Annotated in this window: 50 protein-coding genes (2 of these 50 cut by a window edge); 32 read left to right on the top strand and 18 right to left on the bottom strand. The window is 62.2% G+C overall.

Going from position 1 to position 57,671, the window contains the following annotated elements; genetic code table 11:
• On the top strand, nt 1-26 hold the final stretch of the coding sequence (locus ACODTO_RS13020) for an anaerobic ribonucleoside-triphosphate reductase activating protein (protein ID WP_489106552.1). Its footprint begins 670 nt before the window's first position; the window shows 26 of its 696 coding nt (coding positions 671-696); the start codon falls outside the window, past its left edge; its stop codon occupies nt 24-26.
• 110 nt (nt 27-136) lie between these two features.
• Entirely contained in the window at nt 137-1,756 is a 1,620-nt protein-coding gene (locus ACODTO_RS13015; RefSeq protein ID WP_489106551.1) for a methyl-accepting chemotaxis protein, read from the top strand.
• Nucleotides 1,757-1,893: 137 nt separating this feature from the next.
• On the opposite strand, the gene ACODTO_RS13010 is transcribed toward ACODTO_RS13015, so the two are convergent.
• Genes ACODTO_RS13010 through ACODTO_RS12995 form a run of 4 tightly spaced genes read right to left on the bottom strand, consistent with a single transcriptional unit; the run spans nt 1,894 to nt 5,012 of the window.
• The gene (locus ACODTO_RS13010; RefSeq protein ID WP_489106550.1) at nt 1,894-3,255 is read right to left on the bottom strand and encodes a 4Fe-4S binding protein; all 1,362 of its coding nucleotides are present in this window, start codon (nt 3,253-3,255) and stop codon (nt 1,894-1,896) included.
• Complete coding sequence (locus ACODTO_RS13005) at nt 3,243-4,097, bottom strand: FTR1 family iron permease (RefSeq protein WP_489106549.1); 855 nt, start codon at nt 4,095-4,097, stop codon at nt 3,243-3,245. Before ACODTO_RS13005 ends, ACODTO_RS13010 begins: the two co-directional genes overlap by 13 nt.
• Before the next feature lie 22 nt (nt 4,098-4,119).
• On the bottom strand, nt 4,120-4,479 hold the full coding sequence (locus ACODTO_RS13000) for a cupredoxin domain-containing protein (RefSeq protein ID WP_489106548.1): 360 nt from the start codon (nt 4,477-4,479) through the stop codon (nt 4,120-4,122).
• 2 nt (nt 4,480-4,481) lie between these two features.
• Nucleotides 4,482-5,012 (bottom strand): iron transporter, encoded by a 531-nt coding sequence (locus tag ACODTO_RS12995; protein ID WP_489106547.1) that lies wholly within the window; start codon nt 5,010-5,012, stop codon nt 4,482-4,484.
• A gap of 188 nt (nt 5,013-5,200) precedes the next feature.
• Between ACODTO_RS12995 and ACODTO_RS12990 the strand changes: the two genes are divergently transcribed.
• The gene (locus ACODTO_RS12990; protein ID WP_139643464.1) at nt 5,201-5,413 is read left to right on the top strand and encodes a DUF3079 domain-containing protein; all 213 of its coding nucleotides are present in this window, start codon (nt 5,201-5,203) and stop codon (nt 5,411-5,413) included.
• Between the two features lie 170 nt (nt 5,414-5,583).
• Here the strand turns inward: ACODTO_RS12990 and ACODTO_RS12985 are convergent, their stop codons facing one another.
• From ACODTO_RS12985 to ACODTO_RS12975, 3 genes are all read right to left on the bottom strand, one after another.
• Nucleotides 5,584-7,323 (bottom strand): dipeptidase, encoded by a 1,740-nt coding sequence (locus ACODTO_RS12985; protein ID WP_489106546.1) that lies wholly within the window; start codon nt 7,321-7,323, stop codon nt 5,584-5,586.
• A gap of 409 nt (nt 7,324-7,732) precedes the next feature.
• On the bottom strand, nt 7,733-9,733 hold the full coding sequence (locus ACODTO_RS12980; RefSeq protein WP_139643458.1) for a peptidase U32 family protein: 2,001 nt from the start codon (nt 9,731-9,733) through the stop codon (nt 7,733-7,735).
• Nucleotides 9,734-9,852: 119 nt separating this feature from the next.
• The gene (locus tag ACODTO_RS12975) at nt 9,853-11,421 is read right to left on the bottom strand and encodes a sensor domain-containing diguanylate cyclase (protein ID WP_489106545.1); all 1,569 of its coding nucleotides are present in this window, start codon (nt 11,419-11,421) and stop codon (nt 9,853-9,855) included.
• Nucleotides 11,422-11,538: 117 nt separating this feature from the next.
• Between ACODTO_RS12975 and ACODTO_RS12970 the strand changes: the two genes are divergently transcribed.
• Both ACODTO_RS12970 and ACODTO_RS12965 read left to right on the top strand, forming a co-directional pair.
• On the top strand, nt 11,539-11,997 hold the full coding sequence (locus ACODTO_RS12970) for a metallophosphoesterase family protein (protein ID WP_464709093.1): 459 nt from the start codon (nt 11,539-11,541) through the stop codon (nt 11,995-11,997).
• Nucleotides 11,998-12,136: 139 nt separating this feature from the next.
• Nucleotides 12,137-13,084: a hypothetical protein gene (locus ACODTO_RS12965; protein WP_139643449.1), complete on the top strand. Its 948-nt coding sequence runs from the start codon at nt 12,137-12,139 to the stop codon at nt 13,082-13,084.
• Between the two features lie 218 nt (nt 13,085-13,302).
• Here ACODTO_RS12965 and ACODTO_RS12960 read toward each other — a convergent pair whose 3' ends face one another.
• From ACODTO_RS12960 to ACODTO_RS12950, 3 genes are all read right to left on the bottom strand, one after another.
• Nucleotides 13,303-14,505 (bottom strand): NAD(P)/FAD-dependent oxidoreductase, encoded by a 1,203-nt coding sequence (locus ACODTO_RS12960; protein ID WP_175386210.1) that lies wholly within the window; start codon nt 14,503-14,505, stop codon nt 13,303-13,305.
• A 521-nt stretch (nt 14,506-15,026) separates the two neighbouring features.
• Nucleotides 15,027-15,404, bottom strand: a complete 378-nt coding sequence (locus tag ACODTO_RS12955; protein WP_139643444.1) for a response regulator transcription factor — start codon at nt 15,402-15,404, stop codon at nt 15,027-15,029.
• A gap of 100 nt (nt 15,405-15,504) precedes the next feature.
• Nucleotides 15,505-16,155 (bottom strand): response regulator transcription factor, encoded by a 651-nt coding sequence (locus tag ACODTO_RS12950; protein ID WP_175363918.1) that lies wholly within the window; start codon nt 16,153-16,155, stop codon nt 15,505-15,507.
• Between the two features lie 361 nt (nt 16,156-16,516).
• On the opposite strand from ACODTO_RS12950, the gene ACODTO_RS12945 reads away from it, so the two are divergent.
• Nucleotides 16,517-17,455 (top strand): LysR family transcriptional regulator, encoded by a 939-nt coding sequence (locus tag ACODTO_RS12945; RefSeq protein WP_489106544.1) that lies wholly within the window; start codon nt 16,517-16,519, stop codon nt 17,453-17,455.
• Nucleotides 17,456-17,467: 12 nt separating this feature from the next.
• On the opposite strand, the gene ACODTO_RS12940 is transcribed toward ACODTO_RS12945, so the two are convergent.
• On the bottom strand, nt 17,468-18,373 hold the full coding sequence (locus ACODTO_RS12940) for a hypothetical protein (RefSeq protein ID WP_041024100.1): 906 nt from the start codon (nt 18,371-18,373) through the stop codon (nt 17,468-17,470).
• A gap of 47 nt (nt 18,374-18,420) precedes the next feature.
• Complete coding sequence (locus ACODTO_RS12935) at nt 18,421-19,428, bottom strand: GlxA family transcriptional regulator (protein ID WP_489106557.1); 1,008 nt, start codon at nt 19,426-19,428, stop codon at nt 18,421-18,423.
• A gap of 180 nt (nt 19,429-19,608) precedes the next feature.
• Here ACODTO_RS12935 and ACODTO_RS12930 point away from each other — a divergent pair, with 180 nt between their 5' ends.
• The 19 genes from ACODTO_RS12930 to ACODTO_RS12840 all read left to right on the top strand — a co-directional run bounded on the left by ACODTO_RS12930 (nt 19,609) and on the right by ACODTO_RS12840 (nt 41,912).
• The gene (locus ACODTO_RS12930; RefSeq protein WP_489106543.1) at nt 19,609-20,565 is read left to right on the top strand and encodes a helix-turn-helix domain-containing protein; all 957 of its coding nucleotides are present in this window, start codon (nt 19,609-19,611) and stop codon (nt 20,563-20,565) included.
• A gap of 71 nt (nt 20,566-20,636) precedes the next feature.
• Entirely contained in the window at nt 20,637-21,569 is a 933-nt protein-coding gene (locus tag ACODTO_RS12925; RefSeq protein ID WP_139643433.1) for a SphA family protein, read from the top strand.
• 11 nt (nt 21,570-21,580) lie between these two features.
• Nucleotides 21,581-22,855 (top strand): MFS transporter, encoded by a 1,275-nt coding sequence (locus ACODTO_RS12920; RefSeq protein ID WP_489106542.1) that lies wholly within the window; start codon nt 21,581-21,583, stop codon nt 22,853-22,855.
• Nucleotides 22,856-22,867: 12 nt separating this feature from the next.
• A complete protein-coding gene (locus ACODTO_RS12915) occupies nt 22,868-24,322 on the top strand; it encodes an amidase (protein WP_489106541.1) in 1,455 nt (484 codons plus the stop codon).
• A 249-nt stretch (nt 24,323-24,571) separates the two neighbouring features.
• A complete protein-coding gene (locus ACODTO_RS12910) occupies nt 24,572-26,272 on the top strand; it encodes an AMP-binding protein (RefSeq protein WP_489106540.1) in 1,701 nt (566 codons plus the stop codon).
• A 43-nt stretch (nt 26,273-26,315) separates the two neighbouring features.
• The gene (locus ACODTO_RS12905; RefSeq protein WP_139643421.1) at nt 26,316-26,582 is read left to right on the top strand and encodes an acyl carrier protein; all 267 of its coding nucleotides are present in this window, start codon (nt 26,316-26,318) and stop codon (nt 26,580-26,582) included.
• Between the two features lie 12 nt (nt 26,583-26,594).
• Nucleotides 26,595-27,617: a hypothetical protein gene (locus tag ACODTO_RS12900; protein ID WP_175363569.1), complete on the top strand. Its 1,023-nt coding sequence runs from the start codon at nt 26,595-26,597 to the stop codon at nt 27,615-27,617.
• Nucleotides 27,614-28,642 carry a fatty acid desaturase family protein gene (locus ACODTO_RS12895; protein WP_175363570.1) on the top strand — a complete coding sequence of 343 codons (1,029 nt, stop codon included), beginning with the start codon at nt 27,614-27,616 and terminating at the stop codon, nt 28,640-28,642. Before ACODTO_RS12900 ends, ACODTO_RS12895 begins: the two co-directional genes overlap by 4 nt.
• On the top strand, nt 28,639-31,251 hold the full coding sequence (locus ACODTO_RS12890) for an aminotransferase class III-fold pyridoxal phosphate-dependent enzyme (protein WP_217510168.1): 2,613 nt from the start codon (nt 28,639-28,641) through the stop codon (nt 31,249-31,251). Before ACODTO_RS12895 ends, ACODTO_RS12890 begins: the two co-directional genes overlap by 4 nt.
• Nucleotides 31,252-31,265: 14 nt before the next feature.
• A complete protein-coding gene (locus tag ACODTO_RS12885; RefSeq protein ID WP_175363571.1) occupies nt 31,266-31,718 on the top strand; it encodes an SRPBCC family protein in 453 nt (150 codons plus the stop codon).
• Nucleotides 31,715-32,845, top strand: coding sequence for a hypothetical protein (locus ACODTO_RS12880; protein WP_139643410.1), 1,131 nt, complete (start codon nt 31,715-31,717; stop codon nt 32,843-32,845). The genes ACODTO_RS12885 and ACODTO_RS12880 overlap by 4 nt, the downstream gene beginning before the upstream one ends.
• An 18-nt stretch (nt 32,846-32,863) precedes the next feature.
• Entirely contained in the window at nt 32,864-33,550 is a 687-nt protein-coding gene (locus tag ACODTO_RS12875) for an ABC transporter ATP-binding protein (protein ID WP_464709079.1), read from the top strand.
• Nucleotides 33,547-35,907, top strand: coding sequence for an ABC transporter permease (locus tag ACODTO_RS12870; protein ID WP_175363573.1), 2,361 nt, complete (start codon nt 33,547-33,549; stop codon nt 35,905-35,907). Before ACODTO_RS12875 ends, ACODTO_RS12870 begins: the two co-directional genes overlap by 4 nt.
• The gene (locus ACODTO_RS12865; protein WP_489106539.1) at nt 35,904-36,683 is read left to right on the top strand and encodes an outer membrane lipoprotein-sorting protein; all 780 of its coding nucleotides are present in this window, start codon (nt 35,904-35,906) and stop codon (nt 36,681-36,683) included. The genes ACODTO_RS12870 and ACODTO_RS12865 overlap by 4 nt, the downstream gene beginning before the upstream one ends.
• A gap of 16 nt (nt 36,684-36,699) precedes the next feature.
• A complete protein-coding gene (locus ACODTO_RS12860) occupies nt 36,700-36,957 on the top strand; it encodes an acyl carrier protein (protein WP_055134400.1) in 258 nt (85 codons plus the stop codon).
• A complete protein-coding gene (locus tag ACODTO_RS12855) occupies nt 36,954-38,171 on the top strand; it encodes a beta-ketoacyl-[acyl-carrier-protein] synthase family protein (RefSeq protein WP_139643398.1) in 1,218 nt (405 codons plus the stop codon). Before ACODTO_RS12860 ends, ACODTO_RS12855 begins: the two co-directional genes overlap by 4 nt.
• Entirely contained in the window at nt 38,168-39,154 is a 987-nt protein-coding gene (locus tag ACODTO_RS12850; RefSeq protein WP_489106538.1) for an SDR family NAD(P)-dependent oxidoreductase, read from the top strand. The genes ACODTO_RS12855 and ACODTO_RS12850 overlap by 4 nt, the downstream gene beginning before the upstream one ends.
• Nucleotides 39,151-40,680: an acyl-CoA dehydrogenase family protein gene (locus ACODTO_RS12845; protein ID WP_489106537.1), complete on the top strand. Its 1,530-nt coding sequence runs from the start codon at nt 39,151-39,153 to the stop codon at nt 40,678-40,680. The genes ACODTO_RS12850 and ACODTO_RS12845 overlap by 4 nt, the downstream gene beginning before the upstream one ends.
• The gene (locus ACODTO_RS12840; RefSeq protein ID WP_489106536.1) at nt 40,677-41,912 is read left to right on the top strand and encodes a hypothetical protein; all 1,236 of its coding nucleotides are present in this window, start codon (nt 40,677-40,679) and stop codon (nt 41,910-41,912) included. The genes ACODTO_RS12845 and ACODTO_RS12840 overlap by 4 nt, the downstream gene beginning before the upstream one ends.
• A 39-nt stretch (nt 41,913-41,951) precedes the next feature.
• On the opposite strand, the gene ACODTO_RS12835 is transcribed toward ACODTO_RS12840, so the two are convergent.
• On the bottom strand, nt 41,952-43,466 hold the full coding sequence (locus ACODTO_RS12835) for an FAD-dependent oxidoreductase (RefSeq protein WP_489106535.1): 1,515 nt from the start codon (nt 43,464-43,466) through the stop codon (nt 41,952-41,954).
• A 44-nt stretch (nt 43,467-43,510) separates the two neighbouring features.
• On the opposite strand from ACODTO_RS12835, the gene ACODTO_RS12830 reads away from it, so the two are divergent.
• On the top strand, nt 43,511-43,999 hold the full coding sequence (locus ACODTO_RS12830; protein WP_489106534.1) for a MarR family winged helix-turn-helix transcriptional regulator: 489 nt from the start codon (nt 43,511-43,513) through the stop codon (nt 43,997-43,999).
• Nucleotides 44,000-44,006: 7 nt separating this feature from the next.
• Here ACODTO_RS12830 and ACODTO_RS12825 read toward each other — a convergent pair whose 3' ends face one another.
• A complete protein-coding gene (locus tag ACODTO_RS12825) occupies nt 44,007-44,618 on the bottom strand; it encodes a TetR/AcrR family transcriptional regulator (protein ID WP_489106533.1) in 612 nt (203 codons plus the stop codon).
• 110 nt (nt 44,619-44,728) lie between these two features.
• Between ACODTO_RS12825 and ACODTO_RS12820 the strand changes: the two genes are divergently transcribed.
• The 3 genes from ACODTO_RS12820 to ACODTO_RS12810 all read left to right on the top strand — a co-directional run bounded on the left by ACODTO_RS12820 (nt 44,729) and on the right by ACODTO_RS12810 (nt 48,440).
• A complete protein-coding gene (locus ACODTO_RS12820) occupies nt 44,729-45,736 on the top strand; it encodes an NAD(P)-dependent oxidoreductase (RefSeq protein ID WP_489106532.1) in 1,008 nt (335 codons plus the stop codon).
• Between the two features lie 299 nt (nt 45,737-46,035).
• Nucleotides 46,036-47,121, top strand: a complete 1,086-nt coding sequence (locus ACODTO_RS12815) for an alpha/beta hydrolase family protein (protein ID WP_489106531.1) — start codon at nt 46,036-46,038, stop codon at nt 47,119-47,121.
• A 272-nt stretch (nt 47,122-47,393) separates the two neighbouring features.
• Nucleotides 47,394-48,440 (top strand): class I SAM-dependent methyltransferase, encoded by a 1,047-nt coding sequence (locus ACODTO_RS12810; RefSeq protein WP_139643381.1) that lies wholly within the window; start codon nt 47,394-47,396, stop codon nt 48,438-48,440.
• 140 nt (nt 48,441-48,580) lie between these two features.
• Here the strand turns inward: ACODTO_RS12810 and ACODTO_RS12805 are convergent, their stop codons facing one another.
• From ACODTO_RS12805 to ACODTO_RS12790, 4 genes are all read right to left on the bottom strand, one after another.
• Nucleotides 48,581-51,154, bottom strand: coding sequence for a bifunctional diguanylate cyclase/phosphodiesterase (locus ACODTO_RS12805; protein WP_489106530.1), 2,574 nt, complete (start codon nt 51,152-51,154; stop codon nt 48,581-48,583).
• Nucleotides 51,155-51,298: 144 nt separating this feature from the next.
• Nucleotides 51,299-53,098: a thiamine pyrophosphate-requiring protein gene (locus tag ACODTO_RS12800; protein ID WP_489106529.1), complete on the bottom strand. Its 1,800-nt coding sequence runs from the start codon at nt 53,096-53,098 to the stop codon at nt 51,299-51,301.
• Nucleotides 53,099-53,466: 368 nt separating this feature from the next.
• A complete protein-coding gene (locus ACODTO_RS12795; RefSeq protein ID WP_464709065.1) occupies nt 53,467-54,789 on the bottom strand; it encodes an ATP-binding protein in 1,323 nt (440 codons plus the stop codon).
• Nucleotides 54,786-55,526 (bottom strand): response regulator, encoded by a 741-nt coding sequence (locus ACODTO_RS12790; protein ID WP_139643369.1) that lies wholly within the window; start codon nt 55,524-55,526, stop codon nt 54,786-54,788. Before ACODTO_RS12790 ends, ACODTO_RS12795 begins: the two co-directional genes overlap by 4 nt.
• Before the next feature lie 232 nt (nt 55,527-55,758).
• Between ACODTO_RS12790 and ACODTO_RS12785 the strand changes: the two genes are divergently transcribed.
• From ACODTO_RS12785 to ACODTO_RS12775, 3 genes are all read left to right on the top strand, one after another.
• Complete coding sequence (locus ACODTO_RS12785) at nt 55,759-56,022, top strand: DUF2790 domain-containing protein (protein WP_139643366.1); 264 nt, start codon at nt 55,759-55,761, stop codon at nt 56,020-56,022.
• 96 nt (nt 56,023-56,118) lie between these two features.
• Nucleotides 56,119-57,330, top strand: a complete 1,212-nt coding sequence (locus ACODTO_RS12780) for a cytochrome c biogenesis protein DipZ (RefSeq protein ID WP_489106528.1) — start codon at nt 56,119-56,121, stop codon at nt 57,328-57,330.
• 103 nt (nt 57,331-57,433) lie between these two features.
• Nucleotides 57,434-57,671: the 5' portion of a hypothetical protein gene (locus ACODTO_RS12775; protein ID WP_373682438.1), read on the top strand. 95 nt of this gene lie beyond the right edge of the window; 238 of the gene's 333 nt are visible here — the first part of the coding sequence; the start codon lies at nt 57,434-57,436; its stop codon lies beyond the right edge, outside the window.

Genomic DNA, 57,671 nt, shown 5'->3' with positions numbered 1-57,671 from the left:
TTCCCTCGTTCGTGTTGCGCAGCTAAGCCTGCGCCGGGACGAACGACACCGCGGCTCGGAATGACCCGCTCACTTTTTTCCAAGGTTTTCAAATGCGCTGCCGGACCGGCAGGTAGTTGAACAGGGAGCATTTGATATGACCAGACTCACCACCGCCCAACGTATCGTGATCGGCTTTGCCATCGCACCACTGGCCTTGATCGCCCTGGCGTTGTACGCCTTGCACGATCTGGCTGTGCTGCGCGACCAGGCCGAGCAGATCGTCTGGCAGGATTGGCCGAAGATCGACCCGATCATGGTGATCGCCACGGGCGTGCGCGATAACGCCAGGAACACCCGGGACTTGCTGATCGACAAGAACAATACCCAGGTGCAGCAATCCATCGATGCCACGCGGCAACGCATCACCCAGGCTTTCGCGACGCTGGAGCCGTTGTTGTTTCAGCCCGAAGGCAAGGCGGCTTTTGCCGAACTGAAGAAACGTCGAGAGGCTTATGTGGCCGCATTCGTCCAGGTACAGGCGCTGATCCGCCAGGGCGCGATGGATGACGCGATGACGCAACTCAGGCAAGGGGTGATCCCGGCGGAGCTTGAGGTGTACAAAAGCCTGGAAGGGCTGATGGCGATGCAAGGCACGTTGTTCGCCGAACGCGAGCGCCTGGCCCAGGCGCGCTACAGCGATGCGCGGCGCAACATGCTGATGTTGGTCCTGGCCTGCCTGGCCGTGGTGAGTACCGTGGCGATACTGGTGACCCGCAGCGTGACCCGTCCGTTGGGCGGCGAGCCCGATGATGCCGCGCGGGTGCTGAGCCACATCGCCCAGGGCGACCTGACGATCCGCGTGCCGGTAGGCGTCGGCGCCAATGACAGTGTAATGAGCAACATGCACGACATGCAGCAGAACCTCAACACCATGGTCAGGCACATTGCGGCCTCGGTGGATCGGGTGGCCAGTTCATCCGAAGAGCTGAGTGCGGTGAGCAGCCAGACCAACAGCACGTTGCAGTTGCAAGGCATGGAAATCGAGCAGGCTGCGGCGGCGGTGAACCAAATGACGGCGGCGGTGGACGAGGTGGCGCGCAACGCCGTGAGCACCAGCGAAGCCTCGCGAGTCTCGGAGCAGACCGCCCAGCGTGGCCGTGAGCAGGTTCAGCAGACGGTCGCTTCCATCTCGGCGCTGGCGGACGGCGTGACGGACACGTCGGCGCGCATCCAGCAGTTGGCGGGACGGGTCGAGGACATCAGCTCGGTACTGGATGTGATCCGTGGCATCGCCGAGCAGACCAACCTGTTGGCCCTGAACGCCGCCATCGAAGCCGCCCGGGCCGGCGATGCCGGGCGTGGCTTCGCGGTGGTGGCTGACGAAGTCCGCGCGTTGGCCCATCGCACCCAGGATTCGACCCGGGAAATCGAGGACATGATCGGCAACATCCGCCAGGACAGTGGGCATGCCGTGACGGCCATGCAAAGCAGCAGCGAGCGGGTACAGGACACCTTGCAAGTCGCCCAGCGTTCCGGCGACGCCCTGGATGAAATCGCCCGCTCGATTTCGCAGATCAACGAGCGCAACCTGATGATCGCCAGCGCCACGGAACAACAGGCCCTGGTGGCCCGGGAGGTGGACCGCAACCTGGTGGGCATTCGCAACCTGTCGGAACAGGTGCTGCTGGGGGCAAGGCACACCGATACGGCCGGCCAGGACCTGGCACAGATGGCCGGCTCGCTGCATGAGACGGTGGCGCGGTTCAAGGTGTAGCCGAGTCGGGGTGAAAGGTATGTGGGAGCGAGCCTGCTCGCGATAGCGGTGGGTCAGTCCAGGAAGATGTTGGATGTGCCGGCGTCATCGCGAGCAGGCTCGCTCCCACGGGTTTGGCTATACACAGTCTTGCGGGATCACCACCCCCAGAACTGCAACCACCACCCATACCCCACCAAACCGCAGGCCGATGCCAGGCATGCCATGGCGGGCAATCGTCGAACCGGGGGCATCTGTTCCAAGCGTTTCCAACCCAGCCACAGACTCCAGGCCATCGCCGCCAGCAACAGCGCGGCACGGGCTGGCTGCACCCATTCGAGCAACAACCCTTCATAGCGCAACAGCTTCACCGTGGTGGCTGACAAGCCGAGAAACAGCCCTGCACCACCAAGAGGCGTCAAGGTGATGGCCAAGGGCCAATACTGTGCAGCATCCCCCGATATTTTCGCCGCCAGGCGTATCAGCAACGTCAACGAACCACCCTGCAACAAGGCACTCATGCCCAGGTAGGCAAGGATGCACAACCCATCGAGCCAACTGAAACTGTCATTGAGCTGCGGATAGTGCGTCAGCAGCCACCACGGCGCGTTGTCCTGAAGGGGCCAGAGCAGATCGTGGGTGATCAGCCATTGGGCCAGGTTCTGCTTCAAGGCGATGAACCACGGGCTGACGGTCCACTGGAAAGCGCCCATGGCCAGGCCAATGACGCCGAACAACAGCAAGCGCACGTCCCACGGCGAGACGCTACTCGGTGTCGAGTGAAGGATTTCCTGGTTGCTGGAACGGGCGATCAGGCGCACGGCATCGCGCTGGCCGCTGCAACGACCGCAGGCGTGGCAGTCGGCGGCGCCTTGCATGCGACGAATGTCCAGCAAGGGCGCGCAGTTGGGCGGTGGCCGACGGGGCGCCGGGTTTTCCAGCCAGCGTTGTTCGTCCACCTGAAAATGCACTGGCGCCAAACGGGCGAGCAGGGCGAAGACGCCGCTGACCGGGCACAGGTAGCGGCACCACACCCGTTTGCCCCGGGCGAACAGCAGACCGACGATCACCGCCGCGACGGTCGAACCGCCAAGGATCAACAACGCAGCCTGGGCATAGTCATAGACGCTGATGAGTTGGCCATAGATCGTGGTCAGGCAGAACGCCAGGGTCGGCCAGCCGGCCCAGCGCAGGCCTAGGGGCATGCCCAGGCCCTTGCCGTAGTGGCTGGCCCATTCGCTCAAGGCCCCTTCTGGACACAGCACACCACACCAGAGCCGGCCGAACAGCACAATCGACAGCAACACGAAGGGCCACCAGAGGCCCCAGAACAGAAATTGAGCCAACAATGTGAGGTTGTCGAAAAGGCGCGCCTGGCTGTCCGGCAAGGGCAGGAATGCAGGTATCACCAGCAGCACCCCATAGAACAGCACCACCGCCCATTGCACCGCACGAATGATCGCGCCGTGGCGGCGCATGCCGTCACCCAGGCGCTGGAGCCAGGCATTCAGGTCGGGCATGGCAGGGTTTCCACCTTGCGTGGCCGCAGCCAGCCGACGACGGTCAGCCAATAAGCGATCCACACCAGCAACGTCAGTGCACTGGGACTCGCCCGATACCCGGCAAAATCGGCCAGGAAACCACCGAACCCATGACCATCATCCAGGATCGCGCTGGTGTCCCACAGGGCATCGCCGATGCCGCGATACATCGCCTCCGGCCAGTCCATCGCAAGCAACTGTCCGCCGACCCGTTCGATACCGCTGACCAGCAACGCCGCTCCCAGCAACAAAAGAATTGCCTCGCTGATGGCAAAGAAACGTGGCCATGAGATGAACCGTCGACTGCTGTGCAGCAAGGAAACGGTCAGCAGCGCCAGTACCAGCCCAGCCACCGCGCCAATGGCGAACAGGCCCAACTGCGGCCCCTGCAGGCGGGCCCCGGCACCATACAGGAAGACCACGGTTTCACTGCCTTCTCGGCTCACAGCCAACAGCGCCAGGACCAGCAGGCCCAGGCCACCCTGGCGGTCCAGGCGCTGATCGGCGTGACGGGTCAGTTCCTGCTTGAGCGTGCCGGCGTTGCGTTGCATCCAGCTCACCATCTGCACGATCAGCACACTGGCGAACAGCGCCAATGAGGCCTGGAACCATTCGTTGGCCGCGCCGCTCATGGCCTCGCCGGCCAGCAGGATCAGACCGGCCAGCGCGGTCGAAAGCAGCAGGCCCAGGGCAGCGCCGCTCCAGACGTAGCGCAATAATTGCCGGGTCTGTCGCTGCCGGCTGACCCAGGCCTGGAGAATCCCGAGTACCAACAAGGCCTCGACGCTTTCGCGCCAGACAATAAACATCGATTGAGTCATGCAAACGCCTCCTGCTGACCGATTACTGGGCCAGGATGCCGCCCTCGGGCAGTTGCGGATTGAATTCATCGAAAAACGGATAGTGCCCCGGACGCAACGGGTGAATCACGACAAAGGTGGTGACCCCGGGTGACAGCACTTTTTCCACTCGCAATGGCGTGCTCTCGAACTCCGCCGGGCCCTGGCCGACGTTTTTCAGCACGATCTTGAAGCGCTGTCCGGCCGCTACTTCCAACAGCGCCGGGGTGAAATGTCCGTCGCGGATGCTTAGCTCATAAGTCGGCAGCTCGGCCTGGGCCAGTGAGGGCAGCAGGCCCGCCAGCATCAGCCAAGCCAGGCGTCCATGCCTCGCGACAGGCAGCCCGCAGGTTCGGCGGGCCATCTTCAATATCCGCCTTTCTTACCGATCCCGGCGTAGACGAACTCGTAGTGCAATTCACATCGTTCGAACCACGGCGCGACACCGGTTTCCTTATCGGTATGACGACCGAGCGAGCCATGACCGCCGGGGGGCAGGAGGGTGAAGGTCAGTTGATATTTGCCGGGGCCGAGCAGCTTCACGTTGTCGCCGTAGTGCGGTCCGTCATTGGCGACCATGGCATGGAAGTCACCCTTGAGCTCGGTGTCGTTGCCCTGTTTTTTCAGCAGGAACGACACGTTGAGGTACGGCACGAAGCTGCCTTCCTGGAAGCCTTGCGGGTTGTCCGCCGTGGCGCGGATATCCGCTTCCAGGTGAACATCGGAATCAGCAGTGGCGCGCATCATGCCGGCCGGGGCCATTTCAATCGGTTGCAGGTACACCGCGCCGACTTCCAGTCCCGGGCACAGTTGCGGTTCGCCGATGGGGTATTCCTTAGCCTGGGCCAGTGGCGCGAGAACGAGGAGGGCGAGAGACAGGGGAACGAGCGTGCGCATGATGACTTCCTGGACGACGTAAGAGTTGGCCGGAGTCTAGGGAGCTTCGCTGCGAATAATAATGATTATTGTCAATTTTCAGCGTGATTCCATGAAAGCGATGAGAGGAAGGCTCTTGATCGAAATCAAGGGCTGTACGGGACTGGCGCGGTAGGGTGCAGCTACACCCATCTGTCAGCGGGGTTCCCATGGCCAAGCCCTTTCCCGTAAGTCCCAAACACCCTGAACGCATCTGCTGGGGCTGCGACCGTTACTGCGCGTCGAACGCCCTGGCCTGTGGCAACGGCGCCGACCGGACCATGCATCCGGCTGAGATGATCGGGGAGGATTGGTACCTGCATGGGGAGTGGGGATTGGAATTGACTGACATTACAGACCAAAGCGCCAATCCGAAGAAATAGACTAAAGCACCTGTCTGAAGGAATAGACCAAACCTGTGGCGAGGGGATTTATCCCCGCTGGGGCGCGAAGCGGCCCCACAATCTTAGGGCCGCTTCGCAGCCCAGCGGGGATAAATCCCCTCGCCACATTAAAACCTGCCAGCCTGGAACCAACTGGCCGGCGGGTGTACTCAGAGCTTCGGCATCTGTCCGATCCGCCCCATCATCTCGGTCACGATCTGCAAGTCCAACATGAACTGCTCGACCGTCTTGAACTCGTTGTCGTTATGCCCGGTGTATTTGACGTCGGGCATTGCCAGGCCGAACTGCACGCCGTTGGGCAGGTCGTGGACCGAAGTGGCGCCCGCCGAGGTGCCGTACTTGTGCTCCATGCCCAGGTTCTCGGTGGCCACGGCCAATAGCGCCTTGACCCATTCACCCTCGGGGTTGCGGTACATCGGTTCGTCGATGGAGTAATCGAAGGCCACCGCCACGTGGGACTTCTTGCTCCAGGCCGCCAGTTTGTCGGCAATTTCGGACTTGAGCGCTTCAGTGGGCTTGCCGACTGGAACACGCAGGTTGACGGCGAGCTTGAAGGTCTTCTCATCCATGCCGACGTAGGTCAGGGAGGCGGTCAGCGGGCCCATGAACGCGTCGGAGAAGCCAATCCCCAACTGCTTGCCCAGGTAGTCCAGGCCCCAGTTGTCAGCGGCGTAGCGGGCGGCGTCGGTGATGTGGTTGTGCTTGAGTGCGACCTTGCCGTCGAGGCCGTTGATGAAGTCCAGCATCCGCGCTACCGGGTTCACGCCCGACTCGGGTTCTGACGAGTGAGCGGAAACACCGGTAAAGGTCAGTTGGACGTCTTTGCCGACGACCTTGCTGGCGACCTCGAAGTTGCCGCCGTTGCGCTTGGCATAATCGGTACCGGCCTTGAGCAGGCTGGCGGCCAGTTCGGCAGGCTTGTCAGCGACGAAGGTGGCCACCGATGTCGATGGAATCTGGTTGGTTGCCAGGCCGCCGGTCAGGGCTGTGATTTCGGCGCCCTTGCCTTGTGCGGGGCGGCGGGCAAAGTTTGCCATGACCGTGCCATAGCCTTTTTCGGCAATCACGACCGGATAGCCGCCATCCAGCGCCAGGTTGTAATTCGGCGTCGGGTTGTGTTCGAAGTAGTAGGGGATCGCGTCGCCGGTGGTTTCTTCGGTGGTGTCCACCAACAGCTTGAAGTTCCTCGCCAGGGGCAGCTTCTCTTCCTTGATGATCTTCATGGCATAGAGCGCCACGACGATACCGTTCTTGTCATCCTCCGTGCCTCGGCCATACATGCGGTCGCCCACCAGGGTGACTTTGAACGGGTCGAGCCGTGTGCCGTCCTTCAGCACCCAGTTTTCCGGCTTCACCGGGACCACATCGGCGTGTGCGTGGATACCCACGACTTCGTCGCCGCTGCCTGGCAGGGAAATTTCATAGACTCGGTTGTCGATGTTGCGGAAGTTCAGATTGAAGCTCTGGGCGAGGCTCTTGATCTTGTCGGCGATCTTGAGGAATTCGGGATTCTCGTGCTGGGCCACGCCGTCCTTGCGGTAGGTCGGGATCGCTACCAGTTCTTTCAGGGTTTCGGTGGCGGCGCTGCCGTATTTCACTCGCGCGTAGATGCCCAGCAGACGATGGATTTCATTCTGCTGTTCGGTTGAAAGGGGCTTGTTGTCGAGAAAGGCGTTGATGGCCGGACCCAGGTCGGCGGTTTTGGCCAGGTCACTCTTGGCCACGCTGCCCAGGAATTGCCTGAAGTCGGTGACCGATGTGTCAGCGAGGGTCTTGACGAGCGTCGCGCTCTGCTGCGCGGTGATGTTGGCGAGTGCTGGCGCGGAGAGTGTTGCGAAGCTGGATAGCAGCAGGGTGGTCACAGCCAGGTGCTTGAGCGAGAAGTCCATTGCTGGGGGCATTCCTTTGCAGGCGAGTTGAAGGAAGATGTTTCATTGGCGAAACAACTACGCAACCTAACACTGCTGCCCAGCGGGCAGGGAGCCTATGAGGTGGATTTGTCGCACACTCAAGCAAAAACGGCGCAGAAATGAAAAACAACCAGGCGGGCAGCGCCACTGTGGGAGCGAGCCTGCTCGCGATGACGGCGGCACATTCAACATCTGCGTGACAGACCCACCGCTATCGCGAGCAGGCTCGCTCCCACAGAGGACTCAGGGTGTATGCGGTCTTTGCATATGCCACCTGATCTTGTGGGAGCCGGGCTTGCCCGCGATGACGGCGGTCCTGTCAGCGTTTCAGTGACAGATCCACCGCTTTCGCGAGCAAGCCCGCTCCCACAGGCCATTGCGGCATTGCTTAATGCGGTGCGCGAGGAATCGTCTTGAGCAGGTCTTCAGGGCTGATGTACCCGACCACCGGCTGCGCCGTGCTGCCCGGCAACGGCAGGTCGAGGATGTGGCCCTTGATCTTGCCGACCACATGCATCTCGCAAGGCTTGCAGTCGAACTTCAGTGTCAGGACTTCATCCCCATGGATGAGCTGCATCGGCGCGACCTTGGTGCGCACGCCGGTGACGCCCTTGGCCTGCTTGGGGCAGAGGTTGAACGAGAAGCGCAGGCAGTGCTTGGTGATCATCACCGGCACTTCACCGGTTTCTTCGTGAGCCTCGAACGCCGCGTCGATCAGCTTGACGCCATGGCGATGATAGAAGTCCCGGGCCTTCTGGTTGTAGACGTTGGCCAGGAACGACAGGTGCGACTCCGGGTACACCGGTGGCGGACTGGTCTCGGCCTTGCGGCCACCGCGTGGGTGAGCTTTGACGCGGGCGGCGGTCAGGGCTTCGATGGCTTCGCGCCGCAACGCCTTGAGCTGCGAGTTGGGAATGAAGAACGCCTGGGGCGCATCCAGCTCGATGGCGGTGGCGTGGTATTCGGTGGTACCCAGTTGGCCGAGCAGGTCGTGCAATTGCTCCAGGGCCTGCTCCGGCTTGTTGGCCACGCCGAACGGTCCGTCCAGGGCGACGCTGGCACGGATGCCTTCCTCGCTGGTGGCCGTCAGTTCCAGGCGCTCTTCGCGCAGGCGCGCGTTCCACGCCAGGCCGACACGGCGCTCGGATGAGGTCTTGAGCAGGGCTTGCTGCCAGTTATGGTCCAGGTTGCGGCTCAACGGGTGGTTGGGGCGCAACTGGTACATCCCGGCTGGCATTTCGTTCGGCTCGACCCGGTAGCGGTAGCGCTTCTGGCCGTCTTCTTCGAATTCGCCCTTGGGCTCGGCGATGTTGGCCCGGAAGCCCACCACTTCACGCTTGACCAGCACATTCAGGCCGTCGCCGTTGGACAACGGATCGAAGGTCACGACCTGCAGGTCGCGCTTGCCGACTTTTTCCACCACGCCCACCGGCACGCCGGTGAAGGTCGGTGAGTCGAAGGCACCGATGTCGATCTTGCGCTCGCTGACGAAGTAGTCGGTGCTGCCACGGTGGAAGGTCTTGTCCGGGTCGGGCACGAAGAAGTGCGCGGTACGACCGCTGGACGCGCGGGCCAGGTCGGGGCGGTCTTCGAGGACGTCGTCCAGGCGCTGGCGGTAGTAGGCGGTGATGTTCTTCACATAGCCCATGTCCTTGTAGCGCCCCTCGATCTTGAACGAGCGCACGCCGGCTTCCACCAAGGCGCGGATATTGGCGCTCTGGTTGTTGTCCTTCATCGACAGCAGGTGTTTTTCGTAGGCGACGACCCGACCCTGGTCGTCCTTGAGGGTGTAGGGCAGGCGGCAGGCCTGGGAGCAGTCGCCACGGTTGGCGCTGCGTCCGTTCTGGGCGTGGGAGATATTGCACTGGCCGGAGAATGCCACGCACAGCGCGCCGTGGATGAAGAATTCGATGGCAGCATCGGTTTCGTCGGCGATGGCGCGGATTTCCTGCAGGTTCAGCTCGCGGGCCAGCACCAGTTGCGAAAAACCGGCCTGGTCGAGGAACTTCGCCCGGGCCAGGGTACGGATGTCGGTCTGGGTGCTGGCGTGCAGTTCGATCGGCGGAATGTCCAGCTCCATCACCCCCAGGTCCTGGACGATCAACGCATCGACACCCGCATCGTACAGCTGGTGGATCAACTGGCGGGCCGGCTCCAGCTCGTTGTCGTGGAGGATGGTGTTGATCGTGGTGAACACCCGGGCGTGGTAGCGGTGGGCGAACTCCACCAGCCGGGCGATATCGCCCACCTCGTTGCAGGCGTTGTGACGCGCGCCGAAACTCGGGCCACCGATGTACACGGCGTCGGCGCCATGCAGGATGGCCTCGCGGGCGATGGTCACGTCGCGGGCAGGGCTGAGCAATTCCAGATGATGTTTGGGCAAGGACATGTATTTTTAGTCAGGCTGGTCACGGTCGAAGCGACCATTGTAGCCGCCAGGCGCCTTGCCGACACCTGTGGACTTGGATTTGTGCGATCCGGACCGATGCACGGCGGTTCCCAACAGGGTCAAGCCGACGTTGCGCTGGCGCTGCACCAACGGTTTCGCCCGGTGTTCTTGGCCAGGTACAAAAAGGCGTCGGCGGCCTTGATCAACATGGCGGGCGTTACGTCCACCGTGCCCGGCTGGGTAGTGGTGATGCCGGCGCTGGCCGTGACGATGCCCAATGGATGGTCGACATGTTCGATGTCCAGCGCCCTGATGGCGTCAAGAATGTCCTGGGCGACCTTGGCGGCACCAGTGCCGTCGGTATTGGGCAGCAGCACGGTGAATTCTTCGCCACCGTACCTGACCGCCAGGTCCCCCGGTCGTTTGACCGCGTCCTGGATCGCCCCGGCAATGGCATGCAGGCAGTCATCCCCGGCGGCGTGCCCGTATTTGTCGTTGAAGCGCTTGAAGTAATCGACATCGAGCATGATCAGGGCCAGGGAAGAGCCCTGGCGCTTGGCCAGGCGCAGCTCATCGGTCAAGGCAAGGTCCAGCTTCCTACGGTTGCCCAACCCGGTGAGGCTGTCGGTCAGCGCCATGTCCCGCATGCTCTGGTGCGCATGACGGATCTGCTTTTCCATGATGATCCGGTAGCGCAGTTGGCTCAGGACGATGAGGCCGAAGCCGACCAGGGTGGCGATCAGGAAAACCAGCACGAAGCCGGTCTTGAGCAGGTCGCGGCGCCAGGGCGCGGTGATGGAGTCCCGGGACAGGCCGGCTTCCACCACCAACGGGTACGTAGTCAGGGCGCGGTAGCCGTACAGGCGTTCGGTGTCGTCGATCACGGCGCGGGCTTCGGCAGTACCCTGGTTCGATGTCGGCAGGAAGTTCTTGAAGATCACGCTATTGACCAGACTCTTGCCGATCACCGTCTCGACGAAGGGGCGCCGTACCAGAATGGTGCCGTTGCGCAGGGCCAGGACCAGGGCGCCCTTGTCGTCGATCTTGAAGTCGCCGTAGTAGTCCACGAAGTAGCTGACCTTGATCGTTCCAAGCAGCACGCCGGCGAACGAACCATCGGGATTGTTCAGGCGTCGGGAAATGGGAATGATCAGGTCGTCGGTGGACCGGCTCCTGATGACTTCGCCGATGCGTACGTTTCGATCCGTGTGGGTGCGGTGGTACTGGAAATAGTCACGGTCCGCGTTGTTGGCCGGTTCCGGGATCGTCTCCTTGTCCGTGACCACCCATTGCCCATCGGGCCCATAGATAAACAGCCCGTGCAGTTGCGGCATGATGGCGGATTGCTGCACCAGTAGTTTATGGAGGCGCGGGATATCGATGTTTTCGAACCCGTCGCCTTCCACTCGCTCGCTGAGTGCGGCGGTGACGACGTCCACCTGGCGGATGGTGTCTTCGGCATGCTGGGCCGTCGCCCGCGCCAGGTTCGTCACCGAATCGCGGGCGGCCGAAAATGCAGCACGGTAGTCACGCCATGTCCTCCAGCCTTCAACGGACAGGAAGGCTATCACCACCACCAGCATGAAACTGATGGTCAGCCTCAATGCCGCGCCTGGCCGCGCAGCCTGGGGGTCGAAATCCTCGACAGGGCTTTCGCCTCTTGGCTCCGGCCGTTTGCGTCCGAGCATCAACATTTCCTTTTACGACAAGTCTGCGCACTATGGATGCGCAGCCTATCTTATTCAATTCCAGCACATTAGCCAGTTGCGAGATCGACGTTGGCACAGACGCAGTGGGAAGCTCTTATGAAAGTTGGTGTCATTTCCGATACCCACGGATTACTCCGCCCCGAAGCGCTTGCCGCGCTGGCGGGATGCGATCGGATCATTCATGGCGGAGACATCGGCAGCCCCGGGATCCTCGAACAACTGGCATGCATTGCTCCGCTGTATGTGGTGCGCGGCAACAACGACCTGGATGCCGATTGGGCCAGGCAGCTTGCCGATAGCCTGCAATTCGATCTGTGTGGGTGGCAGGTTCTGCTGGTGCATGACATTGCCGATGTACCGGCTTCACTCGACCCGGGGGTGAAGGTGGTCATCACGGGGCACTCCCACAAGCCGGGTATCGAATGGCGTGGCGAGCGCTTGTATCTGAACCCCGGCAGCGCCGGCCGGCGGCGTTTCAAACTGCCGGTGACGCTGGGGTTGCTGGAGGTGAGTGCAGGCTCGATCGAGCCGCGGATCGTCTCGTTACTGGAGTGATGAAAGGGTGCGGGGCTGGTGCGAGGAGGACCGCTGTCGAGGAAGCCATTGGCTTTACTACCGAACAGGGGCGAAGTGGAATTGCCTGCGGAAAAGCGCCATCATTTAGCCTTCATTTGGGCTCAATGACAGGGATGACATGCAAATCGATAATCTGAAGCGCTTTCTGGAAGCAGGAACGACCTTCTCCATGGGCGATGCCATCACGCCCCACACGGCCAATGATTTCTGGCAGTGGGCCTTCTCCAATATGAATGTGCCCGTATTACGAGGCGTGCTGATCGAGTACCTGGTGGCAAAGAAGTTGATTGCCCATTGCGACGACATCGTCGGTGATACGGTACGAGCGCTGACCACCTATACCCCGCGCAAAGGCGATCTGACCCGCAGCATTGAAAAACACTACCAGGTGCAGCCTCACGGCGATGTGTTCGACCTGCAACTGACCTGGGGCGTGACCTTGGAAATCAAGAGCACGGCATCCCCGGACAACTGGCGGCTGAACAAGACGTGCCGGTGGAACATCATTCAGGACAGGAATCTCAAGGAGGCAGTATTTCCTTCCCAGTTCTACATCCTTGCGCAGATGGGGCCGGCAGCGAGCCTCAATGACAGTGCACTGGACCTGGGTGCCATCGTTTTCCATGTGCGTACCGGTGAGGAACTGGACGCGCTGGCAGTGGGGCAACAGTCACTGGGATTCTCCAAATTCGTGGGCGTTGAAAACAAGCGCCGCAGTTGCAGCTATGACGAGTTGCCTGCCGTTCTATTGGACCTGCAGACGCAACGTCTGCGTCGTATCCAGAAGAAGCTCCGCCCGGATTGGAAGCTGGTTCCACTTGAGCGCGGGGACGATGACTTCCTGCCTTTGGCTGTGGAGCAGGCCGGCCAGGTGGAGGCGTGGTGGTATTGGCAGGCGGAGGTGCAAGGCAAATGGACTGCCGTGCCGATCGCGCCGATTCCATGGCCTTGGCTGCCGGACGAGACACCTGACTGGCGGGATTGGGAGGCAGCAGGTTTTGCGTTTGTCCCGGAGGTCGCGGCGTCGGTGGATGAGCCTGAGGATGCGCCGATTGTCGTCAGCTGATCCGCCGCCATCGCGAGCAGGCTCGCTCCCACACTGGTTGTGGGCTGGTCGCGAGGTCACTGTTTCACCATCCCTGTGGGAGCGAGCCTGCTCGCGATGGCGGTCTGTCAGTCACCTCAGTGTTGGCCGGCAAAAAACACCCGCCGAACCTTCCATGGCGGGTGTCTGGGAAAAACCGGCTCAGAAAGGAGGGATCTGGCCGGAGTCGGAAAGTGAAATCACGCCACCGGAATCGACGGGTCGGCCGCTGCCAGGGCCGCCGCGCGGTCGGCGGCGGGCGGGTAGATCCATATCGAGTTGATCTGGGTCTTGAGGTCCTTGGCTTCCTGGCCCACCAATTTGAGCTGGCGATCCCAACCTTCGGTGTACACCGCCCCCCAGGCTCCGAGGTCCAGGCAGGTCACGTACTTGGGCTGGCTGTAGGTCATCGGAGCCACGCCCAGCAGGTCGGCAGCGACATTGTTGCCGGCATAGCGGCCCAGGGCAATGGCGTGCTGGCAGGACATCGCCGCGTAGTTGCCCACGGTGTCGGTGGCGGCGTAGGCCACGTCACCGGCGGCGAAGATATGGTCCTGGCCCAACACCTTCAGGTTGCCGTCGACGTGCAACCGGCCCTGGCGATCACGGGTGCCGGGTACGTGTTCGGTCAACGGACTGGCGCGGAAGCCCACGGTCCAGACCACGGTGTTGGACTCGATTCGCTGGCCGTTCGACAGGGTGACGCCGCTGGGATCCACCGATTCGACCGAGGCGTTGAGAATCCATTCGATGCCCAGGTGAGCCGAGGCTTCGATGAGGGAAGGGCGGATGCCTTCGCCCAGGGAGGCGCCGATCTGCGGTGCGCGGTCGACGACGATCACCCGGATGTTGGCCTGTTCGCCCAAGGCGGCGCGCAGGCGGGCGGGCATTTCGGTTGCGGTTTCGATCCCGGTAAAGCCGCCTCCGGCCACCACCACGGTGTTGCGGGCGGGACTGTCCGGGCGGTTTGCGAGGGACTTGATATGAGCTTCGAGGCGGGTTGCCTGCTCGATTTCATCGACATCGAAGGCGTGCTCGATCACACCCTTGAAGTCAGCGCGCATCAACTGACTGCCGGCGGCGAGCACCAGCCGATCATAGTTCAGCGTGCCTTGGATGCCGGAGGCGTCGCGATAGCCCACTTGCTTGCGCTCGGCATCGACGCTGTCCGCCGAGCCCTGCACGAAATTCACCCCGACCGCGTTGAACAACTCGTCCAGCGGGGCCTTCATCGTATGGACGTCAGGCTCGTAGAAACGTGGCCGGATCCGCAGCTCCGCCTGGGGCGCCAGGACAGTAATCTGCACATCGTTGCGATCATGCTGGTCCAACAGGCGGGCCGCGCTCAACGCGCTCCATACCCCGCCGAAACCTGCGCCAACTACCAGAATATGCTGTTTCATGATGTGCTCCCGAAGACAAAATCGATACGTTGAATTGTTCAACTGTTTCAGCGTGACCGTGTCGCGAGGTACCCGAACGTGCGTGGCTTCATGCATTCAGCTTCGGTTCGCTGTAGGAAATGGTATTCGTCGGTTCGGCGTCCGACACTTCTACATAAGGTCAGCGGGGGCACGTCTGGGTATGAAGGATCTATACGAAGGTGTTAGAGCGATGGGGTTGAACGCGGCTTTTGTGAGCGCCGCAGAACCTGTGGGAGCCGGGCTTGCCCTAATGCCGATCAGTTAAGCCACCGACCTGTGGGAGCAAAGCTTGCTCGCGATTGCGGTAAGTCAGTCAGCAACAATGTTGACTGATCTGTCGCTATCGCGAGCAAGCTTTGCTCCCACAAGGTTTGTGCCGTTTGATCCTTGACTGACTGGCATTAGGGCTTGCCCGCGATGACGACGGTACATTCAACATGGATGCAAGCTGACCCACCGCTATCGCGAGCAGGCTCGCTCCCACAAGGATGTGTGGTTATTCAGTCGACCGGCCGATTGAGCACCGATTCGATGCTGGCGATCAGTTCAGCGCAGCGAAACGGCTTGGGAAAGAATGCCACCGGCTCCGCTGCACCGGCCTTGACCCGGGGCATCGGGGCGGGATGCCCTGTGATGAAAATGACCGGGATGTGAACGCCTTGGTCGGCCAGTTGGTTATACATCTGGATGCCGCTCATGCCGGGCATCGTGATATCCGAGATCAGGCAGGCGGTCTGTTCGGGACCGCCGGAGGACAGGAAGTCCAAGGCGTTGGCATAGGTGCGAACGGTATAGCCGCTGGAGCGCAAGAGACCGTCCAATGCGATTCGAACGGACTCATCATCATCGACCACTGAAATAATTGCGGTATTGGACATTTAGGTACCGAAGGTGATGTCAGGTCGCCATAAAGGCCCCGTCTTCCCTGCAAGATACCTTGTCCTGCCACCCCGCCAAGTTATACCTGGGTATGAACGTTCACCCGGCGCGATACATGTCCAGTGCCTGGGCCATGCGCACCAGATCGGCGAACGAGCGCGCGCACATTTTGCGCATGGCCTGGCCCCGGTGGATCTTGACCGTGATCTCACTCAGGCCGATTTCCCCGGCGATCTGTTTGTTCATCAGGCCCGACACGGCCAGGCCCATCACCTGTTGTTCTCGGGCGGTCAGGGTGGCGTAACAGTCCTGGAGCGCCCGACGGCTAAGGTCGGACTCGCGGCGTAACCGATCCCGCTGGAGGGCGGCGGACACTGCATCGATCAAGTCCTGCTCCCGGAAAGGTTTGCTCAGGAAATCCACTGCGCCGGCTTTCATGGCCTTCACCGTCATGGCGATATCGCCGTAGCCGGTCATGAACACGATCGGCAGGTTGATATTGGTCGTTGCCAGCTGTTGCTGAAAGTCCAGGCCGCTGATGCCTCGCAGCCGCACGTCCAGCACCAGGCAACTGGGCTGGTCGGGGCGAGGGTGTTGCATGAACTCCGTCACCGAGCCGAACAACGCGACCTGCAGGCCAATGGAGCGCAACAGGCCGCCGAGGGCTTCGCGCAGCGGTTGATCGTCGTCGACGATATAAACGAGCGGCTCATCGTTGATGGCCTGGCAGGTGGAGTAGGTGGGCGTCATTGGGTGTCCCAAACGATCTAGTACAAGTGAGTAGGGGCCACGCGAACCGCAACGAAGTGCCTTGGGTGGCCTCACTGAGTCCGGCTTTCCGCGTCATGGAAATCGTTGCATCTTAAAAGTGCCGCTGGCCACCCGGTAGGACATAAAACCCTGAAATTGCGCCACGGTCCTGAAGCGCTGCATACCGAAGTATCGGTGGGCTTGCCTAAAGGTTGAATGGGTTGTCCCTAGGTACAACAGACAAGCGCACCACGGCGGACATAACCTGCCAGGCATACCGTCGCCGGTGCGTCTCGATGAAAAGGCCGACGATGATTCTGTCCACTCCTGACTCAATGGCCTGGCGCCTGGGGCGACGACTATGATGAACAGAAATGACCTGCGTCGTGCTGACATCAATCTGCTGGTTGTCTTCGAGACCTTGATGCATGAGCGCAATGTCAGTCGTGTCGGTGAAAAGCTGTTTCTCGGTCAACCGACGATCAGCAGCGCACTGGCTCGTTTGCGGCTGATGTTCGATGACCCCTTGTTCATCCGTTCGGGCCGCTTGATGGAGCCGACGTCACGGGCCCAGGAGATATTTGCCAACCTGAGCCCGGCGCTGGATGGCATCGCCGCGGCCCTGAGTCGCTGCCAGGCGTTCGATCCGGCCACCAGTGAGGCGACCTTTCATGTCGGACTGTCCGATGACGTTGAATACGCGTTGCTGCCGGAGCTGTTGCGCCGCCTGCGGGTCGAGGCGCCGGGCACCACATTGGTGGTGCGCCGGGCCGATCAATGGCAGATGTCCCAACTGCTGACCAGTGGGGAAATCACCCTGGGTATCAGCCACACCCTGGAGCTGCCGGCCAATGCCCGGCGCAAGGACTTGCGCCAGATCCGGCCGATGCTGCTGCGGGCCGATTCGCAGCCCGGCGAATTATCGCTGGACGAGTTCTGCCAACGACCCCACGCAGTGGTGTCGTCCATGGGCAATGTCATCGATGATTCTGATCGCGCCTTGAGCCTGATCGGGCGCCAACGCCGGGTGGTGCTGACCGTGCCGCAGTTCAGCGCCTTGCCTGTGCTGTTGGCCCACAGCGACATGATCGCCATCGTGCCCGACTACGTTGCCCAGGCAATGGCGATGTCCGCGGGCCTGAGAGCCGAGCCGGCGCCGATCCGCTTGCCCGAGCACGCGTTGTCGATGGTCTGGGGCGGTGCTTCTCACAATGATCCGGGGGAGTGCTGGTTGCGCTCCCGTTGCAGCGCGTTCGTGGCCGAGCGCGCCGAGCATCAGGACGCCCGGAAGGTCGCTTGAGCGCTGCGGGGACTAATCGTCTTTCGAGGCGTATCCCTCGGGGTCGACCTTGGCTTGCGCCTTCGCCACCAGCCGCTGCACCCATTCGGCATCCTGCTCGTTGATCACGGCGTAGCGCTCCGGAGGAAAAAAGCTCCAGTGATGGGCGGCCTCGGCAAGGCGCTTGAGTTCATCGCCAGCCAGCCAGTACGACGTGTCTATCAGGGAAATCGGTGCACCGTCGAAACGCCGGCCCAGCGGCAGCTGGGTGCCGGGGGCAAAGGCAATCGCTAGATGCTGCCGTGGTTGAAGGTGCTTGCTCGGCGCAGGTGTCTGCCCAATCCGAGCGTAGGTGAAGTTGCCCGGGAATTGCTCCTTGAGCACCAGCCAGTGTCCCGCCTCGGTCCTGGCCAGGATCCACTGCGATACACCGCTGTCTTGCACGCGCTCGATTTTATCGTTGACCCAGAGCATGAGGGTGTTGCAGTCGAAGTCATAGTCGCTGGACCACAGGCAGAAACCCGAGACCAGGGTATGGCGCTCAAGCTCGACCACTCCCTGATCCGGCATGGACTGCCAGTAGCGTTTGGTCGGGTCGTGTTTGTCCCGCAGGGTATTTCGCAGGGCCCAGGCCATGGTGAAAAGCACCACCGCGGCCACCAGCCATCCCAGGGACTCACCGATGATGGGGTCCAGGTCCAGGCCAGGGGCAAACAGCGTTCGATAGAGCAACAACCCCAGGATGAATGCGATGGGAGGCAACAGGGGGCCGAAGCACAGCGGCGGCATCAGCACCACGATCCAGTTGAAGCGATGATGGGCCGCATAGTCATGGGCCCAGGCCTGCTCCTGGGGGAGCATCGGCACCTGTTCGCGCGGGCCGATACCTGAGTCTGGGGTCCGGAAACGTATGTATTGTGTGTAGGAGAAGTCGCTCATGGACGAAGTCATGCTCGTTGAGGTAATCGTTGGAGGCCCCAGCCCGGTCAGCGGGAAAAGCGCTTGCGGTAGTCCCGAGGTGAAATCGAGAGGTGGCGCTGGAAGGTATGACGCATCCGCTCTTCGTCACCGAAGCCGCACGACCGGGCGATCTGGTCGATGTTGCGTTGGGAGTCTTCCAGCAGCCTTCGCGCGGCTTCCAGGCGGAACAGCTCGATGGCCTTGGCCGGGGTTCGCCCGGTCCGGCGCTTGTAGACCCGGGCAAAATTGCGCGGGCTCATCCGCGCCTGGCGGGCCAGCCGTTCGATGGTCAGGTCGTCGCCCAGGTGTTCGGCAATCCAGAGGTGCAGCTCGTCGAAGCTGGCGCTGTCTTGGGTTTGCAGTTGCAACAGCTGGCTGAACTGCGCCTGGCCACCAGGGCGCTTGAGAAACACCACCAGCTCCCGGGCCACCTGCAGGGCGACGTCGCGACCGCAATCGGCTTCCACCAGCGCCAGGGCCATGTCGATGCCGGCGCTGACCCCCGCCGAGGTCCACACGTGGCCTTGCTGGATGAAGATCGCGTCCAGGTCCACTTCAACCGCCGGGAAGCAGTCCCTGAGCATGTCGCACATGGCCCAGTGGGTCGCGGCGCGGCGTCCGTCCAGCAAGCCGGCCTGGGCCATCAGGAACGTGCCGCTGCACACCGATGCGGTGCGTCGGGCTTTGGCCGAGGCATGGCGCAGCCAGTCGACCAGGTCGACGCAATCGATCATCGCCTGGCGGATGTCGGGCGCGCCGGGGACGATCAACGTGTCGATCAGGACGTCGTCGAACTGGCGCAGGCAGCAGGTTTGCACGACCAGGCCCTCGGCGGTTCGCATCAATCCGCCGGCGAGGCTGGCGGTATGCACGGCGTAGCCGGGCAGGCCGTGTTCGGCCATGGCTTTGGTTGCCGCCCAGAACACCGTCTGGGCGCCGGTCAGGTCCAACAGGCCCATATGCGGATAGGCCAGGAAGACCAGCGTGCGTGGTTGGGTGATCGACCGGGTGGCGAGGTCGATGTCACGGGGCATTTCGTTCATGGTGGCGTGGAGGTTCAAGAGGTCGATTTCATTGTGCTTTATACACCGGAAGGCAATCCATGCCGGGTCGATTATCCATTTTCGGCACAATTGCTCGGTGCGCCTGGGAGACGGAATGGAACTTGCCTGATCTTTGCCCAACCAGCCCAGGAATCGATGAAGGTCGGGTCAATGAATAACAACACCATCGCATCGCCGGTCAATCGGTTCCGTACCGTCGACATCGATGAGCATGCCCGGAACATGGGCGGTTGGCAGGTCTGTTACGACCAACTGACCCCAGGGCGTTTCGAAGGCGAGTTGATCGAATTCCGTTCCGACTGGATGCAATTGGTGCGCGACCGATCTAACCAGGCCATGACCAAGCGTGGGACGGCCTGGGAAGGGGCCATCACCTTCAGCATGCCGTTGGTGGCGGACGGTCCGGTCTTTTGCTCCGGGCATCCGATCCTCGAGCCCAGCCTGTTGGTGGCCCGGGGGCAGAACTTGCCTGAGTTGCGCACGCCCCAGCATCTGGACGTGCTGGGTGTCGCCATCGACGAGCAAGCGTTGGCGCATGTGCTGGAGCGGCAGGGCAGTCGTTTTCGAATTACCGATCTTCCCAAGTGTTACCGCCTCGGCGACTCGACGCTGCCGGCTGAACTGGCGGCCCTGTTCGGCGAGCTGGAAAGCGACCAGGGACGGGAATCATTGCTGGGCTACGAGTCGATCCGTCGCGGCCTGCGGGATACGGTGATGCTGCACATGCTGGAACTGGTGGCGCCGGACGAGGCATCGCCCCTCAGCCCCACGGCGCGCAAGCGCATGGTCGACCGGGCCCGGGAGTACGCGTTGGCCCATGTCGACGAGCCGCTGTCGATCCTTGATCTGTGCAACCACATCGGTGCCAGCCGGCGCAAATTGCAGTATTGCTTCCAGGAGACCCTGGGTATCAATCCCGTGGCTTATTTGCGGGCACTGCGCCTCAATGCCGTGCGCCGTGAGCTGCGCAACGGCGATCAAGTCCAGGGTGTGCAAGAGGTGGCGGCACGCTGGGGCTTCTGGCACCTGAGCCGGTTTTCCAGCGACTATCGGGTCCTGTTCGGCGAGACACCTTCGCAAACCCTGCGTCGCACGCATCTGTGCTGAAAACGGATAACGGCCGATAGGGCCTGCTCCCTAGGATGACCCCACCACCATACGGTCGGAAGGGGCATTCGATGAATCAGAACAACAAAACAAACGTCTTGCGCTTTACCTGGTTGACCCTGGGGGTGCTGGGCCTCTGCGCCGGCGCCCATGGCACCGAAAACGGCGCGCCGACCACCGCGGTCGGGGTCTATGATTTCGGCGCGGGCATGATGCCGCCGGCTACGCCCTTCGGGACCGTCGGCCTGCGTACGGCGTTCTACTCGGCCAACGTGCAGAAAGACCGCCACGGCCATTCGGCGGACAACAACTTCTCCCTGGACGTGCTGTCCATCGGCGTCGCTTACATGCGCATGACCGATTACACGGTGCTGGGCGCCAAGTACGGCTTCGGCACCGTAGTGCCATTCTTCAAGATGGACGCCTCGGTACAGGTGCAGACACCCGTCGGCCCGCTGGATCTCGAGGCCGATCCATTTCGCTTGGCGGACGTCCAGTTCCTGCCGGTGATCCTGCAATGGACCTTGTCGCCGAACCTGTTCGTCAACACCCAGTTCCAGATCCAGGCGCCCACCGGCGACTACGACAAGAATCGGCTGATTTCACCGGGGCTCAATCACTGGACGTTCTCACCCATCGTCAACGCCACCTACCTGTCCGACAGCGGCTTTGAAGTGTCCTCAAGCTTCGAAGTCGACGTGAACACCCGCAACAACGCCACCGACTACAAGAACGGCGTCGAGTACCGCCACGAGTTCGCCGTGGGCCAGCACGTCGGGCCCTGGACCATGGGTGTGGGCGGGTACTACTACCGCCAGTTCACCGATGACGATGCACCGGGATTGGAGAGCGGCAATCGCGCCCGGGTGATGGCTGTCGGGCCGGCGGTGAGCTACTTCAAACCCGGCATTCCGCCGGTCTGGCTGCACGTCTACAAGGAGTTCGACGCGCGCAACCGCGCCGAGGGCTATACCGCGGCGTTGCGCATTTCTCAAAGTTTCTGAAGGGGCTCGCCATGAACCAATCAAGTTCCGCTTCAACGGCCGCGACCCCGTCGCGCCAGGCTGGCCGGCGTGAAGGCCTGGTGCTGATGCTGGGCAGCAGCCTGACCATCATGGGGTCAGTCATGGTCGCACCGATCCTGCCTCGGTTGGGCGCCGAATTCGGTCCCGTCGAGCCCCGTGCCGATCTGCTCGTGCCGCTGGCCGTCACTGGGCCGGCCCTGGCGATTGCCGTGTGTGCGCCACTGGCCGGTTGGCTGGCCGACCGCATCGGGCGCAAGGCGTTGCTGGTGCTTGCCACCTTGCTGTACGCCTTGCTCGGCGCGTTGCCGGCGCTGCTCGACAGCCTGCCTGCGATTGTCGGTACAAGGCTGTTGTTCGGCTGCACCGAGGCGGCCGTCATGACCTGCTGCGCGACCCTGATCGCCGACTATTGGCACGGCGAGGAACGCTTGCGCTACGTCAACCGGCAGGTGGTGACGATCGGCCTGGTAGGCGCGCTATTCTTCGTCGTGGGCGGCGCGCTGGGGGAGCACTCGTGGCGTTCACCGTTCCTGCTCTATCTGCTGCCGTTGCTGCTGGTGCCGGCGATGCTGAGGGTGTTGTGGGAACCTCCGCTGGCGAGGCATCAGGTGGTGCGGCAGCCGGTCGATGAAACGGGCCCGACCAAGGTCGCGGTGCGGCAGTTGGTAGTCGGCTACCTGATGATTCTGGGCGGCATGGTCCTGACGTTCGTCGTGCCGGTGCAGGCGCCGATGCTGCTGGTCAGTCTGGGCATCACGTCGAGCACGATGATCGGCCTGGCCGCGGGCCTGAGCCTGCTGGCCACCCTGGTGGGTTCATTGATGTGGCCGCTGTTGCGCCGCCGCTTGGGTATCGCCGGCTGCAACGCCTTGCTGCTGGGCCTCATCAGTCTGGGGCTATGGCTGCTGATGCGTGGGCAGAGCTACAACGCGGTACTGGTGGCGGTTTTCATCCAGGGGCTGGGTTCCGGGTTGCTGGTGCCGAATGTGATGGCGCCGGTGATGAACGCCTTGACCGCCAGCACCCGCGGCCGGGGGTTGGGCGGGTTCACCTCGTTCCTCTATATCGGCCAGTTCGTCAGCCCGCTGGTGGTGGCCTTCGTGATGGTCTTCGCCGGAGACCTGCGCCACGCCATTCAATGGATGGTCTTCGCCGGCCTGGTCGCGGCACTCCTCTGGGTGATCGCCGGCCTGCGCGCTCGCGGCCACGACCAGGCAACTACTGTCGATTCAACACGCCCGGCTCACGCCCATCGTCATGAATAAGGAATCCGAAGCATGAGTATGCAAGACATCCACCAGTTGATGGATCGCGAAGACGCCATGGGGCTGGCCGAGTGGGTCCGGCGCGGCGAGGTCCGGCCTGGCGAATTGCTCGAGGTGGCCATCGAGCGCTTGGAGCGGGTCGAGCCGCAACTCAATGCCGTGGCCGAGCGGCTGTACGACTCGGCGCGGGCGCAAGCGGATACGGCTCAAACGGGACAGGGCCCGTTGGCCGGCGTGCCGACCTTGATCAAGGATCTGTTTTCGCCGGTCAACGGGGCGGCGATGACCAATGGCTCCCGCTCCCTGGGAAGCGCTCGGGCAGATTTCGAGGCGGAAGTCGTGACGCGTTTGCGGCGGGCAGGGTGCCAGTTGGTTGGCACCAGCACGTCGCCGGAGTTCGGTACGTCGTACTCCACCGAGTCCACGCGTTTCGGCGCGACTCGCAACCCCTGGAACACCGATTACAGTGCCGGAGGCTCCAGCGGTGGTGCGGCGGCGTTGGTGGCGGCCCGGGTGGTGCCGTTCACCCATGGCAACGATGGCGGCGGTTCATTGCGGGTGCCGGCCTCATGCTGCGGCGTATTCGGCCTCAAGCCCAGCCGTGGCTTATTGCCGTCGGGACCGATTGTGGGGGAGGGCTGGGCGGGGATGGGCACGCCTCATGCGATCACCTTGTCGGTGCGTGACAGCGCGGCGTTGCTGGACGCGACCGCCGGGATGGATCTCGGCGCGCCCTATGCTGCCCCGGTGCAGGCGCTGCCTTATGTGACCGCAGTGCAGCGCGATCCGAAACCGCTGCGTATCGCCCTGGTCGAGCAGCTCGGCCCCTGGCCGACGTCGCCTGAAAGCTTGCGGGCGGTGGGCGAGGCGGCACGGTTGTGCGAATCCCTGGGGCATCGTGTCGAGCCGGTGAGCCTGCCGGTGGTGTTGCCGGAGTTTCTCGACCAGGTGTTCACTATCATCGGTGCAAGCACCCGTCACTACGTCGATCTGCTGGGCCAGATGCGTGGCCTTGCGGTCCAGGCCGAAGAACTGGAAGTGCGGACCCGGATCATCCTGCGGGACAAGGGTAATGTGAGTGGCGCCCAGTACGCGGCGGCCGTGGAATGGATACACGGCCTGGGCCGGCAACTGGCGTTGTTCATGCAGGATTACGATCTGATCCTCACGCCAGTCTTGACCCGTGAGCCGGCACCGATTGGCGAGTTGGATATCCAGGACGTGTGCCTGAGCCTTGATCAATTGATCGAGCGCTACCACAGCTACTCGCCCTTTACGGCCTTGTTCAATGCCAGCGGACAACCGGCGATGTCGGTGCCGTTAGGCTGGAGTGCCAGGGGGTTGCCGATGGGAGCGCATTTCGCCGGGCGCTTTGGTGAGGAAGCCACGTTGCTGGCCCTGGCAGCGCAACTGGAGCGGGCCCAGCCGTGGCGGGGGCGGATGCCGGCGGTGAATGCTTGTTGGTGAGCATGACTGGCTAGAAGCGGAGCTGGTTGGCGGTGTCCGCCACGACGGGGCGGGCATCGACAATTTTTTGCAAGACGGTTCGTGCCCTTTCGGGGTGGCTACAACCCGCGATGTAGAGCGGTTGTTCTGTCACGAAATACTATGAAGGCACAAGACCAAGGCAATAATTTCAAATCAATATCAAAAAGCCATATTGACCCATTGTCCTACAATCAGTAACCTTTGCTGAATGTTTCAAGGACTGAAAATATGACTGACGGATTAGTTGCGCCTGCTCGCCTGTGCCTGATAGAAAAATTCCTCTCTTGCCCATCTTCTCGCCTGACCACGGTCTTGGCGCAGGATGCCGCTGTCTCCTTGAAACAGTCCGAAATGCTCGCCCGGGTGGCTTGTGCACGTCAGGTCTTGCGCCAGAGTGCCTTGGCGCCTGAACAGATAGTTGCCATTGCCCTGTCTTCCAGCGTTGAAGTGCTGGTCATGGTGCTCGCATGCTGGGCCGAGGGGTTGGCGATTGCCTTGCTGCCGCACGAATTGCCCCACGAAAGCAAACGCGAAGGGGCAGGAATAGAAGCGATGTTGGCATTGCTCGATCCGGCCTTGATCCTTACTTCTGAGCACATCGCGCAGCAGCTTGCGCCAGCGTGGTCGGAGCGGGTCTTGACGGACGTTGCCCTGGTCGAACGTATGCAGGCCGTGGAAACGCCAGTCGATGAGCCGGTGCTCAGCCGTCCCGAAAGCCTCGCGATCCTGCAGTTTACCTCCGGCAGTACCGGCGCGCCGAAAGCGGTCTGCATCACCCAGGCCATGCTTAGTGCCAACTGCCAGGCGATCGCCGAACGCGTGGCCGTCGCAGCGGCGGATCGCATGGTGAGCTGGTTGCCCCTGCATCATGACATGGGGCTTTCTGCCCTGACCCTGGCCTGGTGGTGCTCCATCGACCTGGTGTTGATGCCCACCAGTGAATTCAGCCGTCAGCCCATGGCCTGGCTTCATGCGCTGTCGCGCTACAAAGGCACTTTGTCACCGGCGCCGACCTCGGCCTTCGCGTTGCTCGGCCGTCTGGCGGGGCGCCTGCGCGACGGCGATATGGACCTGTCCCATTGGCGCTACGCATGGGTCGGTGCCGAACCGGTTTTCCACGCGCATCTTCGCCAGTTCGAAGCGGCCTTCAGCGCCTATGGCCTGCAAGCTGGGGTACTGCAACCAGCCTACGGCATGGCAGAAGCCGTGGTGGCCGTATCCCTCAATGCGCCAGGCCAGGCGTTGCGCGTGCGCTGGCTGGATACCCAGAGCCTGCATGCCGACGGTGTGGTCCGCGAGCAACCTGAAGGTGCGCCCGGCGCCGCGGCCTATCTGGGCAACGGCGTCGCGGTCGGTGACGTCGAATTGCGGGTGGTGGACGAACACGGCCTGGAGGTGAGCGAAGGCCTGCTGGGCAGTCTGCAGATTCGTGGCAGCAGCGTGATTCGCCGGTACTTGAAGATGGAGCCCGTACGCCCGCAGGCCAGCGATTGGTACGACACGGGTGACCTGGGCTTCATGCTGGGTGCCGAGGTCTACATTACCGGCAGGACCAAGGACCTGATTACCCGTGCGGGAGTGAACGTCAGCCCGCATATCGTCGAATGGTCGCTGGAGCATGGACTGGGTCTTGCGGCAGGTTCTGTCGCGGCGTTTTCCTGCATTGACAGTCGGCATGTCAAAGAGAGCGTCGTGGTGGTGATCGCCGTCAATGCGTTGGGCAATCGTGACCTGGAGGAACTGCGTCGCGAAGTCGCCCGGACAGTGGCGCGTCATGCCGGCGTTCAAGTCGACGACCTGGTGTTGATCCGTCGCGCCGATTTCCCCAAGACCACCAGCGGCAAGATCCAGCGCCAGGCGCTGAGTCGGTTGTACCTGAGTGGCAAATTGAAACCCGCAGCGGTCGCTACAGACGCTGTATCCGCCTGATCCTTCCCTAGCAGCACGGATTGCATACGTGCAAGGAGCACCTGTGTTTGATGTTATTTGCCAGACCATCCACCGCCTCTCGACGCAAGGCATTCTGCCGGCCCACCTCAATGGCTACCCATTGAAGGCCAGCGACACGCTGTTGGACCTGGGGCTCGACTCGATGGGCCAGTTGACGCTGCTGTCGGAGCTTCGGGGACAACTGTCGGCGGATTTTTCCGCGTCTCTGATCGACGCAATGACCACCCTCCAGGAGTTGGCGCAGTTGCTCGAAAACGCCAGCACATTCGAGTTGTCTGCCGCGGTCTGAAGGGGCAAAAGCATGTCCAACACCATCTCTGACAAGGCAGCGTGGTTCGTCAGTGCGCGAGCCGACACGCTGGCGATCCTGATTGGCGGTCCGCTTATTTCGGTGGCGCTGCTGCTGGCTATCATGCAGGGCCCGGCGTTCCTGATCGGTGCGTTGCTGTTCGCACTGTTCCTGGACATTCCCCATGTGTTGCACACCCACGTCCGGTTGTTCGCCGAACCGCTTGAATACCAGCGCCACAAGGTGCGCTTCTGGGCGAGCCTGCTCCTGATCTCGGTGGTTTGCGTCGGGTTGTATGCGATGAATGCCTTGCCCTGGCTGGTCGCAATCTGGGTGTACTGGCAGCCCTACCATGTGTGCAAGCAACACTTCGGTGTGGCCGCGCTCTATGCGAAGAAGGCCGGGTACCGGCATTCGACCCAGCCGGTTCGCGACATGGTGCTGGCGGGCTTCGCAGCTCCTTTGATGTACCGCATCACCCATGGCGGATTCCACTTCGGCGACTACCAGCTGTTCGGGCAGGCGCTGCCGTTCGCCAATATTTCCATCCCGACACCGGCGCTCGATCCGTACTGGGCCTGGCTCGCCTACGGGATATTTGCGCTCATGACCGTGAAGTTCATCGTGGCCGAGTGGGCCCATCGGCAACAGGGGGAAGGCATGCCCCGTTTTGTGCTGGTGATGCTGGCGGTGTCGTTGGGGCTGTACAACACCGCGTACCTGCTGGTGGATGACCTGTATGCGCTGATTCTGATCGGCACCAGCATCCATGCCTTGCAATACCACCTGGTCTGCACCTCGACGGTCCTGGCGGGCCTGCGCAGAACCCAGGCGCAGCCAACACCCTCCGGTGCGGTGGGGGTGGCCCATGGCTGGGTAAGGCGCATGGGCGCCAGGCCCTGGGTCTGGCTGAGTACCCTGGGTCTGGCCAGTCTGCTGGTCCTGAGCCTGGAACTGCCCTCGGTTGGATTGGTACCCCTGATCGTCGTTCTTCATCACTTCTACCTGGACGGTGTCATTTGGAAACGTCGATGAAGACTGTCCCCGAGCGGGAGGGGCGAGCGTTTATCGCGGCGTTGCGCCCATTGATCGAGGACTTGCGGCGCCATCACGGGTGGCGTTACCGCCTGGATTTCGGGGTGAGCATCGCGCTGTTCTGGACCGCCTTGTCATTGCTGGAAGTCAGCCGCTTTCCGACGTGGCTGGCGCTCTATTCGGTGGCGGTGTTCACCTTGTATCGGTCGGCCATGTTCATCCACGAACTGGTCCATATGCCTCGGCGAGCAGTACCGGGATTCAACCTGATGTGGAACCTGGCCTGTGGGATTCCACTGCTGTTGCCGTCGTTTCTGTACCTGAGCCACATGGACCACCACACGCTGACGCGATACGGCACCCGACAGGATCCGGAGTACCTGCCGTTTCAACGACAGTTTGGCCGCAGCCTGTTCACCCTGCTGGTGGGCACGCTCCTGACGCCGCTGTTGCTGTTGGTGCGATTTGCCCTGGTCGGGCCGCTGTCATGGTGCATTCCGTCGCTACGCCGGGTGGTGATCGAGCGCTACAGCGCCGTCACCCTGCATGCGGCCTATCGAAACAGCGCCGCACGGTTCGGTGCTTCACCGGGATACAACCGCCTGCTCGAGGGGCTGACCAGCCTGTATGCCTGGGGGCTGATCCTGATGGCGGGGACCGAATGGTTGCCCTGGTCCCGTATCGGCCTGTTCCTGGCTGTCATCTATGGGGTGCTGGGGATCAACATGTTCCGCACCTGCCTGGCCCATCGCTATGCCTCCAGCGGTCAGCCAGTGTCCCTGCAGTGGCAACTGAGCGATTCCTCGACCCATGCCGTCCAGGGGCGATGGCTGGAATTGTTCGAGCCCCTGAGCCAGCGTTATCACGCGCTTCATCATTTGTTCCCGGCGTTGCCCTATCACGCCATGCGGCCTGCCCATGAACGCATCGTGGCGGCCCAAGGCATGGCGGCAGATCTCTATCGGCAGACCTGCGGCCATTCATCCTCCGTTTCCACGCCTTATTCCACCGAGAATCCGTCATGAGTCGCTGGCAGCAAATCAGTCCATTTGAGCAATACGTGAACCCCGAGATTGGTGAGCTGATTCGCCGGGTCGGGCTCGATAAGACCTTCGTCCGAGGCGAAGGCTGCTATCTGTACGACGAAGAAGGCCGTGACTACCTGGACTTTCTCGGTGCTTACGGTGCGTTGCCGTTCGGTCACAGCCCGGACGAGTTGCTGGCGGAGCTGGCCAGTTTCCAGCAGACCCGGGAACCGATCTTCGTCCAGCCGTCGAGCCTCGCCGCAAGCGGGCTGCTGGCGCAACGGCTGCTTGCCATCGCACCGGGTCAGTACCGCAGCGTGACCTTCCAGAACAGTGGCGCGGAGACAGTCGAGGCTGCTCTCAAGGCGTGTCTGATCAAGACCGGACGCAAACGTATTCTGTCGACGTATCACAGTTTCCACGGCAAGACCCTGGGGGCGCTCTCTGCCACCGGCTCGGACAAATACCAGGCGGGATTCCAGGCCCCATTGCCGGGTTTCGACTTTGTCGACTACGGCGATATCCACGCCCTTGAGACCCAGCTGCAGCAATATCCGGGCGCCTATGCGGCGGTCATTGTCGAACCGGTTCAGGGGGAGGGCGGCATCAACCTGCCGCCGGCCGATTACCTGCGGCAAGTCCGGGCAGCCTGTGACCGCAGCGGCACATTGCTGATTATCGATGAGGTGCAGACCGGACTGGGGCGTACCGGAAGCCTGTTCGCCAGTACCGGTGTGCAAGCCGATTGCTTGCTGCTCGCCAAGGCCCTGGGTGGCGGCGTCATGCCCATCGGTGCGTGTCTATTGAGCGAGAACGCCTACAGCGCGGACTTCCAGAACAAGCATTCGTCCACTTTCGGCGGCAACACGCTGGCCTGTCGCATCGGCCTGAAAGTGCTGGATCTGCTGCACGAGCGCCAGGGCCTGTTGGACAACGTGCGTGAAAACGGACAGTACCTGCTTGAACAGCTCAAGGCCCTGGCAGCACGACACCCCTCGTTCATCAAGGAAGTGCGTGGCACAGGTTATCTGATTGGCATCGAGTTCCAGCTTGATCGCAGCCACTATCCGCAATTCCACGGTGGCTTCACTGGCATCATGGGCGAGCAGGAGAGCCTGGTGCCGATCCTGGCCAGTTATCTGCTCAACGTCGAAGGCATACGCGTGGCGCCGACACTCAATGGCGCCAACGTGATGCGTGTTGAACCGCCGTTGATTGCCGGCCGTGCCGAATGTGAGCGGTTCATCCAGGCCCTGGCCCGGACCCTGCAATGGGTCGAGGACGGGCGCACAGGCACGCTGCTGGCGCACCTGCTGGACGCAGAACCCAGCCCTGCGGGGCCAGCCGGGCAAGCCAGGCACGGGGTGGACTTCAGCGAGCCGGTGGCGGAGAACCACTTCGCGTTCGTCCTCCATCCGCTGGAGCTGTCGAACTATGCCGAGTTCGATGAAAGCCTCAGCCACTACTCGCAGTCATCGTTGCAGCTGCTGGAACAGCGCTTGAACCCGCTGCTCGATCCATTCTTCGTCTCCACGGTAACGCTGACATCGCCCGCCACGGGCCGCACGGTCACGGGCGACTTCATCATGGTGCCGCGTTCGGCGGCCCAGCTTGCCGAGATGCCCGTGGAGGAGTCGTGTGCGGTGATTGGCCAGGCCATCGACATGGCGCGGCAGCGCGGCGCCACCCTGGTGGGATTGGGCGGGCACACTTCGATTGTGACGGGAGGAGGGATGCGCCTGCTGGATAAAGGCGTGGCCCTGACCACCGGCAACAGCTACACCCTGCTGACGGCGGTAGAAGCCGCCTGTCGCGCGGTGCGCATGACCGGGCGACGGATGCAGGACATGCGCGTCGCCGTCGTCGGTGCGACGGGCAGCATCGGTTCGGCCATCGCACGGTTGATCGTGGCGCAGGCCGGCCAGGTCACCCTGGTGGGCAACCCCAAGAGCGCACGCTTCAACACCCCGCGTTTCGCTTCAGTGATCAACCAGCTCGTGGCCTACAGCGCGCAGGCGACGGCGGCACCGGGTAGCGTGCTGGCGCATATCGCGCAGCGCCTGGACGAGCAGGACAGTGCCAGCCTCGGCTCGCTGCTCCTGGAGGAAAACGGTCGCCACACGGCGTTGCGCTGGAGCAACGATGTCCAGCAGTCGCTGGCCGACGCCGATCTGGTGTTGATCGCGACCAACAGTGCCGAACGGTTCATCAGCGCGGACGATATCGCCGCCGATGCCATCCTGTGCGACATCTCCAGGCCGGCCAATGTCAGCCAGGACATCGCCATTCGCCGCCCGGACGTGCTGGTGCTCGATGGGGGCATTGTCGAAATGCCCGGCGACGCCCGACTCGGCTCGCGCTACGGCATCCCCGACGACCTGGCTTACGCCTGCATGGCCGAAACCATGATGCTCGCCCTGGAAGGCCTCTCCCGGCATACCAGCCTCGGCCTGGACCTGAGCAACGATGACCTGGAACTGGTCCAGGCGTTGTCCAGCCGCCATGGGTTCAAGCTTGCCGGCTTCCGCAGTTTCGACAAAGCCCTCGACCCTGTCGCCTGGCAGCGATACGCCGAGCGTTTCAATCTTGCCACCGCCGAACCTATCTGACCGAGGAAGCCCGAATGCCGGTATTGGAAAAAACCACGCTGATCAAGGGGCGTAGTTGTGCGGAGGTCTTCGATTTCTGCATGGAGGGGGTCAATTTCCCGAAGATTTTCCCTGAGCGCGTCACCCCGCTGGGCAACATCGACATCGCCGATCTACGGATCGCCCAGGGGCGCCAGTTCCGTTTCCGGCACTGGATGTTCGGGTTCATCCCGGCCAACTGGACCGTGGGCATTCGCGAGGTCAAGGAAAATGAATACTTCATCGACGAGATGATCAAGGGGCCGTTGAGTGCCTTCCGGCACGAGCATCGGGTCGCAGCGGCGGCCGGCGGCACGCTCTATACCGATCGGGTCACTTACAGGGCGATAGGGGGAGCATTACTGGAGCGGTTGTTTGTGGATGCCTACATGGACCGTATCTTCGAAGCCCGTCATCGCAATATGCAACAACTACTGGACGCCTCATGATCTCGATTGAAGTAGTGAACACAGCCAAGCGCCTGAAGCAGTTCATCGAACTGCCTTTCCGCTTGTACGCCGACGATCCGAAGTGGGTGGCGCCCCTGCGCAGCGACATGAAGCGCATCCTGTCGCCACGCCACAACCCGTTCTTTCGCGAAGCGCAGATCGAGCATTTCCTGGCGGTGGACGGACAGGGCCAGGCGCAAGGCCGGATAAGCGTGAGCATCCATGCCGAGTACAACCAGCGTTTCGGCGACGAGCATGTGTTCTTCGGCTTTTTTGAGGTGACCCCTGACCCTGCCGTTGCGCGAGCCTTGTTCGAAGCGGTTGCCAATTGGGCCCGGGCTCGCGGCAAGTCCAGGTTACTGGGGCCTTACAGCTACACCTCGACCCAGGACGCCGCGCTGCTGCTGGAAGACCTGGACGGGCGTCCCCCGACGCTGCTGCAAACCTATAACCCGCTCTGGTATGCCGAGACCCTCAAGCAGGTAGGGTTCGACCTGGCGTTCACTTTCAGCACCTACGGTGTCGATGCCGAGCAGTATCGTGCGCGACGCAAGGCCAGCCGCAGCGAAAAAGTGCTGCCCGGCAGCCAGTTCAGTGTGCGCACGGCGACGCGTGCGGACCTCAAGTCCAATCTGGAAGAGATTCGCTGCCTGTTCAACAGCGCCTTTGCCGAAAACTACGAAGTCGCGCCGATCTCCCAGCCCAGCTTCAAGTTTCATATCGACAGCGTGAAAGCCTTCATCGACCTGGAGGGGATCAAGCTGATCGAGCTCGACGGCCGAGCGGTGGCGTTCTTTGTGATTTTGCCGGATCTGAACCAGATACTGAGCCAGCTCAAGGGCCACTTTGGTTTGTTCGATCTATTCAAGTTGGGGCGCTACAAGCGCAGCGTCAATGGGGCGGTCATTGCCTTGATCGGCGCCGATCCGTCGGTACAGGGGCGCGGTCTCGGGCGGTTGATCGGTGATGAAATCGTCCGTTATGCCGAACCGCGTTTCGATCGGGTGGACACCATGTGGATCGACGACCGCAACCCATCCAGCTACGTGCTGGCGCGCAATGTCGGGATGCGCCGGACCAAGCGCTATGGTGTTTTCGGACTCGATCTGGCTGAAGCAGCGCTCTGAACTGGAGTTGTAGACGAAATGGATATCCCTTTGATTTCCTTGAGTGGGCTGAAAAAATTCTACCCCAGCGGCGATGAGCGCAGCCTGGTGCTCAACAGCATCAACCTGGACATTTCCCGCGCCAGCATGACAGTGATCCGGGGTATATCCGGATCGGGCAAAACCACGCTTCTCAATATACTCGGCGGCTTGGACCGGGCCGATGAGGGCCAGGTGCGCGTGGGAGACGCGAGCCTGGACAGCATGGACTTCAAAGCCTTGACCCGGTTCCGGGCCGAGCGCGTGGGCTTCATCTTCCAGTTTCACAACCTGATCCCGACGTTGACGGTCAAGGAAAACGTGTTGACCGGGCTTGAGCCGATCCGTTCGGTCACGCCACGGGACCATGCGCGTGCCGAGGAGTACCTGCGTAAAGTCGGGCTGCATGAGCACGCCGAAAAATTCCCCTCCAAGCTGTCGGGCGGCCAGCAGCAGCGGGTGGCAATCGCGAGGGCGCTGATCAAGGAACCGCAATTGATTCTTGCGGACGAGCCCACTGGCAGCCTGGATGAAGAGACCGGGATGCGGGTGTTCGAACTGTTGCGCCAGATGCAGGCAGAGAAACAGATCACCGTGGTGATCGTCACGCACAACCCCGGGCTGGGGCAACATGCCGATCATGTCTACGAGATGCGCTCGGGCAATCTGCACAGGGCCGACTCATGAACATGCTGGTACGGCATGTGCTTCGCTCGGTTCTGGTGATTCGCTATCGGTTGCTGACCATTGCGCTGATCTGTGCCTCGACCTTTGGCGTGCTGGTGGGCGCCTACTCGGCCATCGACAGTTTGTTCAGCACCGTCGAGGACATCCAGTCCAATGCCGCCATGGCGGAGTTGGAGGTGATCTTTGCCCCCGATGACCTGATCAACCTGCCGGCGTTCGATGACATCGACGGCGTGACCGCCATTCATCATCGGTTATTGATGCCCGGGCTGGCTCCCCTTGGCGGTGAGCAGCCGGTCGCTGGATTGATGGTCAGTGCACCCGCGCAGGACTTCCTGGCGGTCAACCGCTTGAAGGTTTTGCAGGGACGCCTGCCCGATGCCATGGAGACCACCGGGATCGCTCTGGAGCGAAACTGCGCGCAGTTCCATGGCAAGGGCGTGGGGGATCGCTTCAACTTCACCGCGGGGCGGGCCGAGTACCCGGTGGAGGTGGTCGGGATTGTCGAAAGTCCCGAATACCTGGTTGCGCCCCTCAACCCCAGCGTCTATGTACCCAGCAACGGTTCGCTGTGCGTGTTGTTCGCCGACCAGGCGCTGATGCACCAGCAGTTGGGTTTTTCGGCGATCAACAGCCTGTTGTTCAGCCTGTCGCCGGACGCGTCGCTCACGCAGGTCAAGCAGCGCATCACCGAGCGCGCGCAGTCACGCCTGGCGGTGGATTATGTGTTGCCACGCCAGGAGCAGTTCAGCCAGAAGTTCCTTGAACTGGACCTCAACACCTTCAAGGTTTTCCTGCCTACAGTGGTGCTGATTTTTGCGCTGTCGTCGACCCTGGTGGTGTTCTTCCTCATGTATCAGTGGGCCAAGGAAGAGCGGCCGCTGATCGCCATGTTCCTGACACTGGGCTATAGCCGTCGACAGGTAGCCTGTGCCTACGGCTTGCCGGCACTGATGTTGATTGCACTGGCGTTGGTCCTGGGCTGTGGCTTTGCGCTGTTCGACATGTATGCGTTCGGCTTGAACTACGCGCGAGCCATCGGCATGCCCGAGCCACAACTGATGTTCAAGCCACCTTATCTGTGGCGAGCCGGCCTGTTGCTGTGCGGCACCGTTGCACTGGGCATGTACCTGCCCATGCGTTCCATCCTCAGCATCACACCCATGGACGCCCTGCGTGATGTCGGCGCCGGTCAGGAGCAAACCCTGGCGCTGCGCATGGTGGCTTGCCTGCGGCACATTGGCGGACCTTTCTGGTTCCGCTATTCGTTACGCAACTTGCTGCGCAGTTGGCGCATCAGTCTGGTGACGGTCCTGGCCATGTCAGCGAGTATCGCGATCACCATCGCGTTCTACATTTCCCTGACGTCGATGGAACGCACCGCCATCAGCAACGTCGAGCGTGACAACTGGAGCCGCGTGGTGGACCTGGACGTGGCCTGGTGGGACGAGGACATCGCCCGTCTCAATGGCCTGGCGCCAGGCAGTCGCTGGTCGACCTTCGTCAAGGGCGGTGCCCAGGTCAGCGGCCAGGGGCAGTTGGACAACGCCAGTCTGCTGGGTATCGAACCGGCGGACGGCGTGCGTCATGTGAACCTCATGGAAGGCCGGATGCTGTTGGACGGCGACCTTGAAGCTTTGGTGATCGAGCGCCGTATCGCTATCGCACAGGGTGTGGGTCCGGGAGACCGGCTGACCCTCAAGGTGCGCGGCAATCTCTATCCGGCCAAGGTTGTCGGGGTGTTTTCCGGGGCGCTGCCGGGCGAAATCATTACCACTCGACGCTTCGCCCAGCGCATGTTGGCCCTCGATGAGCAATTCACCGGCGCCTACCTGATCGATGCGGGAAGCAGCGGCCTGGACGACGCCGCGATCTATGCCTTGCCGGGCGTGGTGCGAGTAACGTCCAAGCAGAACATTGTCGCTTCCATTCTCGAAATCAGCTCGCACATCTGGGTGATCATCCATATCTCGGCGTTGATGAGCATCGCCATCGCCCTGTTGTTTGCCATCACCAGCATGAACTTCAGCATCGTGGGGCGGCGCGGTGAGTACGGTGTGCTGCGGATCCTCGGTTTCAGCGACCGCAGCGTGTCGCTGATCATGCTCTGTGAAACCCTGAGCATCGCCGTGGTCGCTGGCATTGTCGCCATCCCCCTGGGGTATGGCCTTGGCGCCGTCCTCAACCATCGCTTGACCGATGTCTGGTTCAAGATCAACACCGACCCTGCCTTCAGCGATTTCTGGCGAGTCATCCTGCCGGCGTTGGTGATCATTCCCTTTGCGGCGATGCCTGCCATTCGCCACGTATTCCGCATCCCGGCGGTTGACACTCTCAAGCTCAGGAACTTCGGATGAACCACAAGCTGCCTATTACTTTTTCCCTGTTGATGATGTGCATCGGGTCAGCCCATGCCGACGATGCGCTTTCAGTCATGCGCGATTCCGATCGCCGCATGAAAGCGGCGGACGAAAGGGTCGATTACCGCATGGAGTTGCTGGAAGGCGAGCGCTTGACGTTCACCCGCCAGCTCAGCCGCCTGGACAAGCGAATGAGCGATCGCACGGGGACCTTGGTGCGCTTTACCGCTCCGGCAGCCGTGAAGAACGTTGCGCTGCTGATCGAAGACAGTGGCAAGGCCATCAACGATATCTGGTCCTACACCCCATCGACCAAAAGCCTGCGGCGCCTGGCGGGCTCGCAAAAGCAGAATTGGTTCATGGGCACGGACTTCACCTACGAGGATTTCGAAGACTACAAGCTGGACAGCTATCAGTTCACCAGCCTGGCGTCTCCCGAGCCTTGCCTGAGTTGGCCGGCCTGTCGGCGTATCGAGGCGAAGGCAAAAAGCGAAGAGGCGGACGTGTCCGGTTATTCGCGCAAGGTCTACTACCTCGAAGAGGCCAGTCGCTACCCGGTGCAGGTGGACTATTTCGATCGCCAGGGCGTGCTGGTCAAACAGCTCAAGACCGAGGGCCTGCAAGTCGTCGATGGCTTCAGCAGGCCGACGGTGCAGACCATGCACAACCTGGCTGCGAACAAGAGCACGCGCCTGATCGTCGAGAAGGTCAGCATCAATCTCGGCGTCGCTGACGCTGAGTTCACCCAACGTGCATTGCGCACTGAACACTGATCCCGGGTAGTCATTTATGTCGACGCAATCGCTGCAAGCACTGGTATTGGATCTACTGGCCAGCACCCTGGAACTGGATATCACGGAGATGGACGTCCAACTGAGCGTGGAAGAGCTGGGGCTCGACTCGCTGGACGTGTTGAAGCTGACTTACGCGATTGAAAAGCGCTTTGGCGTCAATCTCTCTGCCTACAGCCATACCGACATCAGTTCAGTGCATCGCCTGGTGGAAATATTGGCCGAACAGTTGTCCACCCAGCGAGCCGTTTCGTGAACGCCGTTGTCATCACCGGCGTCGGCTGTGTTTCGCCTTTCGGCGTCGGCCGCCAGGCTTTATGGGACGGTCTGGCCCAGGGACGTGGTGCCATTGGCCCGGTGCCCAGTCTGAGCGAGGCGGTCGGTGCGGCCTGCAACGCCGGCGCGGCGCCCGAAGACGCCCTGGTCGGGCGGTTCAGTGCCAACGAGTTGCTGCTGTTGGACCGTGCCAGCCAGTTCGCCTTGCTGGCCGCCGCCGAGGCCGCGGACATGGCCGCGATCGACCTGGCACAGGTTGATCCGACGCGCTGTGCGGTTTACATGGGCACGGCGGTGGGTGGCAGCGAGTCGCTGCACAGCGCTTACCTGGATCTGTATCAGGCCCGCAGTTCCACCCTGGCGCCCTGGACCGTGCCACGGGTCATGGCGAACGCCGCCGCCAGCCACTTGAGCCTCAAGTACGGCTTCAAAGGGCCCGCCCTGACGATCAGCACGGCATGCGCGTCTTCGACCCAGGCGATTGGCGAGGCTTATCGCCTCCTGCGCCACGGTGATGCCGACCTGGTCATGGCGGGGGGCACGGATGCCTGTCTCAACGCGCTGGTGTGGAAAGCCTGGGAGGCCTTGCGCGCGATGGCCCCGGATACCTGCCGACCGTTCTCTTCCGGTCGCCGGGGCATGGTGCTGGGGGAGGGCGGCGGTGTCCTGGTCATGGAAACCCTGGCTCACGCCCAGGCCCGGGGGGCACCGATCCTGGCCCAGGTATTGGGCTATGGCGTCAACAGCGACGCCGGCGACTTGCTCAAGCCTTCTGTGGACGGCCCGGCACAGGCGATGCGCCAGGCCATTGCGGACAGCCGGCTGCCCGCCGAGACGTTCGGCTATATCAACGCCCATGGAACCGGCACGTTGCTCAACGACCGTTGCGAGACCGCGGCGATCAAGCAGGTTTTTGGCAGCCACGCATCGCAGCTGTGCGTCTCCTCGGTGAAATCGGCCATCGGTCACCTGATGGGAGCTGCGGGTGTGGTGGAGTTGATTGGCGGCCTGATGGGCTCGATGCATGGGCAGATTCCCGGCACCCTCAACTACCTGGGCCGCGATGCGGAATGTGACCTGGATTATGTGACCGAGGGCACACGCCAGGCGAATGTCCAGGCCTGGCTGAAAAACTCCTTCGCGTTTGGGGGGCTCAACGTTTCCTTGGCGCTGGCCACGGGGTCGCGTCGATGATTCTGGTCACGGGAGCCAGTGGGTGCCTGGGCAGTCATATCGTGCGCAGGTTGCTGGCGCAGGGGGAGACCGTGGCGGTGCTGGTGCTGCCAGAGGACCCGGCTCCGGCGCTGGCGGGCCTGCGTGAACGCCTGGACTGGCGTGAGGGCGATCTGCTGGTTCCGGCCAGCCTTGCCCCGGCACTCCGTGGCGTTACCAGGATCTATCACGCCGCCGGCCTGGCCTTGCCCTATGAGAGCGAGCGCCAACGGATGTTCGCGGTGAATGTGCAGGGAACGGTCAATTTATTGCAGGCCGCCCGCACTGCCGGTGTCGGCCGCATCCTGCATGTGTCGTCCATTGCCGCCGTGGGCTACCCGGCCCGGCAAGCGGATGAAACCATGGCCTATAACGGCGACGCGTTTCGCCTGGCCTATATGCACAGCAAGCGTGAGGCCGAGGAACAGGTACGCCGTTTCTGCGCCGAAGGCATGGACATCGTGATTGCCTGCCCGTCGGCGGTCATTGCCTCCCACTGCGATGTGCTGCACGGCTGGGGCAAGGTCATGCTCGATCTCCAGTACCGGCGTCTGCCGTTCATTCCGCCCGGCGGCATCGCCGTTATCGGTGCGCGGGACCTGGTCGAGGGGCTGCAGGCCGTCATGGACCGCGGGCAGCGTGGCGAGCGCTACATCCTCAGCGCCCACAACACCAGTTACCGCGAGCTCTTCAGCTGCATGGCGGATGCGCTGAGCGTCAAGGCGCCACGCTGGCGACCCCGGTCACTGGCTTGGATCGTCGCCTTGCTGCGCCCGTTGGATCTGCTGATTGGCCGGGTCCCGCTGCGGCTATCGGCTGACGTGGTGGCCTTGTTGGGCCGACAGGTCCATTACCGAACCGACAAGGCCCGGCAGCAATTGGGTTTTGTTCCCAGCCAGTCGCTGGAAGATCTGGTGCACGAGACGGCCCATTGGTTGACCCGTCTACAGGAGCGTGAGCGTTGAACGAAAGGATGATGCCCGAGGTGGGTGTCCTGGCCGATACACCGGCGGTGGTGCAGTTGAATGCCTGGCTGCGGAACTGGGCCAGGCGCCTGGATTTTCGCTTGGTGGACGAGCGCCGTTGCCTGCCGCCGCATTGGGTACTGGCGTTGGGCAACAAAGGCTTGCTGGGCATGCAGGTGGCCGAACGCGACGGTGGCCTGTTGGGGTTATCGAATTTCGAACTGCTGCGGGTTCAGCGTCAGTTGGGAGCGATTGACCTGACGCTGGCCTTTTTCGTGGGGCTCAACAACGGGCTGGGCATTCGACCGATCCAGCGTTTTGGCTCGCCGGCCATGAAAGAGCGCTATTTGCCGCAATTGGCCAGCGGACGAATACTCGCCGCGTTTGCGTTGACCGAACACGGCGCGGGCTCCAATCCTCTCGGCCTGTCGGCGACGGCCCGGCGCGAGAGGGAGGGGTTCAGGGTGGACGGCACCAAGTCCTGGTCGGGGTCAGCCGCCTGGGCTGGGGTGATCTCGGTATTCACCCGGCATCTCGATGAACAGGGGCGCGACTGCGGTTTCGTCGGCTTGTGTCTGGATGCCGAGCAACCAGGCATGCGTCAGGGCAGCGAGGCGCTGACCCTGGGGCTTAAAGGTATGGTGCAGAATCAAGTGCATTTCGACGCCGCGCTGGTGGGCGCGGACCGGGTGCTGGGCAGTCCGTTCGCCGGCATGGCCGTGGCCAGCGACACCATGGCCTATGGGCGCCTGGGCATCGCGGCCACTTGTGTCGGCGGGCTATGGCGGTGTCTGCAACTGATGATGCGTTACAGCACCCGGCGCAGTTTGGGCAGTCACCGGCTTTGGGACCACCAGCACACGCAACGGGTCGTGGACGATGCGCTGTGTGCCGCGACCGCGATTGGCGGTTGGGTCGACGATCTCGCGCTTCGCCTGGATCAGGGCTTGCCCGAGGCGCCGCCGCAGGTACTGGCCGCGGTCAAATGGGTGGCCAGCGAGATGCTCGGTGAAGTCAGTGACGCCGCCTTGCAGATGCTCGGTGCTCGGGGGTACTGCGACAATAATCCCATTGGCCAGCTATGGCGCGATGCGCGCATTACCCGCCTGTTCGAAGGACCGTCGGAAACACTGGCGACCTTTATCGGCCAACGGATACAGGAGCAGCCCGTCACGACGCTTGACTACCTGGAGCAGACAACGCCCGGAAAGATCGCCGCCCAGCGACTTCGGCAATGGCTGGCCGACGCGGGCCCGATGGAACGCTTATCGGCTGGCACGCTCCGCCTGGGGGAATGCGTGGCTTGGCTGATGCTCTACGCCCAGCCGTTGGATGAGTCATCCAGGCGATGGGTCGAGTTCCGCCTGGAACAGGCGCTGCACACCTGGGAGCGGGCCCGCTCACCGGTGCGGGCAATGCCTGGACTGGCCGAGTGGATCAATGCCAACGCAGGCCTGTGCGATGAGCCCCAGCCCGGTGAAGACAGCACCATCGATCCTCTGCTCATGTCACGGGAGGGCCTATGAAGCGCACCGCATTGAAGGCCGGGTTGGCGATGAGTTTGCTCAGCGGCGCCTGCCAGGGCGCCTCGCTGGAGGCCTTGGATATCAGTGGCCGCCTGGAAACCCGCCAAGCACTGACGCGCGAGGGCGAATGGGGCCTCAACGAGTATTCAGCTCTGCTGGGTGGCAGTTGGCAGGATGATTCGGGCTGGCGGTACAAGGTGCAAGTCCGGGCGTTGCAGGAAAACCAACTCGACGGCGACTATCACGAAGTGGAACCTCGTGAGTTGTTCGCCGAGTATCAGGGCGACCGTTGCACCAATACGTTGGGTGTACAACAAGTGGTCTGGGGCAGTGCCGATCGCCTGAGGGTCCTGGATGTGATTCATGCGTTCGACCGACGCGAAGGTTATTTTGGCGACTATGTCCAACAGCGTCGGCCACTGGCGATGCTCAACAGCGAGTGTTCGGTGTTCGAGGATCAATCGCTACAACTGCTGGTGATTCCGCAGACGCGCAAGGACCTGCTGCCCGATGCCGGTTCCCGTTTCGCCGAACCGACTGTCGAGAATGCCTTGGCGGGCATTCCCCGGACAGAGGCGGACGACCCGGACTGGCGTAAGCCCGCCGACTGGACACCGGCCCTGAAGTGGAGCGGCAACCTTCAGGGCATCGACTATTCATTGAATGCCTGGCATGGATGGCAAACGGAGGAGAGCTACACCGCCCGCTTGTCCCAGGCCGGCCTGAGTTACCGTGAGTCCCTGAAACGCCGTACCCTGTTCGGTGGTTCGTTCGCCATGCCGATCGGCCCCGTGGTGTTCAAGGGAGAGGCGGCATTGGTTCCCGACGCGTATCGCTACTCGAGGGCGCCGACGGGTGTGCTGGAACTTGAAAAGAACCGCCAGCAACAGTTGTTGTTGGGGGTCGATTATCTGAGCGGCGACTGGTTCTTCGGCATGCAGTACTACAACCTCTGGAAGGACGAGGTGAAGGACGCCGTCGATCAGGACCGCTCTGAAATAGTCAGCCTGGCGATCCGGCGGGAGATGTGGCAGGGCCGGCTTTACCTGACGGGCTATTTGGCCCAGGACCTGCGCAATTCCGCACAATACGCTGCCCTGGAAATGCGTTACGACCTCGATGCCCATTGGCAGTTGCGCACCGGATTGGACCTATTCGATGGCGACCGGCAGAGCTTCGGATATTTCGACGAGCAAAGCCGGTGGGTGAATGCTGTGCGTTATTCGTTTTAGGCTGTCACCCGCAGTCGTGGCGATGACCGCGGGAGGAATTCACTTCGATACCTCTTCAAGTGGAACCACTCCCATGCGGAGCAAATAAGCTTCAAGCTCCGCTGTCCGGTCTGCGGCAAAGATTGCGCCGACATATCCGTCCGGACGGATCAGTACGCATTCGCCTGGCGTCACTTCGTAGCCATCGCGCAAGTGTCCGCAGGTATCGATGAGATCACCTTCCGGGCCGATGTGGTACACGTGCAATCCCGGTCGTGATCCCAGTGCCTCAAGCTTCACCTCGTGGGCAAGCAACGTCCAATGGGGCCCTTGAAACAACAGGAACAGCCGCGATGACTGACCCGCCGCGACTTGGATCGTGGCATCCGGGGCGCGGTCCCCGGCGCGAACTCCACCTTGGCGTTCGGGCCGTTCCCAGGCGAGCGGCGAGTCCGGGTAACCGATATCGAGTTGGTGCACCTCGCGACCGCGGCGCATTCCGCCCCGTTCCCGGGCATTGAGCAAGCGTGTCGAAAGGCCAAGCACCGACTCGGCCACCGGACGACGCTCGACCTCGTAGGTATCGAGCAATTCTTCGCTTGCCCCCTTCAACACGGCCGCCAGCTTCCAGCCCAGGTTGTAGGCGTCCTGCACGCTGGTGTTCAGCCCTTGTCCGCCAGTGGGCGGGTGTATGTGAGCGGCATCGCCAACCAGCAGCACCCGGCCCACGCGGTAACGCTCGGCCAATCGGGCATTCATTTGGTAATCCGACGCCCAGGAAACCGAGTGGACGATCAGGTCTGTACGTCCCGTGCGTTCAGCGGCGAGAGCGGTCAGCCCCTCGGCCGAGAGGTCGGCCGGTGCACTTGGCGGGATCGGCGCCTGGATCTGGAAGAGGTCGGTACCGGCGAGCGGACAGATTGCGAACATGCGCGCCATGTCGCCGTCGTTGAACTGGTGCCAGGCGTCACGCTCCAGCCCGGTCAGCACGACATCGGCAACAATGGCGCGCACGCCCAGGGTCTTGCCGGGAAAATCCACACCGAGAGCTTTTCTCACAAAGCTGCGCCCACCATCCGCACCGATCAGATAGCGGGCCCGAAGCAGTTCCTCGCCCGCCGGTCCGGCGATGCGCGCGGTAACGCCGTTGTTGTCCTGTTGGAAGCCCAGCAATTCCTGGTTGAATACCACTTGATGACCCAGCTCGTTCAACTGCTCGCGCATGATCTGTTCTGTCATGCATTGGGCAATCATCAATGGCCGTTGATAGGGTTCGGCCGGGGTTGGGTCGGCCTGCTCGGCCATGTCCGAATCGAGATAGCTGCCGTCGTCACTGTAGACGCGCTGGCGGGGGTAGGGCCCACCGGCCGCCGTCATCCGGTCGAGGATGCCCAGATCCTCGAAGATTTCCTGTGTCCGTGGTTGGATGCCCTTGCCCCGCGAGCCCGGAAACGGTGTCGCCAGCTTCTCGATCAATTGGAACGAGACGCCGCGTCGCGCCAGCTCGATGGCGAGGGTAAGGCCGGCTGTTCCGGCACCGCAGATCAAGACATCGAGCATTGGTTGATTTGTCATGGCAGCTCCAATATGTGTAGGATGCACGTAATAGGAGCCATGCTATGTCATCGATAAAAAAGGTGCAAGATACACATATTTCCGAGCAGTTGAAGGTGCTGCATGGCGCGATGATCAGTCTCGTCAGTGCAATGAACCGGCCACAGAACGACGAGAGAATGATCGAGGAGGCCGGCATCCGGCTCGACCGGGCGTTGTTCTTCGTGCTTGTGGGCATTGAGCGGCTGGGGCCAATCGGTGTGGTGGATCTGGCTGAGCGTTCAGGACGCGACTACACCACCATCAGTCGTCAGATTGCCAAGCTCGAAAGCCTGGGTCTGGTGACGCGCCGTGCAAGTCCCGTCGATCGCCGCGTGCGCGAAGCAGTCATTGCGCCGGCGGGAAAGGCGATGACTGATCGCATCGACGCTGCGCGTGAGCGGATGGGGCGTGCGGTCTTCAAGGATTGGGACGTGGAGGAGTTCGAGACATTCGTCAGGCTGATGCGCAAGTTTGCCGATGGCCTGGAGAAGGAACTGTCCGTGGACGCTTGACCTGACCTCAATCAGCGTCCTGCACAGCGCCGCGGATAAGCGCCGCGAACGCTTGGGTCACTTCGTCCTTGTCATGCCGACCGCGCATCAAGGCTCCTGCAAGCGCTTCTCCTGCACCGACCAGACCGGTACAACGCCGTTCCAGTTCGGTCGCGGGCAGCGCGGTATGGGGCTTGAGCACACTGCTGAACATTTGCACGCAGTTATCCAGCAATTCCTGGAAAACCGCGGCTTTTTCATTGCTCCCCGCCAGCGCCGCACCCACCGCAAAGAACTCGTCGGTGTTGTCTGCCGCGCATTGGATATAGGCACTGGCGAGCATCTGCGCGGTTTCCTCCAGAGGCCGCTCGGTGCCTGCCATCGCGTCACGGAACGCGTTGACCCGCTCGGCATCGATCCATTTATAGAGCTCGATCAGCAGGCCCGATCGAGTGCCGAAATGATCGTAGACCACCGGCTTGGACACACCTGCGCGCACCGCAAGATGCCCCAGGGTCAAGCGGTCGGCGCCTTCCTCGCGCACGACCAGCAAGGCGGTATCCAGCAACTGTCGCCGCCGCTCGGCTTTTGAAAGCCTGCGGGTAGAAGAGGCGCCCGGGGATTCGATGTCGGTTTGCACTTCGTCGCTCCAGATAAATAAACCTACCAATGGTAGGTATCGAGGTGTATGTTCGGGATGACTCTTCCTACTAATGGTAGGTTTCGTTCCCAACGCAAGGAGAACATACCATGACTCTTGATCCTATCCTGTTCATGGGCGGTTCTGGCGCCATCGGCCATCATACTGCCCAGGCACTGCGCGCCGCCCATCCCGGCGTGCCGCTGTTGATCGGTGGCCGCGATCTCACTAAGGCCCAACGGGCCGCGGAACAGTTCGGCAACGCCCAGGGCGTGCTGATCGATGCTTCGGCAGACGACCTGGGGCTCGGTGATCGCGCTGTCAGCGGCGTGGTGGTTTTCTACATGGACCGCGCCCTTGCGGGACTGCGTTACGCCCAAAAGCGTGGCGTGCCGCACCTCAGTATATCCTCCGGCATTTTCGAGATCGCACCGGAAATCGCGACGTACATGCACCGGCCCGATGCCGCGCCGATCGTCCTCGGGTACGAATGGATGGTCGGCGCCACGACGGTATCGACGCTGAGGGTGGCCGAGGCCTTCAGCCGTGTGCACGATATCAAGATCAGCGCATTGATCGATGAACAGGACACTGGAGGCCCGACGGTCGCGACCGACTTCGAACACCTGAACAGGATGCTTCCTGCCGCCCTGACACGGCGTGAGGGCGTGTATGTCTGGCGCGAAGGCGAAGAAGCCAAGGCCAGCTTCCGCGCGGTGGATGGCAGGGACATCGAAGCCAGCGGGTTTTCTTCGATCGACGTCGTCGGGTTGGCGGCGGCCACGGGTGCGCCCAATGTCCAGTTCAACATGGCCATCGGAAAGAGCTCGACCCGACGCCAGGGTGAACCCATGTCGACAGAGATCATCATCGAACTGGCTGGCGAGGACCAGAAGGGCGAAGCGTTGTGCACACGCCACGCACTCGTCCACCCGGCGGGCACGGCACCGCTGACCGGCCTCAGTATCGCGTTGCTCCTTGAGCGACTGCTCGGCCTGGACGGACAGCCGCCTACCGCGCCGGGCCTCTGCTTTCCCTATCAACTGCTGAACGCGGCGACGTATCAACAACGCCTGGAACAGGAGGGGGGCGTGTTGCGCGAGCTGGCGGTGGAATGATTCGGTCTTTCAGCGACGGATGCGCCGCTTTCGCGAGCAGGCTCGCTCCCACATGGGATCGGTGAAATCTCTGGTATTTGTGTAACGATACCGGACCCTGTGGGAGCGAGCCTGCTCGCGAAATACGAGCGTGTCGCTCCTTCAAATTGCCCGTTGAGCTGGTTATCAAAACTATGTGCGGGAATGCCAGATGGGCTTTAATGCCCGTGCGACTTATCTTCACCGCCAATGGGGTGAAGACCGCGCCTGATAGCGCGTTCAAGTTTCCGCGCTTTTTCTGATCAAGGAAGATAAAAACATTGAAAACAACTTTCGGCGCCTTGCTTCTGACCTGCATGACGACCATCGCGCTCGCGGATGAAAGCCCTATCGGTTTCTACGCTTCGACACTGCCGGATACGCACAACGGCCGTGCACTGGAGATGGTCGTCTGGTACCCCAGTCCAACCACCGCGCCCGCGCAGTTGATCGCCGATGACGTGGTCTTTGTCGGTAGTTCTGCTGTTCGGAATGCGCCGCCAACCGCAGGCGAGCACCCGTTGGTGGTGCTTTCCCACGGATTCAGGGGCAACTGGGGCAACCAGACCTGGCTGGCCAGTGCTTTGGCCCATCGGGGCTACATCGTGGCGGCGGTCAACCATCCCGGCACCACGACCCATGACCGTAGTCCCCAAGCCGCGGCGCAGTTGTGGAAACGTCCCGAGGATCTGCGCCGGGTCATCGATGCGGTGACCACCCAACCTGACAAGTTCGGCGTGGTCGCGAAGCGCCGAATTGCTGTCGTGGGCCATTCCCTGGGCGGCTGGACTGCACTGGAGGTCGCGGGGGCGCGCTTTGATCCGGACCGCTTTGCCGAGGATTGCAAGGTTCATCCGCAATTGAGCAGTTGCACTGTCTACGAACAGATAAACCCTGCAAGCAGCTCGGAATCGAAGGCGGCGCTGGCCGCCGATTGGCGCGATGAACGTGTCACCGCAGTGGTCACATTGGACCTGGGCCTTTCACGAGGCCTGACCGATGCAAGCCTGGCAATGCTACAAGTGCCCACGCTGGTGATCGCCGCCGGCGTAGCGTCTCACGATCTTCCCGCCCAGTTGGAGTCCGCCAACCTGGCAAAACGCCTGGCGCCGGCGTCCAACCGTTACATCGAAATCAGCGATGCCAGCCATTTCAGCTTCCTGTCGATGTGCAAGCCTGGCGCGCAGGCGTTGCTGGAAGAGGACGTACCTGGCGATGGCATCATTTGCCGCGACGGTGACAACGGTCGTCCGCGTGGGGTGATCCAGCACCAGATTACATCGCTGATTACCGAGTTTCTCGCGCAACCATCAGGCAGTCCGGAGGCACGTGCCCAACGGTTGACGGAAGAGCGGCTCAGCCTATAGATAACCCGGACGCCTGTGGGCGCGAGCCTGCTCGCGAAGAGCGAGCACACCGAGTGTCGCGTCAGGCACCATGAGCGCTCCTCCAGGATTAGACTGAAAGCCCGCCCAGATCATTGGGCGGGTAGGCAGGCGCGTGTTCCCACGTTTGCCAGGTGTTTCCCACTCGGTGATGCGGCAGCGCGCAGCCGCGTGTCAATCCATCCGACCACCGCTACAGTTTTCAGGTCCTGCATGCCCGTGTCGACGGTGGCCTTCTCACAGGAGGGTACGTAATGGACGAGGCAAAACTTAACGAGTTCATGGGCAAGCTGGTGTCCGACATGGGCGCCTCGGCAATGCTCGCCAACGTGATGGTTGGCGATGAACTCGGGTTGTATAAAGCCATGGCGGATAGCCGGCCGGTCACCTCCCAGGAACTTGCGTCCAGAACGGGCTGCAATCCACGTCTGATCCAGGAATGGCTCAGCGCCCATGCGGCTTCCGGGTACATGGAGCACCACGAGGGCCAGTTCGTCTTGCCTGAAGAGCAGGCGTTGGCGCTGGCCATCGAGGATTCGCCGGTGTATGTGGCGGGCGGCGTCATGGTGGTCGCGTCCATGTTCCACGACAAGGACAAACTGGTGGCGGCCATGCGCGGAGATGGAGGGCTGGCCTGGGGTGACCACCATCCCTGCATGTTCCACGGTACCGAGCGTTTTTTCCGGCCCGGGTACAAATCCTATCTGGTGTCGCAATGGTTGCCGGCGCTGGAAGGTGTCGTCGATAAGCTCACTGCCGGTGCGAAGGTGGCGGACATCGGCTGCGGGCATGGTGCTTCGACTATCGTCATGGCGAAGGCTTTTCCGGCCTCGCGCTTTGTGGGGTTCGATTATCACGCACCCTCCATCGCCACGGCGACGCAGCGTGCCAAAGAGGGTGGCGTCGACGACCGCGTCAGCTTTGTCCAAAGCACCGCGAAGAGCTTCCCGGGAAATGATTATGATCTGATCTGCTATTTCGATTGCCTGCACGACATGGGGGACCCGGTTGGCGCTGCACAGCACGCCTATCAGTCGCTGAAGGCAGACGGCACGGTGCTGCTGGTCGAGCCCTATGCCAAAGACACGCTGGACGAGAACCTGACCCCGGTCGGACGACTGTTCTATGCCGCTTCCACGTTCATCTGTACACCGAACTCGCTGTCCCAGGAAGTGGGGCTGGGCCTGGGAGCGCAGGCCGGGGAGGCGAGGTTGCGGGAGATATTTGCCGAGGCGGGTTTCAGGCACTTCCGGCGGGCAGCGGAGACGCCTTTCAACCTGATCCTGGAGGCTCGCAAGTAGTCGTGCGGGGACACGTACTCACTCGGACTCCTGTGGGAGCGAGCCTGCTCGCGATAGCGGTCCATCCGTTGATGGCGAAGGTGGCTGTGTTGACGCCTTCGCGAGCAGGCTCGCTCCCACGCAAGGCTATCGGTGCTGCTTTATAGCCACCGGGGTGTGGTGAAGAACGAGGCCATTTCCGAGCGGGCCAGTGCCGAGCCGAAGTAGGGGCCCTGGACATGGTCGCAGGCAACGCTGCGCAATTGTCTGAATTGGCGGGCGTTTTCGATCCCTTCGGCGGTGACCATCAGTCCCACGCTGCGGCTCAGCCGGATCATCGCCAGGACGCCTTCTTGATCATGCTCCAGGCCCAATTGCGAAAGGATATTGCGATCGAAGCGGATGCCGTCGAACGGTTGATTCAAGACTTCGCGAAGGGAGGCGATGTTGGTGCCGAACTTATCGATGTTGATCCGCACCCCCAGGTCCTTGAGGGCATGCAGGGTGGTGGCGACGGTCTTGTGGTCCACCAGCAGAATGCCCTCGGCCACTTCCAGGGTCAGTCGATGGGGGGCCAGATCGCTCGTCTCAAGGGCTGTCTGCACTTGATTGAGCAAGAAGTTGCTGCTGAACCATTTCGGCGAAACCGCAATGGATACGTTGACGGGTGTCGGCCAGCTCGCCGCTTCCTCACAGACGTTGACCAACATCCATGCCCCCAACTCTTCCAACTGGCCGGATGCTTCGGCAACCGGAATGAAGTCGGAACCCCCCAGTTCACCTTTTTCGGGATGGTGCCAGAACGTCTGGGCTTCAAAACCGTACAACTGCTCGGCGTTGATATCGAAACGTGGCAGATAACGCAGTTCCAACTGGTCCCGGTGCATGGCGTCACGCAGTTGCTGTTCATAGCGCCGGCGATCACGGGCCACGTTACCCATGGCTTCCACGTAGACGCGCCAGGTGTTGCGGCCGGCTGCCTTGGCCGCATACAAGGCGATATCGGCCTGGCGCAACAGCTCATCGGCACGGCTGTCCCCGGGTTGCGCCCAGGCCACACCGATACTCACGCCCAGGTACAGGGTATTGCCGTCCAGGTGCATGGGGCGTTGCATGCAGTCGATCAGGCGTCCACAAAGTTGATCGAGGTCGTGGGCATTGCCTGGTTCGGGCATGACAATGACAAACTCGTCACCGCCCAGACGGGCCACCAGGTCGGAGTCGCGTACGTTCTGCAGAAGGATATGGGCCACCTCCTTCAACACTTTGTCGCCCACGGCATGGCCCAGGGAGTCATTGACCGGCTTGAAGCGGTCCATGTCCAGGTTCAACACCGCCAGCGACACACCGCTGACCGGGTCCAGGTACTCGCTGAGGCAATCGAACAGCCGGTTGCGGTTGGCCAACCCGGTCAGCGGGTCGTGCAAAGAGAGATGCTTGATCTGGGCCAATGCCCGCAGTTCATCGGTGATATCGGTGGCGGTGCCACGAAACCCCAGGGCGCCGGCTTCAATGGCGCGGACCGAGAGTTTGCAGGTGCGTATGCGTTGATTGCGTGCGGTGTACTCGCACAACAGCGGGCTCGATGACGCGTTGTTGGCGCCGCCGAGCAGCCACTGGGCAATGGAAATCGACCCGCCGTGGGGGTGCAGCAGGCGGTGCAGGGGCTTGCCCAGCCACTCGGCGGGACTGAATCCGGTCACTTGCTCGAAGCGTTCCGACAGATAGGTCAAGGTCCCGGCCGAATCGACCTCCCACAGCCAGTCGGAGGACACTTCGGCAATGTCCCGGAAGCGTTCTTCACTACGTTCCAGCGCCTTTCGGTGGGCCAGGAGGCTGTCGTACTGGTGTTCCTGGGCGCGCAGCATCATCAGGGCATGGCGCAACACGGCGAGGGCGAGGATCCCCAGGATCAGCAGCGCCAGCACCAGCAAGGGCAACAGGACCTTGCGCAGATCGTTGCCGGGGGTTGGCGGTCGCCAGGCCAGGGCCTCGTGGATGCTTTCGCCAAGGGATAATTCGGCGGTTCCGTCCGGCCCCGGCTTATGGGCGATGTAGGCGTCGGGCAGGGCAAAGTCCCTTGCCAGGTTCTGCAACGAGGCCGGATCGAGGACTTTCACGAACAGCATCAGGCTGGGCGGTCCTGGCATCTCTCGCACGCTGTTGTCCGTGCCGGTGGTAATGGCCGACGCGGCGACGAATGCGGGGGCGCCGTCGTGATGCAGCAACTTGACGATGACTTCATCGCGGTTTTCCGAAGTGCTGGCGGTCTTCCTCAGGCCTTGCAGGTCGCCTGTCAGCCAGGTGTTGGCATCGGCCTCGCTCATTTCGCCATTGATCACCGAGTAAACCGTCTTGCCCTTGGGGGAAATAACGAACACGGCCTGATAACCGTAGAGCGAATAGACGCTGCTACCGACATTTTCCTGGTCGTAGGCCCAGGCCTTGTCCACTGTCAGGTGCAGATGCCGGTAAGCGTCGCTCCATTTGGAGTAGTCGTTCAGGTCGCGACCGATGCCGGTGCGGATACCATCGATGGCGCGCTGGGCAAAAAACAGGCTCTGTTCCCGGGCACGTTTGTCCTGGGCACCGGTGATGTTGAGCAGCACGGCGATTGCCAGCGCGGACATGACGAACAGCAGAAACATGATGGCCGGGAAGGTGCGTCGGGTAAAACTTCGGGTTGGCTTGCCCGAGGAAAGGTCAGTGGAGTTGTTGCCTGCATCTTCAGTCATAAACAAGTCATCAGCTAAACGCGAAATATCCCGCACGCCGCTGTATCGGCTGTCAGGCCAATTAACTTAACTGACCTGACACTCGGTAACTTGATTAAACGGTCAAGTATCGGCGCGGGTGCGCGATGACTGTCGCGGACGCGTTTACTCCTTATCCTTGCGATGGCCCGGCAGCAGGGCGCCCAGAACCTGTTTCGCGGTTTCCACCACGATGCCTCGCTCGTTAGGGTCACCCTGGAGCAGGGTCGAGGCGAGTTTTTTCGCCTGTTCCAGTTTGATATGAGGTGGCAGGGGCGGCACGTCGGGGTCGGTCCGGAATTCGATCAACACCGGGCGTTCGGCCGCCAGCGCTTGCTCCCAGGCCGCGGCGACCTGGTCTTCCTGCTCGACAAGGATGCCCTTCAGGCCAATGGATTCGGCAAAAAGGTGATAAGGCACGTCCGGGATGTCCTGGGACGCCTCGAATTTCGGGTCGCCTTCCATGACGCGTTGCTCCCAGGTCACCTGATTCAAATCCTGGTTGTTGAACACCGCGCAGATCCAGGTGCCATTGGCCCAGGTGCGCCAGTACTTGGCGACGGTGATGAGTTCGGCCATGTTGTTCATCTGCATCGCGCCGTCCCCCACCAGGGCGATGACCGGCCGTTGCGGATGACAGAACTTCGCCGCGATGGCATAGGGCACCGCAGCCCCCATGGACGCCAGGCCACCGGACAACGAACACATCATGCCGCGACGGATCTGGATGTCCCGGGCATACCAGTTGGCGCAGGAGCCCGAGTCACAGGTGATGATGGCCCGATCGGGTAACCGGGGGGACAGCTCGAACGTGACCCGTTGTGGGTTGATCGGTTTAGCCGACACCAGCGCGCGTTTTTCCAGGGTCTTGTCCCAATCCGCTCGCCAGTGCTCGATTTTCTTGCGCCAGGCACGGTCGGCCTTTTCCTCGATCAGCGGCAGGAGGGCGCGCAGGGTGTCGGCGCAGTCGCCTTGCAGGTTGACCTCCATGGGGTAACGCAGGCTGAGCATGTCCGGCTGAATATCGATCTGCACCCCTCGGGCCTGGCCTTCGGGGGGGAGGAACTCGGCATAGGGGAAACCGGAGCCGATCATCAGCAGGGTGTCGCAGCCGGCCATCAGGTTATCGCTGGGTTCGGTGCCCAGCAGCCCGATGGACCCGGTGACCCAGGGTAGGTCATCCGGCACCGCAGCTTTGCCGAGCAGCGCCTTGGCCACTCCGGCACCGAGCTTTTCGGCGATGGCGATCACTTCGTCTGTCGCCTGTAGCGCACCGGCGCCCACGAGAATGGCGATTTTCTTGCCGGCATTGAGGACCTCGGCGGCCTGGCGCAGATCTTCTTCGTAGGGCACGACCTTGGGTTTGCGGTAACCGACGCCGGAGTGAACCGTGCCGTGTTTGCGAGGCGGTGGGGTGTATTCCATTTCCTGCAGGTCATTGGGCAGGATCAGCGCGGTGACACGGCGCTCGCCGACGGCGGTGCGGACGGCGCGGTCAAGCAGATGACGCACCTGGGACGGTGTGCTGGCCTGCTGGACGAACGCCCCGGCCACATCCTTGAACAGGCTGACCAGGTCCAGTTCCTGCTGGTAATGCCCGCCCAGAGCGGCGCGGGCCTGTTGGCCGCTGATGGCGAGCACTGGCATGTGATCCATCCGGGCGTCGTAGAGGCCCGTCACCAGGTGCGATGCACCCGGTCCCGAGGTGGCGATGCACACCCCCAGCTCGCCGGTGAACTTGGCGTGGGCACAGGCCATGAACGCGGCCATTTCCTCATGACGGGCCTGGATGAAGCGAATCTTGCCATTGGCACGGTTCAAGGCGCCGAAAACGCCATTGATGCCATCGCCCGGATACCCATAGATACAGCGAACGCCCCATTCATAAAGACGTTCCACCAGAAAATCACCGACGGTCATGCTCATGTCTGTCCCTCATTGCTGGGCCGCAGCCGCTGGGGGCGGCGTGCAGCGTTGGGTGGCTACACAGGACTGGACCGACGCAAGTCTTCCAAGGTTTCGATTTTCGAAGGCGAGGGGCGATGGCCGGCTGGCGCTCATGGCATAGAGGGCGTCGCGGATACACGCGGGAGTGGGGCTTGCCGGTGAAGAATGCGCAAACCGAGCCACCGCTATCGCGAGCAGGCTCGCTCCCACAGGGGATTTATGGTGTAGGCGATTCGGTGAACGTCCGCGGAACCTGTGGGAGCCGGGCTTTACGCCATTGGGTGAACACCTCGGAAACCTGTGGGAGCGAGCCTGCTCGCGATAGCGGTAGGCCGGTCAGCCCAAGGTCAACTGCCGAACGAGGTGCTGCGGTTCAGGCGCAGTTCGGCGCACAGGCCGCCGCCTTCTCGGTTGCTCAAGGTCAGTGAGCCGCCCATGGCCGTGGCCAGTTGCTGGGCGATGGCCAGTCCCAGCCCGGTCCCGCCGGTTTCACGGTTGCGCGAGCTTTCCACCCGGTAGAACGGCTTGAGCACTTCGGCCAGTTCCTGCTCGTTGATGCCGGGGCCGCGGTCCAGGACCTGGATCGCCAGTTGGCCATTGTTCTCGGCCTGCACCTCGATCCGCGCCGCGCCACCGAACTTCAGCGCGTTGTCCACCAGGTTCACCAGCACCCGGCGTAAGGCATGGGGGCGGGTGTCGATGACGGCGGCGTTCTTTCCGGACAACTGCACATCCTGCCCGGTGTCCTGGTAGTCGAACACCAGACTGTCGAGAAACGCATCCAGGCTGATTCGACAGCTGGCCTCGGTGGCGCCATGGATGCTGCGGGCATAGGCCACGCCTTCGCGCACCAAATGCTCCATCTCACCCAAGTCGCTCCAGAGTTTGTCCTTCTCAATGCCCTCATCCATGAATTCCGCCCGCAGCTTCATGCGGGTGATGGGGGTCTGCAGGTCGTGGGATATCGCCGCCAGCAACTGCATGCGCTCCTTCAGATAGGCGGCGATACGGTCCTGCATGGCATTGAACGCCTTGGCCGCATGGACCACTTCGGTCGGGCCTTGCTCATCCAGGCGTACGCTGTGGGCGTTCGGATCGAGGGTTTCCACGGCCTGGGCCAGCCGGGTGAGTGGGCCGACGGCGATGCGCACGGCCAGCCAGGTACAGCCGATCAGCAACGCCAACTGCCCCAGCAACACCACCGGCAACCAGGGGGACAGGGGCATCATGGCCGGCCGGACGTCGATGGTCAGCGGACTGCCGTCGCTCAGGCGCAGGTGCGCCTGGTAATGCTTCTGCGGTCCCGGAATGTCGATAAAGGTCAGGGGATAGGCCTGGCCGATGGCGTCCTCGATCGAATTCACCGAGATCGGCGCGTCTTCACGGGCTATCGGTTGGCCGGGTTGACCCTCATTCAGCAGGTAACCGTAGTTGCGCCGGGTGAGCTTGGGCAGCCAGGCCGGGCGTTCGGCGGCGGGCAGGCGGTCCAGGATGGCGACGGAGGTCGAGACGTCGGTTTCCAGATTGCCGAGCATGGTGGACTTGGCGGTCTGGTAGCGCTCGTAATATTGGGCGCCAAACGACAAGCCCTGGGCCAGGATCAGGCCGATCAGGAAAATCAGCGACAGCCGCGAGGCGAGGGTGCGCGGCCAACGTAGCGGCAGACTCATGTCGCAGCCTCGAGGATTTCCACCGGCAAGGAGAAGACATAGCCTTCGCTGCGCACGGTCTTGATGTAGGCCGGCTCGCGGGCGTCATCCAGCAGACGCTGGCGCAGGCGGCTGACCAGCAGGTCGATGGAGCGGTCGAACAGATCGGCGTCGCGGCCCTGGGTCAGGTTCAGCAATTGGTCACGGTTGAGCACTCGCTGTGGGTGGTCGAGGAACACCCGCAACAGCCGGTATTCCGCGCCGCTCAGGGCGACCATGGTGCCGTCGGTGTCCAGCAGGTGACGCGCCGTGGTGTCCAGGCGCCAGCGACCGAACGCCAGCAGGCGGCCGCTTTCGGTCACTACCAGGTTGGGCGGCAACATGCGGGTGCGGCGCAATACCGCGTTGATCCGGGCCAGCAGCTCCCGGGCGGCGAAGGGTTTGACCAGATAATCGTCGGCGCCCATTTCCAGGCCAATGATGCGGTCGGTTTCGTCGTTGCGGGCGGTGAGCATCAGCACCGGCGTGGCCTTGTGCTTGCCAGCGCGCAGTTCCCGGCACAGGACCAGGCCGTCATCGCCCGGCATCATCAGGTCCAGCACGATCAGGTCCACCGGCGTGGTTTCCAGAAAGGCGCGCATCTGCCGGCCATCGGCGACGACGGTGGTGCGCAGGCCGTTCTTCTTCAGGTAGTTGCCCACCAGTTCTCTGATCTCGCGATCGTCATCCACTATCAATACGTGATCGACATGATCCATGGTGTCCAGTCCTCTCGGCGTTTCGTTGTGATCAGAATACAGGGGCCGGCGGGCCCGGCTCGCGGCGGTTTGTATTGCAGTGTATCTGGCGCCCGGCGGATACACAGCGATGCAAAAAGCCCCCTGGCTCGATACAGGCGGGATACCTCAGGGGCATTCAATGGCTCCCAACGAGGCGACACACACGGCCTCGACAGCAAACACACCCATTGAATGAATCGAGGATACCGCCATGAACACCAAAGCCATCTACGCCGCCTGCCTTTTCGCCGCACTGAACATCTGCACCCTGTCGGCCCGGGCCGAAAGCAATGTCCAGGCGCAGACCTACGCCTACGGCAGCCACCTGGACATCCAAAAGGTGCTCACCATCTCCGAAGACGCCGGGCCTGCCTGCGGCGTGGTCAATGCCCACATGACCTACCTGGATTCGGCGGGGCATCACCAAGCACTGGAATACCGCAAGTTGGCTGACCACTGCAATAACGATAATTGAGGTTAAACATTAATAATGATTAATAACTAACTGTTTTTAATCGATAAATATTTAAAGAATGGCCCGAGACGGCCTGACTGCCCATGAGGTGATGCCATGCTTCTGATCGCTTTCCTCGGCGGGATCCTGACGATCCTCAGCCCTTGTATTCTCCCCGTGGTGCCGTTTCTGTTCGCCCGGGCCAACCGTACGCCGGGCTCGATGTTGCTGACCCTCGGTGGCATGGTGCTGACATTCGCCCTGGTATCGAGCCTGGCGGTGGTCAGCAGTGACTGGGTGCTGCGTGCCAGCAGCGTGGGACGGCAGGTCGCCCTGGGGGTGATGGTGCTGTTCGCCTTGTCGCTGATCTTCAGCCGGGTTGGCACCTGGTTGGCGCGGCCGCTGGTCAGCCTGGGCAATCGCGTCGATGCGGGTGCCGGGCGACTGGATGGGCCGTTGGCATCGGTATTGATTGGTGTCGCCACCGGGCTGCTCTGGGCGCCCTGTGCCGGACCGATACTCGGGGTGATCCTGACCGGCGCCATGCTGCAGGGCGCCAGCGCCGGGACCAGTCTGTTGCTGCTCGCCTACGGCCTCGGCAGTGCCTTGTCGCTGGGAACCCTGATCTTCGCCGGACGTGGCTTGGCCGCACGGCTGAAGCTCTCGCTGCCGGTGACCGCGTGGTTGCGCCGTGGCAGTGGAGTGGTTGTGCTGCTGGCGGCCGTGGCGATCGCTACCGGCGTCGATGATCGGCTGTTGGCCAACACTTCCTCCCAAAGCGCCGCGAGCCTGGAGCAACGCGTGCTGGAAAAGGTGCCACAGGCAATCGACTACGTGGTCAGCAAGGCCAGCGCCAACCCGATGCCGAACCTCGATTCCCAGGGCGCCATGCCTTCGCTGGACGGTGCGGTGCAATGGCTGAACTCACCGCCGCTGAACAGCGAATCGCTGAAGGGCAAGGTGGTGCTGGTGGATTTCTGGACCTACGACTGCATCAATTGCCAGCACACGCTGCCCCACGTGAACGAATGGGCCAAGAAGTATGAGAAGGACGGCCTGGTGGTGATCGGCGTGCATACCCCGGAATACGGCTACGAGAAGATCATCGACAACGTACGCCAGCAGGTACGCAAACTGGACATCAACTACCCGGTGGCCATCGACAACCAGTACGCGATCTGGCGTGCCTTCAACAACCAGTACTGGCCGGCGCACTATTTCATCGATGCCAAGGGCCAGGTGCGCTACAGCCACTTCGGCGAAGGCCGCTACGGCGAGCAGGAGCAGGTGATCCAACAGTTGCTGCAGGAGGCCAAGGCGAGCCAGTAAAGCTGTGGCGAAGGGCCAGTCGAGTACTGGCCCATCGTTCGTTTGAAGGTTGTCAAACTTCTTTTATTTCAGAACGTTGGACGACAAACCTATGCGATTTTCTATGTGGGGCGCGGCCATATGGGTCGTGGCAACCTCTCTCCTGGCCAGCGTATCGCTCGACACCCAGGCCCGGGCGCTGACGCAAAACCAGCAGTCCGTATGTCGCTGGGGCGCGGACATCGCGGCGGGCGCACAAGCCTCCAAACTCTCCGGTGTCTCCCTGTACGGCGCCCGGAAAAAGCTGCAAGTGCGCAAGTTTCCCCGGCCATGGATGCGCATGACCGCCCTGGGCATCACCG

The organism is Pseudomonas sp. FG13 (assembly GCF_057809755.1).
This window is presented reverse-complemented; position numbering and strand designations above follow the sequence as displayed.

Bases quoted from the DNA above. Each gene is read 5' to 3' on its own strand.
- ACODTO_RS12980 (WP_139643458.1), bottom strand. From the start codon at position 9,733: ATGTCCTTGCCCAAACATCATCTGGAATTGCTCAGCCCTGCCCGCGAC.
- ACODTO_RS12870 (WP_175363573.1), top strand. From the start codon at position 33,547: ATGAACATGCTGGTACGGCATGTGCTTCGCTCGGTTCTGGTGATTCGC.
- ACODTO_RS12970 (WP_464709093.1), top strand. From the start codon at position 11,539: ATGAAAGTTGGTGTCATTTCCGATACCCACGGATTACTCCGCCCCGAA.
- ACODTO_RS12840 (WP_489106536.1), top strand. From the start codon at position 40,677: ATGAAGCGCACCGCATTGAAGGCCGGGTTGGCGATGAGTTTGCTCAGC.
- ACODTO_RS12955 (WP_139643444.1), bottom strand. From the start codon at position 15,404: ATGTCCAATACCGCAATTATTTCAGTGGTCGATGATGATGAGTCCGTT.
- ACODTO_RS12935 (WP_489106557.1), bottom strand. From the start codon at position 19,428: ATGCCCCGTGACATCGACCTCGCCACCCGGTCGATCACCCAACCACGC.
- ACODTO_RS12965 (WP_139643449.1), top strand. From the start codon at position 12,137: ATGCAAATCGATAATCTGAAGCGCTTTCTGGAAGCAGGAACGACCTTC.
- ACODTO_RS12805 (WP_489106530.1), bottom strand. From the start codon at position 51,154: ATGACTGAAGATGCAGGCAACAACTCCACTGACCTTTCCTCGGGCAAG.
- ACODTO_RS12900 (WP_175363569.1), top strand. From the start codon at position 26,595: ATGTCCAACACCATCTCTGACAAGGCAGCGTGGTTCGTCAGTGCGCGA.
- ACODTO_RS13000 (WP_489106548.1), bottom strand. From the start codon at position 4,479: ATGGCCCGCCGAACCTGCGGGCTGCCTGTCGCGAGGCATGGACGCCTG.
- ACODTO_RS12960 (WP_175386210.1), bottom strand. From the start codon at position 14,505: ATGAAACAGCATATTCTGGTAGTTGGCGCAGGTTTCGGCGGGGTATGG.
- ACODTO_RS13015 (WP_489106551.1), top strand. From the start codon at position 137: ATGACCAGACTCACCACCGCCCAACGTATCGTGATCGGCTTTGCCATC.
- ACODTO_RS12795 (WP_464709065.1), bottom strand. From the start codon at position 54,789: ATGAGTCTGCCGCTACGTTGGCCGCGCACCCTCGCCTCGCGGCTGTCG.
- ACODTO_RS12875 (WP_464709079.1), top strand. From the start codon at position 32,864: ATGGATATCCCTTTGATTTCCTTGAGTGGGCTGAAAAAATTCTACCCC.
- ACODTO_RS12885 (WP_175363571.1), top strand. From the start codon at position 31,266: ATGCCGGTATTGGAAAAAACCACGCTGATCAAGGGGCGTAGTTGTGCG.
- ACODTO_RS13010 (WP_489106550.1), bottom strand. From the start codon at position 3,255: ATGCCCGACCTGAATGCCTGGCTCCAGCGCCTGGGTGACGGCATGCGC.
- ACODTO_RS13005 (WP_489106549.1), bottom strand. From the start codon at position 4,097: ATGACTCAATCGATGTTTATTGTCTGGCGCGAAAGCGTCGAGGCCTTG.
- ACODTO_RS12995 (WP_489106547.1), bottom strand. From the start codon at position 5,012: ATGCGCACGCTCGTTCCCCTGTCTCTCGCCCTCCTCGTTCTCGCGCCA.
- ACODTO_RS12895 (WP_175363570.1), top strand. From the start codon at position 27,614: ATGAAGACTGTCCCCGAGCGGGAGGGGCGAGCGTTTATCGCGGCGTTG.
- ACODTO_RS12890 (WP_217510168.1), top strand. From the start codon at position 28,639: ATGAGTCGCTGGCAGCAAATCAGTCCATTTGAGCAATACGTGAACCCC.
- ACODTO_RS12925 (WP_139643433.1), top strand. From the start codon at position 20,637: ATGAATCAGAACAACAAAACAAACGTCTTGCGCTTTACCTGGTTGACC.
- ACODTO_RS12930 (WP_489106543.1), top strand. From the start codon at position 19,609: ATGAATAACAACACCATCGCATCGCCGGTCAATCGGTTCCGTACCGTC.
- ACODTO_RS12860 (WP_055134400.1), top strand. From the start codon at position 36,700: ATGTCGACGCAATCGCTGCAAGCACTGGTATTGGATCTACTGGCCAGC.
- ACODTO_RS12780 (WP_489106528.1), top strand. From the start codon at position 56,119: ATGCTTCTGATCGCTTTCCTCGGCGGGATCCTGACGATCCTCAGCCCT.
- ACODTO_RS12830 (WP_489106534.1), top strand. From the start codon at position 43,511: ATGTCATCGATAAAAAAGGTGCAAGATACACATATTTCCGAGCAGTTG.
- ACODTO_RS12820 (WP_489106532.1), top strand. From the start codon at position 44,729: ATGACTCTTGATCCTATCCTGTTCATGGGCGGTTCTGGCGCCATCGGC.
- ACODTO_RS12910 (WP_489106540.1), top strand. From the start codon at position 24,572: ATGACTGACGGATTAGTTGCGCCTGCTCGCCTGTGCCTGATAGAAAAA.
- ACODTO_RS12975 (WP_489106545.1), bottom strand. From the start codon at position 11,421: ATGCTCGGACGCAAACGGCCGGAGCCAAGAGGCGAAAGCCCTGTCGAG.
- ACODTO_RS12810 (WP_139643381.1), top strand. From the start codon at position 47,394: ATGGACGAGGCAAAACTTAACGAGTTCATGGGCAAGCTGGTGTCCGAC.
- ACODTO_RS12940 (WP_041024100.1), bottom strand. From the start codon at position 18,373: ATGAGCGACTTCTCCTACACACAATACATACGTTTCCGGACCCCAGAC.
- ACODTO_RS12865 (WP_489106539.1), top strand. From the start codon at position 35,904: ATGAACCACAAGCTGCCTATTACTTTTTCCCTGTTGATGATGTGCATC.
- ACODTO_RS12985 (WP_489106546.1), bottom strand. From the start codon at position 7,323: ATGGACTTCTCGCTCAAGCACCTGGCTGTGACCACCCTGCTGCTATCC.
- ACODTO_RS12835 (WP_489106535.1), bottom strand. From the start codon at position 43,466: ATGACAAATCAACCAATGCTCGATGTCTTGATCTGCGGTGCCGGAACA.
- ACODTO_RS12990 (WP_139643464.1), top strand. From the start codon at position 5,201: ATGGCCAAGCCCTTTCCCGTAAGTCCCAAACACCCTGAACGCATCTGC.
- ACODTO_RS12920 (WP_489106542.1), top strand. From the start codon at position 21,581: ATGAACCAATCAAGTTCCGCTTCAACGGCCGCGACCCCGTCGCGCCAG.
- ACODTO_RS12790 (WP_139643369.1), bottom strand. From the start codon at position 55,526: ATGGATCATGTCGATCACGTATTGATAGTGGATGACGATCGCGAGATC.
- ACODTO_RS12945 (WP_489106544.1), top strand. From the start codon at position 16,517: ATGATGAACAGAAATGACCTGCGTCGTGCTGACATCAATCTGCTGGTT.
- ACODTO_RS12950 (WP_175363918.1), bottom strand. From the start codon at position 16,155: ATGACGCCCACCTACTCCACCTGCCAGGCCATCAACGATGAGCCGCTC.
- ACODTO_RS12915 (WP_489106541.1), top strand. From the start codon at position 22,868: ATGAGTATGCAAGACATCCACCAGTTGATGGATCGCGAAGACGCCATG.
- ACODTO_RS12800 (WP_489106529.1), bottom strand. From the start codon at position 53,098: ATGAGCATGACCGTCGGTGATTTTCTGGTGGAACGTCTTTATGAATGG.
- ACODTO_RS12785 (WP_139643366.1), top strand. From the start codon at position 55,759: ATGAACACCAAAGCCATCTACGCCGCCTGCCTTTTCGCCGCACTGAAC.
- ACODTO_RS12850 (WP_489106538.1), top strand. From the start codon at position 38,168: ATGATTCTGGTCACGGGAGCCAGTGGGTGCCTGGGCAGTCATATCGTG.
- ACODTO_RS12880 (WP_139643410.1), top strand. From the start codon at position 31,715: ATGATCTCGATTGAAGTAGTGAACACAGCCAAGCGCCTGAAGCAGTTC.